This is a genomic window from Mesorhizobium sp. B3-1-9, from assembly GCF_006439595.1.
GTDB lineage: Bacteria > Pseudomonadota > Alphaproteobacteria > Rhizobiales > Rhizobiaceae > Mesorhizobium.
In genome coordinates, this window is the sequence record NZ_VFTJ01000005.1 from 393,761 (window position 1) to 434,276 (window position 40,516).

The window sequence follows — 40,516 nt, forward strand, 5'->3', positions numbered from 1 at the left end:
GACCAGGCGGTTCGCCAGTTCGAACACGATCGGGTGGCCCATCTGGAAGGCTGGCGCATAGTCGAGTTCGGCGGCCTGGCTCTGGATCGCCTCGGTGATCTTCGGCCGGCAGTGGCCGGCGTTGACGCACCACAGGCCCGCGGTGCCATCCAGCACCTTGCGGCCGTCGCTGGTCGTGTAGTGCATGTCCTTGGCGGACACGAACATGCGCGGCGCCTGCTTAAACTGCCGGTTTGCCGTGAACGGCATCCAGAATGCGCTGAGATCGTTCGGCGTGACTTTCAGCCGGTTGGACATGACCAGGACTTCCCCTTGTAAGCGTGTTTCGGTGCGGCCAACGCTTGGTCTTTGCTGCGTTTTCGTGCTACGCAAAATTTTGACCGGTTGGACAAACGTTAGTGCCGCCTGTCGGCGGTCAAGGGATTACTAGCGGAAATGCGGCATCGAAATCGCGCTCCACAGCCCAAGGAAAAACTGGTCCAGACAATTGGTCCAGAGAGCCCACGCGAAGACGGCCTGCAAGGATGACGGACACGATGGAAAGCTCCGCTCCCCGCCGCACCCGCATCCAGCAGGAAAAGCGCGAGCTCATCCTGGAAGCCGCGCTCGAAGTCTTCTCCGCCAACGGTTTTCGCGGCTCGACCATCGACCAGATCGCCGAAGCCGCCGGCATGTCGAAGCCGAACCTTCTCTATTACTTCCGCCGCAAGGAAGACATTCACGAGACGTTGATGCAGCGCCTGCTCGACACCTGGCTGGCGCCGCTGCGCGAGCTCGACGACATCGGCGATCCGCTGACGGAGCTCAGAAGCTACATCCGCAGAAAGCTCGAAATGGCGCGCGACTTCCCGCGCGAAAGCCGGCTGTTCGCCAACGAGATCCTGCAGGGTGCGCCGCGCATCAAGCCGATGCTGGAGGGTGAACTGAAGACCCTGGTCGACGAGAAGGCCACCGTCATCAAGGGCTGGATGCGCGCCGGCAAGATCGCCCGCACCGATCCCTGGCACCTGATCTTCTCGATCTGGGCGACGACGCAGCACTATGCCGATTTCGACGTCCAGGTTCGCGCCGTGCTCGGCGCCGATCGCGGCGGCGACGGGCGCTTCGAGGACGCCGCACGCTTCCTGGAGCAGCTGTTCCTAGATGGGCTGAAGCCGAAGGGCTGACGTCGACAAGCGGCTTAGCAGGTGGGCCCCGTGTGTGTGTGTGTGTGGCTAACCGTCGTCTGGTTGTTGCTGACCTTGGAGATTGGCCGAGGCGCTCATCACTTCGTCATCCACGGGCGGAGCAAGGAGCGAAGCGACGCGGCGCAGACCCGAGGATCCATTCCGTGACCTCGGAGCGCCGCCACCGTCCAGAATTCTGCTCCGCTGCACCCTTCGATCAAGGTAACGGAATAGATCCTCGGGTCTCCGCGTCCGCTTCGCTCCCGCTCCGCCCGTGGATGACGAAGCTGGGGGGCTGCCGCCAGCCAGCCTCACGCGCTGCGTTTCTGAACCGATTGTGCATCCAACAATTTCCGCAGCTTCGCGACCGAGTTCTGTTCCGCAAGCGGCGTGTAGACGATCAATCGCATGTCCGAGCCGTCGTCGATCGACAGGCTCATATGCTCGAACGTCATGGCGCCGGCGATCGGATGCCGCAGGTGTTTGAGGCCGGAGAGCCGGTGCACGACATCGCGCTGCGGCCACCATTCGCGGAACTCGGGACTTGAACGCATCATCAGCGCAATCAGCCGCTCGAAGTCCGGATCGCCGGTGTATTTCGCGCTCTCGGCGCGGAACGCGGCAAGGGTCGCGCGCGCCAGCTGTTCCCAGTCCACCAGCAGGTGCCGCCGGTGCGGATCGGTGAACACGCCGTGGATGATGTTGCGGGCATCGCCCTCCAGCAGGCCGTAGTCGCCGAAGATGGCGACGGCCGCGTCATTCCATGCCAGCACGTCCCAGCGCGGGCCGACGACATAGGCGGGCTGCAGGACCAGGCTCTGCAGCATGTGCAGCAACGGTCCCTCGACCTTTACCTGCACGATGCGCCGCCGCTCCGGCTGCTGGCGGCCGGCGAGCGTGAACAAATGCCGCTGCTCGGCGCCGTCGAGCCGCAATGCCTGGCAGAGCGCGGTGAGCACCTCGACCGAGGGCCGCACGTCCCTGCCCTGCTCAAGCCACGTGTACCAGGTCGTGCCGACACCGGCGATCATCGCCACTTCCTCGCGCCTCAGCCCGGGCGTGCGCCGCCGCTGACCGGCGGCGATGCCGGTCTCCGAGGGCGAAAGCCGCTCGCGGCGGGAACGCAGGAAGGCGCCGAGTTCGCGCCGGCGGTGATCTTCGGGGGAATGGGCGATGGCATCCATGCATCTATTATAGCAGTACCGATACCAGGATAAAGTTTGAACTGTTTAGGCCTCGCACTATGCCCCATCTTTCCGTTCAGAGCAGCGCAAGGAGGCTCTGGACATGGAACTCAAGGACAAAACCATCCTCGTCACCGGCTCGACTGACGGCGTCGGCCGCGTGGTCGCCGAGCGGCTCGGCGCGGCAGGCGCGCGCGTGCTGTTGCATGGCCGCGACGAAGGACGCGGCAAGGCGACCGCGGCCGCCATAGAAGCAAAAGGCGGCAAAGCCGAATTTCTCGCAGCCGACCTCGCTTCGCTTGCCGAGGTGCGCCGTCTCGCCGAAGCGGTGCGAACAAAGACCGACCGGCTCGACGTCCTGATCAACAATGCCGGCGTCGGCACCGGCGGCCAGGGCGCGAAGCGGCAGGTCAGCGTTGACGGTTACGAACTGCGCTTCGCCGTCAACTATCTCGCCGGTTTCCTGCTGACCTCGGAACTCTTGCCGCTCATCAAGGCAAGCGCGCCGGCGCGCATCGTCAATGTCGCCTCGGCCGGCCAGCAGGCGATCGACTTCGACGACGTGATGCTGACGCATGGCTACAGCGGCGTGCGCGCCTACTGCCAGAGCAAGCTGGCGCAGATCCTGTTCACCGTCGACCTGGCTCAGCAGCTCGATGGCACGGGCGTCAGCATCAACGCCTTGCACCCGGCAAGCTACATGGACACCACTATGGTCCGGCAGGCCGGCGTCACGCCGTGGAGCTCTGTCGAGACCGGCGCCGACGCCATCCTCAACCTCGCGACGTCGCCCGCGCTCGAAGGGCGCAGCGGCCGCTATTTCGATGGCCAGCGGGAATCGCGCGCCGACGCGCAGGCCTATGACGAAAAAGCCCGCCGCCGATTGCGGACCTTGAGCCTCGAACTGATCGAGCGTCCATCCTCCAAATCCAAGGAACAACATTCATGAGCGAGACCATCGAACATTGCGTCATCATCGGCGGCTCATCCGGCATCGGCCTTGCCACGGCCAAACGGCTGGTCGGCCCCACCATGAAAGTGACCATCACCGGCCGCAACGAGGAGAAGCTGAAGAGCGCGTGGAAGACCCTTGATGGCACCGTCGGCAAGGCCGCCTTCGACGCCACCAAGCCGGACGAGGTCCGGCATTTCTTCGACGGTCTCGGGCCGTTCGATCACCTGGTCCTCGCCGCGAGCGGCGGCAAGGGATTGGGGCCGTTCGCGACGCTCGACCTCGCCGATATCGGCAGTGGCGTCGAGGAAAAGATCCGGCCGCAATTGTCCTGTCTGCAGGCGGCCCTGCCGACCATGAACAAGGCCGGATCGGTCACCTTCATCTCGGCCGTCTCGGCGCAGATTGCAGCGCCCGGCGTCGCCGGCATCGGCGCCATCAACGGCATGCTCTTGACCGTTGCACCGATCCTGGCTGTCGAGCTGAAACCGTTGCGCGTCAACGTCGTGGCGCCCGGCGTCATCGACACGCCCTGGTGGGACTTTTTGCCGGACGACCAGCGGCAGGCGGTGTTTGCCGAATATGCCGGCAAGACACCGGTCGGCCGCATCGGCCGCGCCGAGGACGTCGCCGAGGCGATCGCCTTCCTGGTCTCCAACGGCTTCATGACCGGCCAGGTGCTGACTTGCGACGGCGGTTTGCGCTTTGCGGCGTGAGTGGTGACCAATGCATGTCGCTCAGAAGTGTGCAGCGGTTCTGGGACAACGACATGCATCAAAACAAAGACCTAGAGCGCGTCGCCTGAATCCGTTCCAGCGCGACGCGCTTTAGGCGAAAATCCGACGTCAACGCCGCCCCTCATTGCCCTGCCGGGCATCTCCCCGTAGACGGCAGGGCAATGAGGGCAGCGCCGACATCAGCAAATAGCTCGCCGACAACTGAACCGCCCCGCGCGCCGCCCCCTTCGCTCAGGCGGCCTTGGCCCTCTCGACCGGGTGGATGGCATGGAAGGAGACGCTGAGCCGGTTCCAGGTGTTGATCATGCCGACAGCCACCGTCAGCTTGACCAGTTCCTCCTCGGAGAAATGTTCGAGCGTGCTGGCATAGAGGTCGTCCGGAACGCCGTTCTCCGAAATCTTCGTTACCTTCTCGGTCCAGGCAAGGGCGGCGCGCTCGCGCTCTGAAAACAGCGGCGATTCCTTCCAGGCGGCGACCAGATAGAGCCGCTGCTCGGTCTCGCCGTCGCGCCTCGCCTCGCGGCTGTGCATGTCGACGCAGTAGGAACAGCCATTGATCTGCGAGGCCCTGAGCTTGACCAGATGCATCAGGCTTTCTTCCAGCCCGCACTCGTCGACCGCCTTGTTGAGCGCCGTGACCGCCTTCAGAAGCTCCGGAGCCTTGGCGTAGAATTGCAATCTCTGTTTCATCGTCTTTCCTTCCAGGTTTTCGGGTGGGCCTATATCTGCTTGGATGAAGCGGATTTCTGCGGCCGCTGGTGCCGCTCGACGAAGGCGCAACTCGCGGCATAGGATCGCGGATCGCCTTCGGCCGCATACTCCGCTACGATGTCGGAAATCTTCACTTCGGCGAGCGCTGCCCGATAGGCGCGTTCGGCCTTGAGCATCGCGGCATTGATGCCGCAGGGTTTGACATAGGCCGAGGCATCGATCTTGACCGGGCCACGCTGGCGGATTTCGCCGCAGCGGAACGCCGGCTCCCGTCCCTCGACGGCCAGCACGACGTCGAGCAGCGTGATCTGTTCCGCCGCCCGCGCCAGCCGATAGCCGCCCGCCGGCCCCGGCACCGATTCCAGGATGCGCGCCGCTGTGAGCTGGTTGAGATGTTTCAGGAGATAGCTCGGCGACAGCCCGAAGCACTCGGCGAGCGCGGCGCCAGGCATGGTGCTGTTGCCATCGACGCTGGCCAGCGTCGCCGCGCAATGGATGGCAGCCTCAACGCCCTCGCCCAGCTTCATCGTGCCGATCTCCAGTTCGTGGATAGAGAATATCGTGGATAATTTTTATCCGCAATAGGTAAAACGAGAATTGCTCGCCAATTAACAACAACGGCAATGTGAGCGACAACGTCTGGTGATTTCCGACACACGCCGCTTCGACGAACTAGGGTTTCTCGCACCCGCAAAGCGCTACGCTATGCACACATCTTCTGTGACTGGCGCGACTGATCGGGCCGAGGCTTGATTGCCACGTGGTTCCCCCAATCCGTCGCTGCTTCGCAGCGCCACCTTTCCCCCCCTCCGGAGGGAAAGGAAGGGAGCTTTGCTGGACGAGCGTTAACGGCAAAAAGCTTGGCGCCTTCCTCTACCCCGTCGATCGGGGGAGAGGTGGCTCGGCGAAGCCGAGACGGAGTGGGGGTCGACCAGCGCTACATAAGACAATGCATGCGCCAAGCTGCCATGCACGCTATCGCCAAAGGCCAGCCGCTTGGAAATTTGGCACGCCGTAGCCGCAAACGAGGCGCAAGGAAAGGCAACAGGCAATTTTGGGCCTCGGCGGTGTCCAGCCGTCCCGAAGGCCCCTCTCCGTCCCGGCTTCGCCGGGCCACCACTGCGTGGGGCGAGGAACCCAAGCTTATTCCGCCGCCACCTTGGCCATCGGATTGTTGGGGTGCGTCGTCCAGTTGGCGTAGATCGGCGACACCGGCTTGCCGGTGCGCTGGTCCATCGCGCCGGCCGCCAAGGGCTCCATGGTGATGCAGCCCTCGACCGGGCAGACATTGACGCAGAGGTTGCAGCCGACGCATTCGGCCTCGATCACTTCGAAATGCCTGACGCCGTCGACCATGCTGGTGATCGCCTGGTGCGAGGTGTCCTCGCAGGCGATATGGCAGCGGCCGCATTTGATGCAGGCGTCCTGGTCGATATGCGCCTTGGCGACATAGTTGAGGTTGAGATACTGCCAGTCGGTGACGTTGGGCGTTGCGCGGCCGATGATGTCGGAGAGCGAGGCATGGCCCTTCTCGTCCATCCAGTTCTCCAGCCCGGCGATCATCTCCTGCACGATCTTGAAGCCGTAGGTCATGGCCGCGGTGCAGACCTGCACATTGCCGGCGCCGAGCGCCATGAATTCAGCGGCATCACGCCAGGTGGTGATGCCGCCGATGCCCGAGATCGGCAGGCCATGCGTTTCGGGATCGCGAGCGATCTCGGCCACCATGTTCATGGCGATCGGCTTCACCGCCGGACCGCAATAGCCGCCATGCGAGCCCTTGCCGTCGATGGTCGGCTGCGGGGCGAAACTGTCGAGGTCGACGCCGGTGATCGAGTTGATGGTGTTGATCAGCGACACCGCGTCCGTGCCGCCGGCAAGCGCCGCTCGCGCGGGCTTGCGCACATCGGTGATATTGGGCGTCAGCTTGGTGATGACCGGCATACGGGTATTCTGCTTGCACCAGCGCACCACCATCTCGATGTATTCGGGCACCTGGCCGACGGCCGCGCCCATGCCACGTTCCGACATGCCATGCGGGCAGCCGAAATTGAGCTCGATGCCGTCGGCTTCCGTGTCCTCGACCACCGGCAGGATTGCCTTCCAGGCGTCCTCGACGCAGGGAACCATCAGCGAGACGACGATGGCGCGGTCGGGCCAGTCCTTCTTGACCTGCTTGATCTCGCGCAAATTGACCTGCAGGTCGCGGTCGGTGATCAGCTCGATATTGTTCAGGCCGAGCAGGCGGCGGTCGGCGCCCCAGATCGCGCCGTAGCGCGGGCCGTTGACGTTGACGACCGGCGGGCCCTCCTCGCCGAGCGTCTTCCACACCACGCCGCCCCAACCGGCCTTGAAGGCGCGGATGACATTGTAGGCCTTGTCCGTCGGCGGCGCCGAGGCCAGCCAGAACGGATTGGGCGACTTGATCCCGACGAAATTGTTGCGGATGTCTGCCATGCTCATGCCCTCCCGTTAGAGGTCAGTGCCCGGTGGATGCTCTCGGCGGCGTCGCGCCCTTGAGCCACCGCCGAGACCGTTAGGTCGTCGCCGCCGAAGATGCAGTCGCCGCCGGCCCAGACTTTTGCCAGCGAAGTGCGGCCTTCCGCATCGACCCTAATGCGTCCGCCTTCGAGGTCGATCTGCTCGCCGCTGCCGTTGAGATGCGCCGGCACGAAGCTCTGGCCGATCGCCTTGAACACCTGGTCGGCGACAAGCGTGAGCCGTTCGCCGGTGCCCGTGAGCTTGTCGCCGCTGATCGCGGTGTATTCGAGCTCGATCGCGGAAACCTTGCCGTTCTCCGCAAGGACGCGCTTCGGCTGCAGCCAGTGGCGGATGGTGACGCCGTTGGCGGCGGCCAGGTCCTGTTCGAAGCCGGAAGCGTTCATGTGCTCCTGGCCGCGCCGGTAGCAGACCGTCACCTCTTCCGCGCCGAGCAGCTTCGACTGCACCGCGGCATCGATCGCCGTCATGCCGCCGCCGATGACGACGACGCGTCGGCCGACCGGCAGGCTGGAAAGGTCGCTCGCCTGGCGCAGTTCCGAGATGAATTCCACCGCATTGGTGACGCCATCGGCATCCTCGCCATCGGCGCGCAGCGCATTGACCCCGCCGAGCCCGAGCCCAAGGAACACCGCGTCGTAGTTACGCATCAGGTCGGCAAGCTGGAAGTCGCGGCCGAGCGCCTTGCCGTTCTGGATATCGATGCCGCCGATCGCCGTGACATAGTCGACCTCGGCCTGGGCGAAATCGTCGACGCTCTTATAGGCGGCGATGCCATATTCGTTGAGGCCGCCGGCCTTCGGCCGCGCCTCCAGGATCGTCACCTCATGGCCATGACGGGCGAGGCGATGCGCTGCCGCCAGCCCGGCCGGCCCGGCACCGACCACGGCGATGCTCTTCCCGGTCGGCTCGGCGCGCTTGTAGAACTGCTTGTCCTCGCTCATGGCGACGTCGGTGGCGTAGCGCTGCAGCCGGCCGATCTGCACAGGCTTGCCCTCCGCCACCTCGCGCACGCAGACCTCTTCGCACAGCGTCTCGGTCGGGCAGACGCGGGCGCACATGCCGCCAAGGATGTTCTGGTCGAAGATCGTCTTGGCCGAGCCCAGCGGATTGCCGGTCGCGATCTGGCGGATGAACAGGGGGATGTCGATCGAAGTCGGACACGCGTTCATGCACGGCGCGTCGTAGCAGAAATAGCAGCGATCGGATTCGACCAGCGCCTCATGATGATCGAGCGGCGGATGCAGGTCGGAAAAATTGTCGGCATATTGCTCGGAAGACAGCCGGCCGCCGGCAATGCCTTCGATGAAATGACCAGTCGCCATTCCAGCTCCCCTTGTTGTCGTTTTGAGAAGGCTAGCACGTTTTATTTTTTTATCAATTGGTCAATTTTCTGCCAAGCCACTGTAATGGCCGAGTAAAACATGACAAATGAAATCATGTTATAGCCAGCTCGGTAACCTCTGCTATGGCATGGCTTGTGACCTTGTGGCCATGGATCGACCGGATCTCGTCCGCCACCAGTTCCTGCAGCCGCCACAGATTGCGGTCATGGATGCCGAATGTCTCGAGGTGGCTGACGGTGTTGTAGAGATATTCGGCGCCGGAACCGACATGGCCGCACGCGCGAGCCAATATCTTTGCTACGCTCTCCAGCGGCTGCCCGAGAGACGTCCCCCTGCCGGTGACGCCGACCCAGAAACCGAGCGCCTTGAGCGATCCTTGCACGGTGCGCACTGGGACCCATCGCACCGAGCTGACGGCTTCGTGATCGTCGATCTCGCGTCGCAACAGCCTTTCGATCTGGGCTGCCTTGTCACCGTCCGGCAGGCGGTAGATCACGCCATCGCAGCGCCCGCCGCGTTCGAGCGCCATCATCAGTCCGGGCTGCTCGGCGCTGCCTCTCCAGCGCACGAGATCCAGGCAGAAGGAGCGATGCCAGCCATGCGCCGAGGCGCGCAACTGCTCGACGGACTCGAAGGCCGGTTTCCAGATCAGCGAGCCATAGGCGAACACCCAAAGCGGACCTTCATCGGCCTCGCCGGCAAGACGCGTGGCAAGCGTCCGGAAATCATCGTCGCTTAGCTGTGTCCAATCCCCGCTGGGGCCAGGGTCGACCTCCTCCCGATGGCACAGAGCGACAAGCTCCGGCGTCAGTGACATGTGGCGCATGGATTGAAACCCCTCATCGGCAACAAGCAAAGTCGAAAACCCCATGGCGCGCAAGATTGCGAATCCTAAAGCATCACGCAGGAACGGATCGGAGCGAGGCGCGCTTTGATGCATGTCGTCGTCGCAAAACCGCTGCGCGCCCTAGGCGACATGCGCCAGTGCCTTGCCATCCTCGAATTCCGGCCCAGATGTCGGATTTCTGTCGCCAGGATCGTCCTAGGATGGATCGAACCGCGATCGCTGCCTGAACCGGTGAGGAGACCGACCATGCCGAAATCCCCGCAACCTTTCTTCTGGTACGAACTGATGACCACCGACCTCGACGCCGCCGAGGCTTTTTATACGGCCGTTGTCGGCTGGCGGGCCGAGCCCTTCGACAAGGCGCCTGGCATGCCGCGCTACATCGTGATGAATTCCAGCGTGCGCGGCGTCGGCGGGCTGATGACGATGCCGGAAGAACCCGCCAAGATGGGTATGCCGCCGGCCTGGGTGGGCTACATCCACACCAAGGACGTCGACGCCTCGACGCAAGCGCTCAAGGACGCCGGCGGTGCGGTGCACCGCGCGCCGGACGACATTCCGGGCGTCGGCCGCTTCGCCGTCGTTGCCGACCCGCAAGGCGCGGCCTTCATGTTCCTTCAGCCCAACCAGCCTGAACAGCCGTCGGTGCCGGCGACCACACCCGGCCATATCGGCTGGCACGAGCTCTACACCTCGGATTGGAAAGCCGCTTTCGACTTCTATTCCAGCCAGTTCGGCTGGGAGAGCGCCGGCCAGTTCGATATGGGCGAGATGGGCATCTACCAGACTTTTGGCGCCGGCCCCGAATCCGGCGGCGGCATCATGAACAAGCCGCCGCAGATCCCGGTTCCCGTCTGGCAGTTCTATTTCAACGTCGACGCCATCGACGCCGCCGCCAAGCGCGTCACCGACAATGGCGGCAAGGTCATCATGGGACCGATGGACGTGCCGAGCGGCCAGTGGATCATCCAGTGCCAGGACCCGCAAGGCGCGCATTTCGCGCTGCTGGCGTCGACGCGTTAGCAGCGCTTGCTTGGATGGGCTGGCGCCGGATCACTCCGGCGTCAGCACAGCCACCTTCAGATCGGCCTTTTTTGCGCCGCTGATCTGGATGATCGCCGCGCCGCCGGCGAGCTTGAAGCGGACGCTCTTGCGGATGCCCGGGCAGGTCTTGACGCCGCTGAAAGCCACCGATTTTACGGTCTTGCCGTCCTGCACGACATCGATCCAGGCCTCGTCGGACAGGCTGAGCTGCAACTCGCCATCAGGCGGCACGGCCACGCTGGCCGTCGCGCCGAACGTGCCGGCTGCCGGTGCGCGTTCCGGCGGCACTTCAAAGCTGACCGTATCGACGGCCTCGAGCGAGAAATCCACCGCTTGCCCGACTGTCAGGGAGGTGCCGGACTGGGCGGCCGGCGCCGCCGGGAACAGGGCCTGCTCGCGCGCAACCGGCCATTTGAAGGCATCGCAGCCCCCGTCAGCGGCCGCGGCGAAGCTGGTGCCTGCAAGGATTGCGAATAGGCTGATGAGGATTTTTTTCATGGCAAAGCGGACCCGTATGGTTTGATGTCTCGGCATATCAATACAACCATAGGGATAAATATGCAACCATTGCGAGAACATTTGTTGAGAGGTGAAACCATTTTCACTCACCGATTGTTGATGGTGGGGCCGTGGGAAGTGAGTGGTCCATTGCCGGGTGATAATTTATGGCCGGGCGGGGTAAAATGGAGTTTTAGATGAAGCTTTTTGAAAGCCTTGCTCGGTACCGGCCGCAGGCGCTGGGCGTGCTGCGCATCATGACCGCGTTGCAGTTCATCGAACATGGCTCGCAGAAGCTGTTCAACTTCCCGGTCAGCGCTCAGCCGCACGCCCTCACCGGGCTGACGACGGCGGCCGGCATTCTCGAATTCGCTGGCGGCATCCTGCTGGCGCTCGGGCTCTTCACCCGCCCGGTCGCCTTCCTCCTGGCTGGCGAAATGGCCATCGCCTATTTCATGGCGCACTTCCCGCGCGACTTCTTCCCCGTAAACAACGGCGGCGACTTGGCGATCTCCTTCTGCTTCATCTTCCTCTATCTTATATTCGCCGGCCCAGGCGCCTTCGCGCTGGACAACCGTCGCGGCTGACAAAGCATGCACCGCCAGTGCATGTCGCCCAAAAGTGCTCAGCCGTTTTGGGATGACGGCATGCACAAAGCCAAGAATCTGAAGCGCATCGGCGAAGCCGTAGCGCTTCAGGCGCGCATCCGTTCGAAATTGGCGTCGAACAGCGCCGCCGCCTGGATGCGCGCCGCATGACGCTTGCCGAGGATCTCGATCTCGAACCCGTCCGGTCTGTCGGCGATCTCCTTGGGCACATAGCCCAAGGCGACCGACTTCCCCGAATTATGCGCATAGCCGCCGGACGTGACCCAGCCGAGCACGACACCGTCATGCCAGATCGCCTCGTCGCCGATGACGTCGGCATCGGTGGCGTCGACAATGAAGCTGCGCAGCCGAAGCTTGCCGCCCCCTTTGCGCTCGGCGAGCGCCGCTGCCTTGCCGATGAAATCGGCATCCTTGCCATAGGCGACGAAACGGTCGAGCCCGGCCTCGAGCGGCCCGTAGATCGGCCGGTACTCGCGCGCCCATGAGCCGTAGTTCTTCTCGAGCCTCAGCGCATTGAGCGCCCTCGAGCCGAACAGGCCGATCGAAAATTCCTCGCCCGCCGCCAGCAGCGCCTGGAAGGCGGCGCGCTGATATTCGGGCGCCACCCAGATCTCGTAGCCGAGATCGCCGGTATAGCTGACGCGCCCGACCAGGCACGGCGCCATGCCGATATCCATCAGCGCCACCGCCATGAACGGGAATGCGGCATTGGAGACGTCGGCGCGGCTGGCTTTCGCCAGCACCTCCCGCGCTTTCGGTCCGGCGATGGCGAGGCCGGTGAGTTTCTGCCCCAGCGCCTCGATGTGTACCGAGCCGTCCTTGGGCAGATGCGCCTCGAACCAGCGCATGTGGTATTGCTCGGCGACGCCGGAGCCGGCGATGAACCATTCGCCGTCGCCAACGTTGGCGAGCGTGAAGTCGCCGATCAGCTTGCCGTCTTGCTTCAGCATCGGCGCCAGCGTCATGCGGCCGGGCTTCGGCAATTTGCAGGCAAGCACACGGTCGAGCCAGGCTGAGGCGCCCTCGCCCGTCACCTTGTATTTGGCGAAGTTCGAGATCTCCGACAGGCCGACGCCGCCGCGCACCGCCGCCACTTCATTGGCGATATGGGCGAAATCGTTGGAGCGCCGCCATGAGAACTCATCCTTGACGCCCGCGGGCGCATACCACAGCGGCACCTCAAGCCCGAAAGAAACGCCCCATTGCGCGCCCTTGGCCGACAGCAGGTCGTAGACCGGCGTCGTCTTGAGCTGGCGCCCGGCCGGCAATTCCTCGTTGGGGAAACGGATCGAGAAGCGGCGCGAGTAATTCTCGCGCACTTTGGCGTTGGTGTAGGCCATCGTCGCCCAGTCGCCGTAGCGGGCGACATCCATCGCCCAGATGTCGGCGCCGGGATCGCCCTCGATCATCCAGTTGGAGAGCGCGAGACCGACGCCGCCGCCTTGGCTGAAGCCGGCCATGACGCCGCAGGCGACCCAGAAGCCCGGCAGGCCGCGCACCGGGCCGACCAGCGGATTGCCGTCGGGCGCGAAGGTGAATGGGCCGTTGATGATCTGCTTGATCCCGGTCTTCTGGAAGGCCGGGAAGTGGCGAAAGCCGACTTCCAGCGACGGCGCGATGCGGTCGATGTCCGGTTCCAGCAGCTCATGGCCGAAATTCCAAGGCGTGGTGAACTCCGACCACACCTTGTTGGCCTTCTCATAGGTGCCCATCAGCATGCCGCCGCGCTCCTGGCGCAGATAGAGCTCACCGTCGAAATCGACCGCGTGGATGATCTCGGTGCCGGTCTTCTTGTTCCAATCCGCGACCTCCGGCATGTCCTCGGTGATCAGGTACATGTGCTCCATCGCGAGCACCGGCAGCTCGAGCCCAACCATGCGGCCGACCTCGCGCGCCCACAGCCCTCCGGCATTGACGACATGCTCGGTCACCACCTCGCCTTTGTTGGTGATGACGCGCCACAACCCGTCGGGCCGGCGCACGATGTCCTCGACCTTGGTGAAGCGCTCGACCTCGGCGCCCAGTTTCCGCGCGGCCTTGGCATAGGCGTGGGTCACGCCGGACGGATCGAGGTGGCCGTCCTCCTTGTTGCGCACGGCGCCGACGAACTGGCTGGGATCGATCAGCGGCATCAATTCCGCGGCTTCCTTCGCGGAAATGACTTCGAGATCGATGCCGAGATAGCGGCCCTTCGACACGACGCCGCGCAACCAGTCGAGCCGCGCCTCGGTTGCCGCCAGAAGCACGCCGCCCGTCAGGTGCACGCCCGTCGCCTGTCCCGAAAGCTCCTCGATCTCCTTATAGAGCGAGATCGTGTATTTCTGCAGCTTGGCGACGTTGGGGTCGCCGTTGATGGTGTGCATGCCGCCCGCCGCATGCCAGGTCGAGCCCGAGGTCAGCTCATCGCGTTCGAGAAGCACGACATCGGTCCAGCCATGGCGGGCAAGATGGAACAGCACCGAGCATCCGACGACACCACCGCCGATGACCACGACCTTTGCATGCGACTTCATGGGGTTTTTCTCGTTGGTTCAGTGAGTTGAGAGATTGAAATGAATCAGGATGGGAAGCTGTTCCATCACGGTTCGCCCTGCCCGATCGCTTCCTTGCGGCGCGCCATATAGGCTTCGAGCGCTTCGCGCACGGCGGGGTCCATGGCCGGCTGGACATATTCCTCCAGCGCTTTCTTCCACAGCCGCGTCGCGCGCGCCGTCGTGTCGAGCCCGCCAGCCTCCTGCCAGGCCTCGTAATTCTGCCAGTTGGAAAGCATCGGCTGGTAGAAGGCGGTGGCGTAGCGCTCCAGCGTGTGCGGCTCGCCGAAGAAATGGCCGCCGGTCGGCACCGCGCCCAGCGCGTCCACGGCCAGTTCGCCTTCGTCGACCACGATCGGGCGCAAAAACTCCATCATGTGCTGCATCATCTCAACATCGATGATGAGCTTTTCGAACGAGGCCGTCAGGCCGCCCTCCTGCCAGCCGGCGGCATGGTAGACGAGATTGCCGTGGCCGAGCACCGCGCCCCACAAAGCCATCAGCGTTTCATAAGCGCCCTGCGCGTCCGCCGCGTTCGAGGCCGAGCCCGGCGTCGTGCGATAGGGCAATCTATAGCGCCGCGCCAATTGCCCTGATGCGATATTGGCCTTGGTGTTTTCCGGCGTGCCGAAGGCGGGCGCGCCAGACTTCATGTCGACATTGGAGGTGAAGGCGCCATACATCACCGGCGCGCCCGGACGCACCAGCTGCGTCAGCACCACGCCGAACAGCGCCTCGGCATTCTGCTGCGCCAACGCGCCGGCCAGCGTCACCGGGCTCATCGCGCCCATCAGCGTGAACGGCGTCACCGCCACCGACTGGCCGTATTCGGCCATGGTCATCAGCCCTTCCGCCATCATCTCGTCGAAGCGGCGCGGCGAGTTGACCGAAATGATGGTGTTGACGCCGGGATCGTCGCGCATCTCGTCAAGCGTCAGCCCGCGCGCGATCGCCATCATCTCGATGCCGTCGAGCGCCCTGCCCCGGCCGATCGCCGAGACGTGGAAAGATTTGTCGGTCAGCGTCAGGTTGGCGAAATAGGTGTCCATATGCCTTGTGTTCGCCGGCAGCTCGATCGGCGCGCAGACCTGATTGCCCAGCATGTGGATGCAGTTGAAATGCTGCGCCAGCCGCACGAGGTCCGAATAGTCGGCAAGGTTGCCGGCGCGGCGGCCGCGCTCCATGTCATGCACATTGGGCGGCCCCGCCACCAGCGTGAAGTTGATCGTGCTGCCGCCGAGATGGATGGTGTGGGCCGGATTGCGCGGTGTCAGCGTGTAGGCCGGGCGCGTCGACTTCAGCGCCGCCTCGACCATGCCACGATCGATGCGCACATTCATCGAGCCGTGATCGACCTTGGCGCCGGCGCGCTCGAACAGCGACAGCGCCCGCGCGCTCATCACCTCGATGCCGAAATTCTCCAATATATGCATCGACGCCTGGTGGATGGCCTCGATCTGGTCGGCCGACAGCAGCGCCATGGGCGGATAGGGATTCTCCACTCGCCGCCGCGGCAGCTGTGGAATGGCCGCGGGGCCACGGTTGCTGGTGCGCTCGGCGCCGCGCTTGCGTCTTGGTTCGCTCATGCGCGCATCAGAGCGCCGGCATCACATGCAAGCTGTCAGGAATTCGCCATTTGCCGGCGTGATTTTAGCCAAGGCGGCATTTTTCAAAGCCAATGAAGAGAATAGCGACGCCGATGGTCGTAATATCGACACTCGGCTTTTTCATGCCTCCGCATCCGCGTTAAGGAACCGCGCAAGACTCCTTTTATGATTTCGGCCTATTCGTCTTCCAATGCGTAGGTCGAGTTTTAGTAAAATTGTCGCTGTCTCCGTGCTGCTGGCGCTTTCGGCCTGCGCGACAGCGCCCAGTCACATCAACAATGTCTGCGCCGTCTTCGACCAGAATGACGGCTGGTTCGACAACTGGCAGTCCGCCGCCGAACGGACCGAGCAGAAATACGGCATCCCCGTCCCCGTGCTGATGGCGACGGTGCGCAAGGAATCCGGCTTCAAGAGCAATGCGCGCCCGCCGCGCACCAAGCTGCTCGGCTTCATCCCGTGGACCCATGTCTCGAGCGCCACCGGCTACTCGCAGGCGCTCGACGGCACCTGGTCGCAATATCAAAGCGAGACCGGCAACTGGGCGGCGCGCCGCACGCGCTTTGCCGACGCCATCGACTTCGTCGGCTGGTACCACTCCAAGACCGCCGGCACCTTCGGCGTCGCCCGCAACGACACCTACAATCTCTATCTGGCCTACTATCTCGGCTGGACCGCCTATGGCCGCGGCAATCGCGGCGACGCCGGCGTTCAAGGCTACGCGCGCGCCACCGACCAGATGGCCCGCGATTACGCCGCGCAGATGCGGCAGTGCGGCAGTTAACGCTTCGTCTGGGCCTAAAGCGCGTCGCGCTGAAGCGGATTCAGGCGACGCGCTTTAGGCCTTTGTTTTCATGCATGTCGCTGTCGCAAAACCGCTGCACACTTTTGCGCGACATGCATTAGAGCAAAGTGGGAGCGGTTGGGCTGGGCGACTTCGCCGCAGCCTGCCGTCCGGAATTGCGTCAAAACAAAGAGATAGGGCGTTTCGCCATTTCCATGAAACGGTGAAACGCACTAGTGACGCCTTGTCGTGTCCTTCGGCTTTGAAACACCGGTTTCCGATGTCTCGTCGCGGACTTCGTGACGACGGGCTCGCAAGACGGCGTCATTCTCCTCGATGGCCTCTCCGGTCGCATCGGCTTCGGCACTGGCCTTCTTGCCCCGTGGACGCTTCGGCGGCGAAGCCGCAAATCCCGGGCCTTCGCCGTGCGGCGCATCTTCGGGCACGCCCTCATGCGCGGCATGCTCCTTGTCGAACTTGATGACCGGCTCCATCTTCGCCAGCACGTCGTCGGCAAGCCAGCACAGGCTCATATGGCCGTCGCCGAGATTCTTCACCGGCGGCACCTTGGTCTCGCACAGATTGTCCGGCACCAGTTTCTTGTAGCCGCAACGCGTCTGGAACGGGCAGCCGGTCGGCGGGTTCATCGCCGACGGGATGTCGCCTTCGAGCACGATGTGCTTCTTGACCACGCTCGTGTCGGCGATCGGGATCGCCGAGAGCAGCGCCTCGGTATAGGGGTGGTAAGGCGGCGAGAAGATCTGGTCGGTCGTCCCTTGCTCGACGATATAGCCGAGATACATGACGACGACGCGGTCGGCGATGTAGCGCACCACCGACAGATCGTGGCTGATGAACAGCATCGTCGTCTTGTTCTTGCGCTGGATATCCATCAGCAGTTCGGTCACCGCCGCCTGCACCGAGACATCGAGCGCCGAGACCGGCTCGTCGGCCACCACAACCTTGGCGTCGCCGGCAAAGGCGCGCGCCACGCCGATGCGCTGCTTCTGGCCGCCCGACAGCTGGCGTGGCTTACGGGTCTCGAAGGCGCGCGGCAGCTTCACCAGGTCGAGCAGTTCCAGCATGCGCTGGCGCCGCTCGGCGACATTCTTGCCGACCTTGAACTTCTCCAGCGTGCGGATGATCTGCGAGCCGACGCTGTGGCTGGGGTTCAGCGTGTCAAACGGGTTCTGGAACACCATCTGGATCGAAGAGACGGTCTCGACATTGCGGCTCTCGATGCCGGTCGACTGGATCTCCTTGTTGCCCAGCGTCACCGTGCCGGAACTGGCGGTCTCCAGTCCCAGAAGCACCTTGGCGAGTGTCGACTTGCCGCAGCCGGATTCGCCGACGATCGCAACCGTCTCGGATTCGCGCGCGGTGAACGAGATCGTCTCGTTGGCCTTGACGACGCGGCCTTCGCTGGAACCAAACACCTCGCTGCCGCCAACCCTGTAGTATTTCTTGAGATCGTCGATCTTGAGCACCGGCGCGCCGGGCTCGACCTTTTCGTTGACCTTCTTGGCGCCGGGCGGCAGCGCCTCCCAGTCGATCTCGTTGAACCGCACGCAGCGCGAGAAATGCCCCTCATGGCCGTCGACCGGGATCATCGGGATTTCCGCGGCGTTGCAGACGCCCTCGACGAAATGGTGGCAGCGTGGCCCGAAATTGCAACCCTTCGGCCGCTCGTGCGGCAGCGGCAACTGGCCGGGAATGGAGATCAGCGGCCGTGAGTTCTTGTCGGCGCCGGGCAGCGGGATCGAGCGGAACAACCCTTGCGTATAGGGATGGCGCATCCGGTCGAACACATCCTCGATCTTGCCGGTCTCGACCGCTTCGCCGGAATACATCACCGTGATCTTGTCGCAGGTCTCGAGGATGAGACCGAGATTGTGCGACACGAAGATCATCGAGGTGCCGAACTTCTCGCCCAGCCCCTTGACCAGTTCGACGATGCCGGCCTCGACGGTGACGTCGAGCGCCGTCGTCGGCTCGTCGAGCAGCAAGAGCGCCGGCTTGGACAGCAGCGCCATGGCAATGACGATGCGCTGCTGCTGGCCGCCCGACAGCTGGTGCGGATAGGAGCGCATCATGCGCTCGGGATCGGGCAGCCTCACCGCCCGCACCATCTCCAGCGCGCGATTATGCGCCTCTTCCTTCGACACCTTGTCGTGGATCAGCGGCACTTCCATCAGCTGCTGGCCGATTTTCATCGCCGGATTGAGGCTCGCCATCGGCTCCTGGTAGATCATGGCGATCTTGTTGCCGCGGATGGAGCGTAGCTCCTCCTCGGAGAGCTCGCCCATGTCCTTGCCCTGGAACTTGATCTTGCCGCCGACGATCTTTCCGATGTTGGAAAGGTCGCGCATGATGCCGAGCGACACGGTCGACTTGCCGCAGCCGGATTCGCCGACGATGCCCATCGCCTCGCCGGGCATCACCGTGCAGGAAAAATCCATCACGGCCGGGATCTCGCCCTTGCGGGTGAAGAAGGAGATCGAGAGGTTCTCGATCTCGATGATCGGCCCATTGGTCGGCTTGCCTGGATCTCGAACTGCCTCGTTCATGGGTCGCTCCAATCCTTGGTTCTTGGAAGATGGGGCCGAAAGCCCCGCCATCAATCCTTCATCGACTGTTCACGCAGCGAATCCGCCAACAGGTTCAGCCCCAGCACGAACGACATCAATGCGATCGTCGGCGGCAGCGCCGGGTGGATGAAGGAACGCAAGAGGCGGCTGGCGTCCTTGATCGCGGTGCCCCAGTCGGGGCTCTCCGGCGCCAGGCCCAGGCCGAAATAGCCGAGCGTTCCGAGCAGGATCGTCGTGTAGCCGATACGCAGGCAGGCATCGACGATCAGCGGACCGCGCGCATTGGGCAGGATCTCCCACAGCATGATGTACCAGGGCGATTCACCGCGCGTCTGCGCCGCCGCAACATAGTCGCGCGTCTTGATGTCCATGGTCAGACCGCGCACGATGCGGAACACGCCGGGGCTGGAAGCGAACACCACCGCCACGAAGATGTTGAGCTGGTTCGGATCGATGTGGACGATATGGAACGGATCCTTGTCGAAGACGAGGCCCGCATAGATCCAGCCGCCGACCACCAGCGTGATGCCAAGCAGGATATAGAGCCGATCCGGCCGGTTTTTGAACCGCGTCCAAAACAGGACGCTGAAGAAGATGATCGGGAACAGGAAGAACAATCCCGCCATCGCGTAGGGGATCGGCGTGTCCATGATGCCCGGCGTCACCAGCAGGTAGAACAGAAGGATGACCGGGAAGGCCAGCACCAGATTGGCAAGGAACGACAGCAGCGTGTCGATCTTGCCGCCATAGTAGCCGGCCGGCAGGCCGAGCGTGATGCCGACCATCAGCGCGAAGCCGGTGGCGGCCGGCGCAATGATCAGCACGATCTGGCTGCCATAGACCATGCGCGAGAACACGTCGCGGGCAAGCTTGTCGCCACCGAAATAATAGACGAGCTTCGATGCCGGCTCGATCGCGCCGGGCAGCGTGTCCTTCATCACCGAGATCTGCGCCAACGGGTCGAAGGGCGAGATGGTCGAGGCGAAGATCGCCGTAAACAGCCAGAACAGGCAGATGAAGACGCCGGCGATGCCGACGCCGCTGTCGAAGAGCTGGCCGTAGAGGCCGAGTCGCTTCTTGTAGGTAAAGCTGGCGCCCATCACCAGGATGAGCCCGACCCACACCGGCCAGAACCGCCAGAGCACGCCGATAACCACGTCGAAGGCGCTGATATATTCGGTTTGCATCGGCCCTGCCCCTATTGAACCCTGATACGCGGATTGAGAAACGCGTAGCCGACATCGGAAATGAGCTGCGTGATCAGCACGATGAACACCGAGACCAGCGAGCAGCCGAGCAGCAGATCGATGTCGTTGTTGCCGGCGGCTTCGACCAGCGTGTAGCCAAAGCCCTGGTAGCGGAACATCACCTCGACGATGACGACGCCGGTCAGCAGCCACGGGAACTGCAGCATGATGACGGTGAAGGGTGCGATCAGCGCGTTGCGCAACGCATGCTTGATGACCACGCTGCTGAAGGACAGGCCCTTCAGCCGGGCGGTGCGGATATATTGCTGCGTCATCACCTCGACCATCGAGGCGCGTGTCATGCGCGCGATATAGCCGATGCCGTAGATCGCCAGCGTGATCACCGGCAGCGTGAAATTGTAGAAGGTGATGCCTTGGCTGGCGGACGCGGCCGAACCGTTCAGCCAGCCGAGCCAGGAGGCGAAGATGACGGTGAAGATGACGCCCGACACATATTCGGGCGTCGCCGTCGAGGCGATCGAGGCCACGGACAGCACACGGTCGGTGCGCGAGCCTTCGCGCATGCCGGCGAGAATGCCGATCAGCAGCGAGATCGGCACCATCACCGCCAGCACCCAGAACATCAGCAATCCGGTGGCGCCGAGGGCCGGGAAAAGCTTGGCCCCGACCGTCGTCTTGAACTTGGTCGAGCAACCGAAATCGCCCTGCAGAACGCCGGAGAATGTCGGTTCGATCGGGTCGTTGCAGAAGGAGAAGCGTTGGGTCGTCTTGCCGGTCGCCGGATCGGTGATCGGATGCTTCGGCAGGACGCCCAGCCACTGGCCGTAGCGCACGAAGAAATTCTGCCGGTAGCCATGGTTGACCAGCCAGCTTTCAAGCTGGTCGGCGGGCGTGTGCATCTCGGTCTGGCTGATCGCCAGTTTCTTGAGATTGGGCTCGAGATTGACGAGAAAGAACACGACCAGCGTCAGGCACAGCATCGTGAGCAGTATGGTGCCGATGCGTCTGGCGATGAATGAGAACATGCGCGCCCCCTGCCGGCCGGGTTGGGGTCAGATAGGCTCAACCCTGTTTCGAAAAGCGGATGAGGCCCCGCCACCGCCGCAGGATATGCAGCGGCGACGAAGCTTGAGATACGAGGGGCCGCGGCCCCTCGTATTCATCACGCCATGGATCACGCCTGGTCGAGCCAGACCTTGCCGAAGTCGTGCTCGTAGGTGGGGTGCATCGAGTGGTTCTTCACCTCGGGCTTGATGTTGATGTAGAGCTTGCGCCAGTAAGGTTGGATGATGATGCCGGAATCCTGCAGCGTCTGCTCGATGTCCTTCATCACAACCTTGCGCTTCTCCGCATCGGCGATGCCGAGCGCCTCGTTCACCTTCTTGTCGAAGTCCGGGTTGGCGTAAGCGGTCTCGTTCCAGGCTTCGCCGGAGCGGTAGGCGATGGCGATGACCTGGATGCCCAATGGACGCATGTTCCAGTTGGTTTCCGAGAACGGATACTTCGTCCAGTCGTTCCAGAAGGTCGAGCTCGGCAGCACGGTGCGCTTCACCTTGATGCCGGCCTCGCGCAGCTGGGCCGCGATCGCGTCCGTGGTGTTCTTGTGGTAGTCCTCGTCGTTGCTGATCAGCTCGTGCTCGAAATCGATCGCGCCGGCTTCCGTCAGCATCTGCTTGGCCTTGGCGATGTCGCGCTTGACCTCCGGCAGCTTGACATACTCCGGATGGATCGGCGCGACATGGTGGTTTTCGGCCGGCGTGCCGGCATTGCCATAGCCGAGCTGCAGCACGGTGGCGTTGTCGACGGCAAGCAACATCGCCTGACGAACCTTCTGGTCGTCATAGGGCTTCTTGGTGACGTTGAAGCGAGACACAACCGTGGCTGCCGTCACGACTTCCGAAACCGGCGCGCCGACATCCGCGATGATCTTGATGTAGTCGGCGGTGGTTTCGTGGTTGGTCTGGACTTCGCCCGACTCGAAAGCCGAGACGGTCGCCGCCGGATCGGTGCCGTAATCGATGAACTCGACGCCGTCGAGGAAGGCCTCGCCCTGCCACCACTTGCCGGTCTCGCGGCGCTTGTAGACCACCTTCTGGCCGACGTCGTAGGAGACCAGCTCGAACGGACCGGTGCCGATCGGGCAGTTCTTGAAGTTGGCGCCCTTCTCGTCGAAGGTCTTGTGCACGACCAGCGCCGGGTAGTCGCACAGGTTCGGGATGATGGCGATGTCGGGCTTGGACAGCTTTAGCTTGACCGTCATGTCGTCGACCTTGACGACGGAGCCGTCGCGCAGCTTCTTGGTCGTGTCGTCGACGAGGCTGCCGAGGCGGCCAGGCATCGAATTGCCTTCCGCGCCCTTATCGGCCCAGCGGGTGAAATTGTAGATCACGTCGTCGGCGGTGAACTTGTCGCCATTGTTCCACTCGACGCCCGGCCGCACATGCAGCGTATATTCTGTGGCGTCGTCATTGATGTCCCAGCTCGCCAGCAGGTACGGCGCGAAGGTGTATTCCTTGGTGTATTTCACCAGCGGCTCGAGCGCCTGGCGCTCGGCATTGGAGATTTCGGACCAGTCGGCCGTGCGCGGATCCTTCGGATCCTTGATCGACATCGCGACCTTGATCACGCCGCCCTTCTTGCCCTGCACGTCCTCGGCCCGGGCCGGGGTAGGCGCGGCGAGGCCGAGCATGCCATAGGCCATTGCCGTCGATGCGCCGAAGACGCTTGCCAAAGCCAGAAACTCGCGGCGGTCCACGCCGCCCGATTTGGCGTCTTCGGCCATTTTCAGGATGTGATCCGGAACACGGTCACCATTGCTCTTGTAGATTGCCATGACTTACTCCCATTGTTGGCTTTCCGCCTTGTAACATTCCGCATCCAAGCCGTGATGTCAAAACACGGTGTGAAGTGGGAACATGTTAGGGAATGTGCATCTTTGGTTGCAATACGGTTCGCGCGATAGCGACAGTCTTGACGCAAATTTGTTAGCGTGAGGCGGATTTTCCCAAAATTCGTCGCGGGCGATTAAATCAATACATTTTATGAGGATTAGGGGCTCTGTGGCCGTGGCGAGCGGCCGCTTCGACTGGCCTTGGAAGGGCCGCGCAGCCTCAATATTCGCGTTCGTAGAAGACGCCGCCCTTTGCTTCGCCGGCGTCATTGGCCTCGCCGCGCAGCTTCACGCCGCGGCCGACATTGAGGTCGATCGTGGCCTTGCCGGAGCCAGGTTTGTCGCCCTTCTGTATGGTCACATAGGTGCGGTCGTTGAGGTACTTGCCGGCCGAAACCGCGGTGCCGCCCTTCTCGTCCGTCGTCACGTCGAGATCGTCGACACCGATGGCGCTCTGCAGGTTCTCGAGCAGCGACGTCGATCCGCCGACGCCAGCCAGCTGCGCGGCGGCGCTCGCAAGCTGCGCGATCTGCAGCGGCGACAGTTTGGACATGGATTGGCCAAAGATGAGCTGCGCCATCACCTCGTCCTGGGGCAGCGCCGGCACGGAGGAGAAGGTGAACTTCGGATTGGTCGCCTCGCCCGACACGAGGATCGTGACCGTGGCGCTGCTCGTCGTCGTGGTCGCCGTCATGTTGAGATAGGGCACCAGCGACCCCTGGAACCCGATCGTGCCCTCGGTGAAGGTCAGCCGCTTGGAGAGGATAATCAGCCGTCCGCGCTGCAGGGTGAAAGTGCCTACCGCCTGCGGCGCCGAGGCAGGGCCCGTCAACTTCAGCGAGCCGCCGAGTTCGGCATCGACGCCCCTGCCCTGAATGAAGATCTGGTTCGGCGCGTTGACCGTCACGTCGAGCGTCAGGCCGCTGCCGCCGTTGCTGCTGCCGCTGGACGTCGCCGGACGCAGCGCCTTGTCCTGCGCCCGCACCGAAGCCGGCGCGTTCTTGTGCTTGACATCCAGCGCCGAAAGCGAGCCCGGCAGCTTTTCCGGGACGGTGATGACCGTCCTCGCCAGGTTGATCGTGCCGGCGATCACCGGCGCCGAGACGAGCGGGCCCTTGACGGTCAGGTCGCCGCCGAGATTGGCGGTCACCACCCGGCCGTCGGTGTAGCGGCCATCGGTAAGCTTGACCGACAGATCGGCCGGAAAACCTTGCGCCGGCGTGATGCCCACCGTGCCGCTCGCCGACAGGTTGCCGCGCGTCGACAGCTTTCCAGTCAAGCGGTTGATCCTGGCGACGCCGCCGCCAATCGCGACGTCGGCGGCGATATCGTTGACCGCCAGGCCGGAGCGGGCATCGATAAGGCGCGAGCCGGATGTCGTGACTTTGCCGCTGATCACCGGCGCGGATGCAGGGCCACGCACCTGCACATCGACATTGGCGGTGCCGTTGAGCGCCAGACCTTGAGCGGCGAGCTTGGCGGCAAGGAAGGAAAAAGGCACCTTGCCGTTGAAGTCGAGCGCCAAGGTGGGCGTGCCTGCCGTCGCAACCGTGCCGCCACCCTTAAGGCCGAGGCCGGCGCCGTCGCTGATGTTGGCGTCGAAGGCGAGCTTGTTGCCGGCGAAGGTTCCCGACGACGACACATTCATGCCGCCGAGGCCGGCGCTGCGTGTCTGCGAGGTCTGCACGCCGGAAGCATCGATGTTGAAGGCGACCGAGGGGGTCGAAGGCTGGCCGGTGACCTTGACCGTGCCCGAGATCGAGCCGGCCGCGTCGAGACCCGGCGAAAAACTGTTGGCGAGCGAGATCGGCACCCTCGCCAGGTTGGCGTTGATGTCGAGTGCCTGCGCGACCTTGCCCGTCACCGTCGCCGTGCCGCCGCCGAGATTGAGCACCAGCCGGTCGAGCGTCGTCACGCCGTTGGCGACAGTGATCGTCGAGGCCTGCGCGATCGCGGCCTTGATGCCCTGCACGGTCGCCTGGCCAGAGGCGAGCTCGACGGTCGTCGTGCCGTTGGCGACCTTCACGCGGCCGGCGGCTTTGGCCGGGATGTTCTTGACGGTGGCGCCACCCGAGAAGCCGGTCCAGTCGCCGTCGCGCTTGAGATCGACATCGATGCCGGTGATGGCGGTGCCGCCGGACGTCACGCTTTCGGCGCGCACCGTGCCGGCAATGACGGGTGCTGCCATATAGTTCGCGATCTGCGCGTCGATGGCGACATTCCTGGCCGAGAGATCGCCGCGCTTGATCTCCGAGGTGTTCGCCTTGACCGCGACGTTGGGTCCGTTAGCCGCCTTGGTGAAAGCGATCGTGCCACGCACATTGCCCTCGGCCTTTTCCAGGGCCAGCGCGGCGAGCGGCCCGATATCGGGCAGGTCGAGCGAAACGGTTCCGGCCGGCACGAAGGCATCGTCGAGGATGAGGTCGCCGGAGATCTTGTTCGGACCGAGCGACAGCAGAAGCCCGTTGATCGCGCGGCTGCCATTGGTCGTGGCGAGCACCGCGCTGCCTTGCAGATTCTGCCCGGCGACATTGCCGGTGAGCTGTACATTGGCCGCCGGATTGGCGGCATCGGCCTTGCCGCTGGCCGTAAGCTTCAGTCCCGTGATCTCGCGCGCCGCCACCGAAAGCCGGTCGCTGCTCACCGTCATCGACAGGTCGGGCGCGGTAACCAGGCCTTGCGCGTTCAAGACAAAGGCGATGGCGCCCTTGGCGTCTTTCGACAGCCCCGAAACATCGCTCAATGCGCCTCTGATCCCGGCGGCCAACCTGCCGTCGGCAAGGCTCGCCTGGCCGTCGGCGCTGAGCGCGCCGGAATTCAGCTTCAGCCCGTCGACATTGACATTGCCATTGGCATCGCGCTTCAGCGAGGCGCTCAACGCAGCGCTCTCGCCAAGCATGCCGCGCACCACCGCCGGCAAGGCTGAAGAGGCGACATTGGCGTTCATATTGAGGTAGACCGAACCGTCGCCCAGCGATATCCGGCCGGCGACCTGGCTGTTGAGCGCATCGCTTCTCAAGGAGCCGCTGTCGACGGCAACGGCATCGGTCGTCAGGCGGCCATTGACCTTGGCCGTGACCTTGCCGGCGATCAGCGGCGCGATCGTCGGATTGTCGAGGCCAATCCTGTCCACCGACACCGTGCCGGAAACCTGACCTGCCCGCCCCTTGAGGTCGAAGGCATCCGAATGCAGCGCCAGGATGAGGCCGTCAACCGTCGCCTGGCTGGCGGCAATGGAAGGCAGGATCGCGGACACATCGAGCCGCGCTTGCGTGCTCTCGCCCGCCATCCTCGCCGACAAGGACTGGACCGCGATCTTGATCGGGCTTTGGGCGCTGCCGACCGTCAACGGCAAGCTGGGTCCGGATGAGGTAAGGTCGAGGGAGAAATCGCTGGCGCCGTTGGGGTTGAGGGTGCCGGCGGCCTTGCCCGAAATCCCTTGGCCCGAAAGCGTGGCGTGGTCCAAGGCCACGCCGCCCGCCAGCGTATAGCTGCCGGCAGCATCCAGATCCAACGGCCCGAGCCCCGCCTGTCGGGTCTGGCTGGTTTCGGCGCCCGCCACCTTCGCGTTGAACTGAACGTCGGGGCTGGACGACGGACCCGTGACGTGCGCCGTGCCCTCCACCGTTCCCGCCCCGTCGAGGCCGGGCACGAAATCATTGGCGAGCGCCACCGGGAGGTTGGCGAGGTTGGCCGTCAGGTCGAGGGTCTGACCGGCGCTGCCGGAAACGGTCGCCGAACCGCCGCCGAGATTGAGCGCGAGCTTCTCAATAGAGGTCACCCCGTTGGCTATGGAAAGGCTGGAAGGTTCGGCGATGGCCGCCTTGATGCCGCGCACCGTCGCCTCGCCGGAGGCGATTTCCACGCTTGTGGTGCCGTTGGCGATCTTCACGCGCCCGGTGGCGGTGGCCGGAATGCCGGACGCCGTCGCGCCTCCGGTAAAGTTCGTCCAGTCGCCGTCGCGCTTCAAATCGATGCCGATGCCGCTGATGACCGTGCTGCCGGAACTGACGCTGTCGGCCTTGATGGTGCCCGAGATCGCCGGCCCCTTGAGGTAGTTGGCGATCAGCGCGTTGACGGTGATCGTCTTTGCCGCCAGCTCGCCGCGCGCGATCGACGTGCTGGCCGCATTGATGGTGACGGTCGGGGCCTCGCCCTCCTTGGCAAAGGCGATCGTGCCGTTGATGTCGCCGGTCGCGGTCTGATTTGCCAGGGCGGCAAGCGGCCCGATGTCGGGCACGGCAAGCGTCAATGTGCCGAGCGGCAGGAACTTGTCGTCGAGCGCGAGATCGCCCGAAACCTTGTTGTCGCCGAGCGCCAGGCTGAGACCCCTGATCGAGCGCTTGCCGTCGGCCGTCACCAGCGAGGCTGCGATGTCCAGCGCCTGCCCCTCGGCGCTGCCGGTCAGTAAGATTTCGGCGGACGGGTTGGCGATGTCGGCCTTGCCCTTGGCCGAGAGCTTGATGTCCTTCACCGTGCGGCCGGCGGCCGTCAGGCTGGCGCTGTCTGCTGAAACGGAGAAATCCGGCGCCCAGCGCGGACCGCTCGTGGTCACCGCGAAATTGACCCCGCCTGCGAGCGGCGTGCCAGCGAGCGACGACAGCGGCGAGACGTCGCCCAATGTGCCATTGACGCTGGCCTGGATGTCCGAGCCCTGCATGCTGCCGGTGCCGCTGGCCCTGAGCGAGCCAGAGCTGATCTCCAGCGAGTTGGCGGCGAACGCGCCCTGCGGGTCGCGGGTCGCGGTAGCGGAAAACTTCACCCGCTCGCCGAGCAGTGAGCTGATCTGCGGCGGCAATGCCTTCGAGACGGCGTCGGCATTCATCTTCAGCGTCATCGACAGATCGGCGAGCGACACGCCCGCCGTCAGCGCCGCATTGAGCGCATCGCTACGCAAGGTGCCTTTCTCGATGGTCACGGTCTCGCGGCTGATCGTGCCGGAAAGATCCGCGGCGAGCTTGCCGGTCACCAGCGGCGCCAGCGTCGCCACATCCGTCTTCAGGCCGGCGGCCGCGAGCTTGATGCTGACCGGACCGCTACGGTTCCCGATATCGAAGCCGTCGGAATGGATCTCGCCCGTAATATTGTTGAGCTGGGTCCCGCCGACGGCCACCGAGGTAAGCGACGTGCCGATATCGACCATCGGCGCCTTGCCGTCGCCAAAGGCGCGCACCGTTGCCTTTTCGACGGCGACCAGGATCGGTGCAGCGCTGTTGCCGACATCGACAGTGACCGGCTTGTCCTTGGCGGAGAGCTCGACGGCGAGGTCGCTGGCGCCCTTCGGATCGACATTGCCGGTCGCGGCGCCGTGCACAGCATCGCTCTCTATGGTCGCGCGCTCGATATCGACCCCGCCCGACGTGGTCGCTGTTCCGGCGAGGTCGAAGCTCGTCTTGCCGGCAAAAAGCGCCTTTATCTTCTCCGGCAGGAAGCCTTCGAACTGGCCGTCGCCCTTGGCCTCGATGCGGTGGCCCTTGTCGGTGAGTTGGTGCCGGCCGGTCAACTGGCTGACGATCCGTCCGTCGACCATGAAGGTGCCGACGCCGCTCCAGTTGGCTAAAGGTCCGCTGCCGGAAACCACGATGTTGATGGGCGGCGCATCCGGCAGCTTGAGCAAATTGGCGATGATGCCGCCCGCCGGCTCCGAAGCCTTGAGATCGAGGTCGAGCTTGTTGTCGGCCGGCGCAAAATGGATCTTGGCGTCGACATTGCCCTCTCTGCCGTCGTGACGGCTCACGTTCAGCACGCTCTCGATCGCCAGTGGCGATGGATCCGCCTTGAGCGAGCCCTTGGCGGCCAGCTCGGCGATGCCGCTGCCGGCTAGCTCCTGGCCAAGCGCGATCTCCGGCAGGTCGATCTGCTTCACATCGATCGACACCGGCAGGCTGGACGAGCCGCCTTGCGACGGCTGCTGGCTCGGCTGCGGCAGCCGCGCCAGCTCGATGCGCTCGGCGGCAAAGCGGTTGGCATTGAAATTCCAGGAGAGAAGCGCCGTCGGCGACCAGTCGAGCGCCACCTTGCGCGCCACCATCCAGGGCCCGGCGCGGTCTTCCAACACGACGTGGTCCACCCTGAGCGCGCCCGACCAGATGCCTTCGATGCCGCTGACCGTCACCTTGCGGTCCTCATTCGAAGCCATCTTCGATATCAAGCCGGCAAGATTCTGCCGGCCGCCTTCGGTGCCGGTCAGAACGACAAGCGCGCCGCTCGCCACCACGAGCAGCACAAGCAGCGCGTAGAGGCAGATGCGGAGGATGCGCCAGACCATCTTCATCGTCAGAACGCCTGGCCGATGCCGGCATAGATGCCGAAATGCGGATCGCCCGGATCGCGGTTGAGCGGCACGGCGGCGTCGATGCGCAACGGCCCGAAGGGAGTAATATAGCGCAGGCCGACGCCGGCGCCGACCTTCACATTCGAGAAATCGGGGAAGGATTTGGTCGAGACCGTGCCGGCATCGACGAACGGGACAATGCCGATCGTGTCGGTGACGCCGATGCGCATCTCGACCGAGGTTTCGAAGAAGGAGAGACCGCCGATCGGCTGGCCGTCGATATCCTTTGGGCCGATGCCCTGGTAGGAATAGCCGCGCACCGAGCCGCCGCCGCCGGAATAGAACCGCCGGTCGGCGGGCACGTTCTGCAGCCCGGTGCCGACGATCGAGCCGAGCGTCGCGCGTTCGGCGAGCACGAAGCGGCTTGCCGTGTCGAGCGACTGGTAGGTGTAGCCCTCGCCCTTCAGCTTGAGGAAGGTCGCGCCGTTCAATATGTCGTAGCTCGGCTCGGCATAGGCGAGGAAGCGGAACCCCCTGGTCGGGTTGAGCTTGTTGTCGCGGCTGTCATAGACATATTGCAGCGGCACGCTGGCGATCAGATAGGTATGCTTGCCGAAGGCGTCGGTGATCTTCGAATAATCGAGGTCGAATTCGGCCGAGACCCGCTGCTTCTTGTCGAGGTCGTAGGAAACGCCGACGTCGCCCTTGACCGAGAAATGATCATAGGCATCGGGGTGCTCGAACACCGTCTTGATGCCGGTGAAGAATTTCGACGTCGGCCCGAGCACGCCGGGCTTCTCGAACATGACGCCGGCATTGTAGTTGAGCGCGGAAATGCTGTTGCTGCCGATGCCGCTGATCGAGCCGTCGATACGCAGCTTCTCCGCCTGTCCGAACAGGTTGCGGTGTCCCCAATAGCCTTCGAGCCCGAGGCCTTCCGTATTCGAGAACGTGCCGCCGAGGCCGAAATAGCGTGGCTTGCGCTCGCTCACCTGGACATCGATCGGGATGTTGCCGTTGGCGTCGAGGCTGTCGCCTTCCTTGATGGTCACGCTGTTGAAGACTTCGAGCCCGAGCAGCCGGTCGCGGGCATCGTCGATCTCCTGCGGCGAATATTGCTGGCCTCGCTTCAACCCGGTCATGTATTCGGTGAAGTCGCGATCGACCTTTTCCGTGCCCTCGACCGTCGTGTCGCCATAGCCGGCGACCGGACCGGCCGCCACCGTCAGCGTCACGTCCAGCGTCGAGGTGGCGTGCTCGGCGACGATCTCGCGGTCCGTCACCTTGGCAAGCGGCCTGCCCTCTTCCTTCAGCGCCCGCACGATCAGCGCTTCGGCCTTGAGCACCGCGCCGGAGCCGGCATCGCCGCCGGCAATCAGGCCGAAATCGGCTGCCGCCAATCCCGCCGCATCACCCTTCAGCCGGATGTTGCCCAACGTGAATTTCGCTCCAGGGGAAACCGTGACGACCACCGGAATGGGCTGCGGCCCCTTGAACTCCGCATCCGGCGGCAACTCGTCGATCGACTTGCCGTCGATCGTGATGGTGACCACGCCCTCGTAGCGGGCATCGGCGTAGAGGGCGGCGACCAGTTGTTCGCGGTCCCCGCGCGCCTTGGCCATCAGGCCGAGCGATCCCGACACCGGATGGTCCTCGTCGTTTTTCAGCGCCGAGGCATTTTCGAGCTTCTTGACCAGATCCTTGTCGGCGTCAGTAGCATTGATCGTCACCGAGTAGCGCAGCGGATCGACGACATCGGCATCCTCGTCCTTGGACGAACCCCAAAGCTTGATGCCGAAAATCTCGAAAGCCGCCGCCTGCCGTACTTCCGCGGCCAGCATGGTCGAGCAGATGAGCGCGAAAAGCAGGGCGCGCGGAAGCCCGCGCCCTGGCGCGTACCCTCCTGACATCTGCGTTTCATGCGCCGGCATTAAGACAACCTAGTCGACAAAACTAAAATTGGAATGAAGTTCCGAAACGTTCGTAAAGGGGCCACAATCCAATTGTCTGAAATAGACCGGGCTTGGAATTCACACCTTTTGCGATTCCGCAAGAAAGTGTGATCCGTCTCACAGAGGTTCTGTCGAAATACCGGCCTTTGGCCGGCATGGAAACCGTTCGCGGGTGATAAACCTGCGGCGCTCCGGCGTTGACAAGCCTGCACTAAGCTTGATCATGCCCGGACGCTGGCGATGTCTGGAGGGTGGTATGGCAATGCGCGCGGCTCGTGGTCTCTCTTTCCTTCTTCTCATCTTTTTCGCCCTGGGCGGGGCGGCCCTTGCGGCCGAAGCCCGGCGAATCGTGACGACCGACAATTCCGACTATTTTGGCTTCGACCTGAGGTCGGAGCAGAATGTCAGCCTCGACCAGTGCAAGACCACGTGCCTCGGCGACCCGGCCTGCCGTGCCTTCACCTACAACACCAAGGCCAAATGGTGTTTTCTCAAATCCGACTATAACCAGTTGAAATCCTTCACCGGCGCCGTCGCCGGCAAGGTCGCGAATGTCGATGGCGACCCGGATATCGGCGCCCCGCCGGCCTTGGCCTTCTTCCCGAACTGGATGGCCGACCAGGCCCAGCAGTTCCGCAACCACCTGACCGATCCGGCCTATGACAAGCCGACCGAAGGGCTTGCTGCCCTGCAGGCGGCCGCCGAGCAGGCAGCACTTACCGGCGACCATCGCCTTGCCATGCAGAAATACCAGGCGGCGGTCTCCGTCCTGCCCGATGACGGCGCGCTGTGGCTGGCGCTGGCGCGCGAGATACTCGCCGTGGAGCCGGCCTCGAACACCACCGAACCCTCGACGTTCCCGATGAACGCCACCTCGGCGGCCTTCAACGCCTACAAGCTGGTGCGCACCGCAAAGACCCGCGCCGAGGCGCTGGCCCTGCTCGGCGCCGGCCTCGACAAGCGCGATCTGTACCGGCCGTCGCTGCAGGCCTATGAGGCGAGCCTTGCGCTGGTGAGTTCGCCCGCCGTCCAGGCCGACTATGCCGACCTCAAGGCACGCAAGGGTTTCCGCGTCATCGAGCACACCGTCGATGCCGATTCCTCCTCGCCGCGCATCTGCGCCCAGTTCTCCGAGGAACTGGTCAAGACCGGCATCGACTATGCGCAGTTCGTGACCGTCGACAACGCCGCACCCAAAGCCGTCGAGGCCAAAGACAAGCAGATCTGCGTCGAAGGCCTGGAGCACGGCCAGCATTATGACGTAACCTTCCGCGCCGGCCTGCCGGCCGCGATCGGCGAGACGATCGCCGCGCCTGTCGTGCTGTCGATCTACGTCCAGGACCGCGCTCCCTCCGCCCGCTTCACCGGCGACAGCTTCGTGCTGCCGGCCGGCGCGCGCCGCGGCATTCCGGTCGTCACCGTCAACATGAACGCTGCCAAGATAACGCTCTACCGCATCGGCGATCGTTCGCTGGCGCAGCTTCTGTCCGGCTACCAGTTCCTGCATCAGCTCGACGGCTATGATATCTCCACCATTTCCGACCAGATGGGCGCGCCCGTCTGGTCGGGCACGCTCGATATCGCCAATGATCTCAACAAGGAGGTTACCACTTCGTTTCCGGTGGATGAGGCGATCCCGCAGCGCAAGCCCGGCGTCTATGTGCTGACCGCGCAGCCGGTCGACGACAAGAGCGACGATTACGGTTCACGCGCCACGCAGTGGTTCGTGGTCTCCGACATCGGCCTTTCCACCTATACCGGCCAGGACGGTCTCAACGTCTTTGCCCGTTCGCTGGGCTCGGCCAAGCCGATTTCCGGCGCCGAATTGACGTTGCTTGCCAAGAACAACGAAATACTCGGCACGGCGACCACCGACGCCGAGGGCCACGCCGTCTTCAATCCTGGCCTCACCCGCGGCGAAAACGGCATGGTGCCGGCCGTGCTGATGGCCAAGCAGGGCGACAACGACTTCGTCTTCCTCGACATGGGCAAGGCCGGCTTCGATCTTTCGGATCGCGGCGTCGAGGGGCGTGCCTCTCCAGGCGCGCTCGACGTCTATGCCTGGACGGAGCGCGGCATCTACCGCGCCGGCGAGGACGTTCACGTCGCCGCCCTTGCCCGCGACGGCGCCGCCAAGGCGGTCGAGAACCTGCCGCTGACCTTCATCTTCACGCGTCCCGACGGCGTCGAGAGCCGCCGTGTCATCAGCAATGGCGAGTCCGCCGGCGGCCACGCCGTCGACCTGCCGCTCGAGGCCAACGCCATGCGCGGCACCTGGACGGTGTCGATCTACACCGATCCCAAGCAGGCGCCGGTCGCCAGCCAGATGTTCCTGGTCGAGGACTTCGTGCCGGATCGCATCGAATTCGACCTGACCGCCGACAAGAAGGAGATCGCCCAGGGCGAGACCGCCAACGCCACCGTCGATGGCCGCTTCCTTTACGGCGCGCCGGCCGCGGGCCTGGCGCTCGAAGGCGAGATGACTTTGTCGACCACGAGCAGTTGGGACAGCTTCAAGGACTTCACCTTCGGCCTGGCCGACGAGCAGTCGAGCGAGCCGACCGTGACGCCTCTCGCCAATCTTCCCGTGGTCGGCGACGACGGCAAGGCGACCTTCCCGGTCACCATCGACCAGTTGCCGTCGACCACCAAGCTGGTCAACGCCAAGGTCACCGTGCGCATGCGCGAGGCCGGCGGTCGCGCCGTCGAGCGCTCGCTCGACATCGGCGTTCGCCCACAGCGCGACGTCATCGGCATTCGCCCGGATTTCGCGGATGATGAAGTGCCGCAAGGCGGCACGGCGAAGTTCAGCATCATCGCCGTCGACCCGAACGGCAAGCGCGAGGACCTGAAAGGCGCGCAGTGGTCGCTGGTCAAGGTCGAGCGGAACTATCAATGGTACCGTTCCAACAATTCCTGGAACTACGAGGCGGTGAACCTCACCAAGGCCGTAGCCAACGGCGCGGTCGACCTGAAGGCCGATGGCGAGGCGACGGTATCGCTGCCCGTCGACTGGGGCCGTTACCGGCTCGAGGTCGAGACGGCCGATCCTGATGGTCCGGCGACCAGCTATGAGTTCGACGCCGGCTGGTACGTCGCCTCGACCACCACCGAGACGCCCGACGGCCTGGAGATCGCCCTCGACAAGGATACTTACGCCGCCGGCGAAGTAGCCAAGCTGAAGGTCTCGCCGCATTTTGCCGGCGAACTTCTGATCACCATCGGCGCCGAGAAGCTTTTGAAGACGGTCACGGCTTCGGTGCCGGCCGGCGGCAGCACCGTCGACATCCCGGTCGGCGACGACTGGGGCGCCGGCGCCTATGTCACGGCGACCTTGTTCCGGCCCGGCGACGCGCAGGAGTCGCGCATGCCGGCCCGAGCCATCGGCATCCAATGGCTGTCGGTCGATCCGGGCTCGAAGAAGCTGGCGGTCAGCTTGACGCCGCCGGAAAAGACCTTGCCGCGCCAGCAGCTGTCGATCCCGGTCGCCGTCAACGGCGCCCAGGCCGGCACAAACGCCTATGTGATGGTGGCGGCCGTCGATGTCGGCATCCTCAACCTCACCAATTACAAGGCGCCCGACCCTGAGGACTGGTTCTTCGGCCAGCGCATGCTGGGGCTGGAGATCCGCGACCTCTACGGACGCCTGATCGATGGCTCGCTCGGCACCATGGGCAAGATACGCACCGGCGGCGACGGAGCGAACATGCAGGCGCAAGGCAGCCCGCCGACCGAAAAGCTGGTCGCCTTCTTCTCCGGCCCCGTCGAGCTCGATGCCAACGGCAAGGCGCGCATCGACTTCGACATCCCGCAGTTCAACGGCACCGTGCGCGTCATGGCCGTCGCCTGGACGAAGGATGCGGTCGGCCATGCCCAGGCCGACGTCATCGTGCGCGATCCGGTGGTGATCACCGCCGGCCTGCCGCGCTTCTTGGCGCCGGGCGATGCGGCGACCATGCGCCTCGACATTGCCGACACCGATGGTCCGGCCGGCGACTATGCGCTGTCGGTCACCACGACCGGCGACCTTTCGACCGGCGACAAGCCGCTGCCCGAGAAGCTGACGCTCGCCCAGGGCAAGCGTCAGTCGCTCACCTTCCCGCTGGTCGCCAAGACCGCGGGCGACGCTTCCGTCACCGTCAAGCTCGCGCATGCCGGCGGCACTCAGGTCGAGCAGACGCTCTATCTGCCGGTGCGGCCGGCGCAGCTTCCGGTCACCAACCGCATGGTTGTCGACCTGAAGCCGCATGGCGGCTCGCTGCGGGTCGACAAGGAACTGCTTGCCGCAAGCGTGCTCGACGGCGCTTCGGTCAGCGTCGGCGTTTCGCAGTCGTCCGCGCTCGACGTGCCGTCGCTTCTGATGAGCCTCGACCGCTACCCCTATGGCTGCGCCGAGCAGACCACCAGCCGCGCGATGCCGCTGCTCTATGTCAACGACATGGCCAAGAGCATCGGCATGGAGAGCGATCCGGACCTGCACGGCCGCATCCAGGACGCGATCTACAAGGTCCTGTCCTATCAGGCGGCAAGCGGCAGCTTCGGCCTCTGGGGGCCGGGCTCCGGCGACCTGTGGCTCGACGCCTATGTCAGCGAGTTCCTGACCCGGGCGCGCGAGGAGAAATACGATGTGCCCGCGCTGGCGATGAACCAGGCGCTGAACAACCTGCAGAACTCGCTGGGCTACGACCAGGACGTCCAGGACAAGGGCAGCGAGATCGCCTATGCGCTCTACGTGCTCGCCCGCAACAAGAAGGCCTCGATCGGCGATCTGCGCTATTACGCCGACACGCAGATCGAAGCCTTCTCCAGCCCGATGGCGGTCGCTCAGTTGGCGGCGAGCCTCGCGCTCTACGGCGACACGCAGCGTTCGGAAGCCACCTTCCAGACGGCGCTGCGGCTGGCGCAATCGGAAACCGACTACGACTACTATCGCTCGGACTACGGCTCGCGGTTGCGCGACAGCGCGGCGATGCTGGCGCTGGCGGCGGAATCGAAGCCGGTGCCGAGCATCATGCCGCAGCTGATCAAGCTGGTGGGCGTGGCGCGCGCCGATGCCCGCTGGACGAGCACGCAGGACGAATCCTGGATGCTGCTCGCCGCGCGGGCGCTGAAGGAAGGCAATGATTCCATCATGCTTTCCGTCAACGGCGCGCCGCATTCGGGCGGTTATTCAGACCAGGTCGCTGGCAGCGACCTCGTCGACAGCCCCCTCACCATCGCCAACACCGGCGCGACGCCGCTGCAGGCGGTGGTCACCGCGGTCGCCGCGCCGGTCGAGCCGCTGCCGGCCGGCGGCGACGGCTTCACCATCGATCGCACCTACTACAGGCTCGACGGCACCGAGGCCAATGTCACCGAGGCCAGGCAGAACGAGCGCTATGTGGTCGTGCTCAAGGTCTACGAGCAGAACAAGTGGCCGTCGCGGCTCTTGATCACAGACCTGTTGCCGGCCGGCTTCGAGATCGACAATCCGAGCCTGGTTTCCAGCGCGCAATTGTCGAACTTCTCCTGGCTGGCGCAGACCGACGCCGCGCATCTGGAGTTCCGCGACGACCGTTTCATCGCCGCCTTCAACCCGAACGAAAGCGACGGCGACCGCAACATCACGCTGGCCTATGTCGTGCGCGCCGTGACGCCAGGCACCTACGCCCATCCGGCGGCGACGGTGGAGGACATGTACCGGCCCCAATACTCGGCCCGCACCGCCACCGGCGTCATGGAGGTCAAGGCCGAGTAGCGATGAAAAGGTCACCGATATCTCCCTTCACCCCGTCTCTGGACGGGGTGAAGGTGCCGGTTCACCCTCCGAAGCTGCAGCGTCGCTGCCGCGAAGGACGGGCGGGCGGATGAGGGGCAGCGCCGTGCTCTCCAGAAAAATCCTCAAACGAACCGCAATCGCAGGCCTTTGCCTCGCCGGATTCGCGGCGCTTTCGATCGCCGCGTTCTGGGAACTCGACCGCGCCTTTCCGCCGCCACTGCCGGCGAAGCTGACGGTCTCGACGGAGGTCCAGGATCGCGACGGCCAGTTGTTGCGCGCCTTCGCCACGCCGGACGGCTACTGGCGGCTCGAAACCCGCCTCGACCAGGTCGACCGGCAGTTCGTCGACATGCTGGTTACCTACGAAGACAAGCGCTTCTGGGATCATCGCGGCGTCGATCTGCTGGCGCTCTGCCGCGCAGCCGGCCAGCTCGTCACCAGCGGCCACATCGTCTCCGGCGGCTCGACCTTGTCGATGCAGCTTGCCCGGCTGATCGAGCCCCGCGACAGCCGCAGCCTCGGTTCGAAGCTCAAGCAGATGCTGCGCGCCATCCAGATCGAGCGGCGGCTGTCCAAGCGGGAGATCCTCGAACGCTACCTGACGCTGGCGCCCTATGGCGGCAACCTCGAGGGCGTGCGCGCCGCTTCGCTTGCCTATTTCGGCAAGGAGCCGAAGCGGCTCACCGTGTCGGAGGCTGCCCTTCTCGTGGCGCTGCCGCAATTGCCGGAAAGGCGCCGGCCCGACCGCAATCTCGACATTGCCCACGCCGCGCGCGACCGCGTGCTCACCCGCATGGTCTCGGCCGGCGCGCTCGGCGAACGCGAAGCCGCGCGCGCCGCGCTGGACGATGTTTCCGGCCTGCGCCGTAAGCTGCCGGCGCTGGCCGCGCATGCCTCCTATGCCATGCTGCCCAAGGCCGTGCCCGGCAAGCCGCTGCAGCTCACAATCCGCAAAAACGTGCAGCAAGGGCTGGAACAGGTGGCAAGAGACGCCGCCAGGAAGCTCGGCCCGAAACTGTCCGTCGCCATGGTCATGGCCGATGCGCGCACTGGCGACATTCTCGGCGAGGTCGGCTCCGCGAATTTCTTCGATGCCAGCCGTTCCGGCTGGATCGACATGACCAAGGTGGTGCGCTCCCCTGGTTCGACGCTGAAGCCCTTCATATACGGCCTGGCCTTCGAGCAGGGGCTGGTTGCGCAGGAAACCATCATCGAGGACAGCCCGGCCGATTTCGGTGGATACCGTCCGAAGAATTTCGACATGGGCTACCAGGGCGATGTCTCGATCCGCCAGGCGCTGCAATTGTCGCTCAACGTGCCGGCGATCCGCGTGCTCGACGCCGTCGGTCCGGCACGGCTCACGGCGCGCTTCCGCCAGGCCGGCGTCAACCCGATCCTGCCGGTCGACGAGGCGCCGGGCCTGGCGATCGGGCTTGGCGGCGTCGGCGTGACCTTGCGCGACCTGGTGCAGCTCTATACCGGCCTCGCCAATGGCGGCAAGATGCATACGCTGCATGACGGCACCGAGCCGGCCGGTGCCGAGCGCACCACCGCAACGATCCTCGACGACCAGGCCGCCTGGCAGATCAACGACATCCTGTCCGGCGTGAAGCCGCCGGAAGGCGCCATGCAGCGCGGCATCGCCTACAAGACCGGCACCTCCTACGGCTATCGCGATGCCTGGTCCGTTGGCTTCGACGGCCGCTACGTGCTGGGTGTGTGGGTTGGTCGCGCCGATGCCAGCCCCATCCCCGGCCTGTCGGGCTATGTCTCGGCAGCTCCGATCCTGTTCGAAGGCTTCGTCCGTTCCGGCCTTGCCAGCGCGCCGCTGCCGAGCCGGCCGCCGGGCGTCTTCAACCCCAAGCGCGAGGAACTGCCGGTGACGCTCGCCCGTTTCGGCGCCGGATCGGACGGGCTGGTGCAGGCCACCGCCACGGAACCGGCACCGACCATCATCTTCCCGCCCAATGGTGCGCGCGTCGACCTCGGCACGAATTCCGCCGATGCCACGCCGCTGGTGCTGAAACTGCAAGGCGGCCGCGCGCCGTTCCGCTGGCTCGCCAACGGCAAGCCGCTCGCCGGCATCGACCGCCGCCGCACCGCGACCTGGCTACCGGACGGCACCGGCTATTCGACGCTGACCGTGATCGACGCGGCCGGACGCGCGGCGAGCGTGAAGGTGTTCGTCGAATAAGATGCGGCAAGCGATTCAGGAGATTGAGTTTCTCCGCCTGATATTCGGCGCGAGGCACCCCCCTCTGGCCTGCCGGCCATCTTCCCCGCAAGGGGGGAGATTATTCGCTTCGCGGCCTTCGCTAATCTTCAACGTTGGAAAGGCGGGGGCAGCGCCGAAACTGCCAATCTCCCCCCTCGCGGGGGAGATGCCCGGCAGGGCAGAGAGGGGGGCCTCGCGCCGACCTTTGTCGGGAGCATTCTTCGCAGCGCTTGCGCTAGCAATCGTGAGCCCTCCCTCGGCTTACGCCGACCCCCTGCCCGCCGGCTTCGTCAGGCTCGCCGATATCGACCCGACCATCCGCCAGGATGTCCGCTACGCCGGCCTTGAAAACTTCCTGCACCGCAAGGCCGACGGCTATGACGCGCCGGTCTGCGTCCTGACCGCACAAGCGGCCAAGGCGTTGTCGACCGTCCAGAAAGCAATAGCCGCCAAAGGCCTGACACTGGTCGTCTTCGACTGCTACCGCCCCGCGCGCGCCGTCGCCGACATGGGCAGATGGACAAGAGAGGGTGGCCAGCCCGATCCGCAATGGTATCCGACAGTCGAGCGCGGCGATCTCATCGCCAAAGGCTATATCGGCGAATTCTCCAGCCATTCTCGAGGCTCGACGGTGGACCTTGCTATCGCCGAGGCCGTCAATAAAAGCCAAGTTCATCCGGCCTGCGGTGCGCCGGACGGCGGCACGCTCGATTTCGGCACCGGTTTCGATTGCTTTGACCCAAAGAGCGAGACCGCCAGCGCCTTGATCGGCGCCGAAGCCACCGCGAACCGCAAAACGCTGCTGACCGCCATGCGCGCCGCCGGCTTTCGCAACTATGCGCGCGAATGGTGGCACTTCACGCTGGCCAAAGAGCCGTTCCCAAAACAGCGTTTCGATTTTCCGGTGACCGCGAACTAAGGTTTGTTGATATTCAGGATTCCCATCATGGCTTGGTCGTGATTCAAGCTTTTGATGGAACGATTCGTGCTGACGGACGCCCAGTGGGCGAGGATGGAACCGCATTGTCTGGGTAAGGCGATAGACCCTGGACGAAGCGGAGGTGACAATCGCCTGTTTGTTGAAGCGGTTCTCTGGATCGTGCGCACTGGAAGCCCATGG

The 40,516-nt window shown here is 64.4% G+C and carries 26 protein-coding genes (1 of these 26 only partly in view); 10 read left to right on the plus strand and 16 right to left on the minus strand.

The window, feature by feature from the left end:
- On the minus strand, window positions 1-297 hold the 5' end (the start) of the coding sequence (locus FJW07_RS12390; protein ID WP_140647603.1) for an aspartate aminotransferase family protein. It extends 1,032 nt beyond the left edge of the window; the window shows 297 of its 1,329 coding nt (coding positions 1-297); it begins with the start codon at window positions 295-297; its stop codon lies off the left edge, out of view.
- Window positions 298-536: 239 nt separating this feature from the next.
- Here FJW07_RS12390 and FJW07_RS12395 point away from each other — a divergent pair, with 239 nt between their 5' ends.
- Window positions 537-1,166 (plus strand): TetR family transcriptional regulator C-terminal domain-containing protein, encoded by a 630-nt coding sequence (locus FJW07_RS12395; protein ID WP_140657531.1) that lies wholly within the window; start codon window positions 537-539, stop codon window positions 1,164-1,166.
- A 311-nt stretch (window positions 1,167-1,477) separates the two neighbouring features.
- On the opposite strand, the gene FJW07_RS12400 is transcribed toward FJW07_RS12395, so the two are convergent.
- Complete coding sequence (locus tag FJW07_RS12400; protein ID WP_140856679.1) at window positions 1,478-2,350, minus strand: helix-turn-helix transcriptional regulator; 873 nt, start codon at window positions 2,348-2,350, stop codon at window positions 1,478-1,480.
- Window positions 2,351-2,453: 103 nt separating this feature from the next.
- On the opposite strand from FJW07_RS12400, the gene FJW07_RS12405 reads away from it, so the two are divergent.
- Both FJW07_RS12405 and FJW07_RS12410 read left to right on the plus strand, forming a co-directional pair.
- Complete coding sequence (locus tag FJW07_RS12405) at window positions 2,454-3,299, plus strand: SDR family oxidoreductase (RefSeq protein ID WP_140856681.1); 846 nt, start codon at window positions 2,454-2,456, stop codon at window positions 3,297-3,299.
- Window positions 3,296-4,018 carry an SDR family oxidoreductase gene (locus FJW07_RS12410; protein WP_140784133.1) on the plus strand — a complete coding sequence of 241 codons (723 nt, stop codon included), beginning with the start codon at window positions 3,296-3,298 and terminating at the stop codon, window positions 4,016-4,018. Before FJW07_RS12405 ends, FJW07_RS12410 begins: the two co-directional genes overlap by 4 nt.
- 252 nt (window positions 4,019-4,270) lie before the next feature.
- Here FJW07_RS12410 and FJW07_RS12415 read toward each other — a convergent pair whose 3' ends face one another.
- The 5 genes from FJW07_RS12415 to FJW07_RS12435 form a co-directional block, all read right to left on the minus strand.
- Window positions 4,271-4,729 (minus strand): carboxymuconolactone decarboxylase family protein, encoded by a 459-nt coding sequence (locus tag FJW07_RS12415; RefSeq protein ID WP_140657539.1) that lies wholly within the window; start codon window positions 4,727-4,729, stop codon window positions 4,271-4,273.
- Between the two features lie 29 nt (window positions 4,730-4,758).
- The gene (locus FJW07_RS12420; protein ID WP_140657541.1) at window positions 4,759-5,277 is read right to left on the minus strand and encodes an Rrf2 family transcriptional regulator; all 519 of its coding nucleotides are present in this window, start codon (window positions 5,275-5,277) and stop codon (window positions 4,759-4,761) included.
- Window positions 5,278-5,893: 616 nt separating this feature from the next.
- Window positions 5,894-7,207, minus strand: a complete 1,314-nt coding sequence (preA, locus tag FJW07_RS12425) for an NAD-dependent dihydropyrimidine dehydrogenase subunit PreA (protein ID WP_140706449.1) — start codon at window positions 7,205-7,207, stop codon at window positions 5,894-5,896.
- Between the two features lie 2 nt (window positions 7,208-7,209).
- A complete protein-coding gene (locus tag FJW07_RS12430; RefSeq protein WP_140856683.1) occupies window positions 7,210-8,574 on the minus strand; it encodes an NAD(P)-dependent oxidoreductase in 1,365 nt (454 codons plus the stop codon).
- A 112-nt stretch (window positions 8,575-8,686) separates the two neighbouring features.
- Window positions 8,687-9,421, minus strand: a complete 735-nt coding sequence (locus tag FJW07_RS12435; RefSeq protein WP_140856685.1) for a gamma-glutamylcyclotransferase — start codon at window positions 9,419-9,421, stop codon at window positions 8,687-8,689.
- A gap of 267 nt (window positions 9,422-9,688) precedes the next feature.
- Here FJW07_RS12435 and FJW07_RS12440 point away from each other — a divergent pair, with 267 nt between their 5' ends.
- The gene (locus FJW07_RS12440; RefSeq protein ID WP_140856687.1) at window positions 9,689-10,465 is read left to right on the plus strand and encodes a VOC family protein; all 777 of its coding nucleotides are present in this window, start codon (window positions 9,689-9,691) and stop codon (window positions 10,463-10,465) included.
- A gap of 30 nt (window positions 10,466-10,495) precedes the next feature.
- On the opposite strand, the gene FJW07_RS12445 is transcribed toward FJW07_RS12440, so the two are convergent.
- On the minus strand, window positions 10,496-10,984 hold the full coding sequence (locus FJW07_RS12445) for a hypothetical protein (protein WP_140856721.1): 489 nt from the start codon (window positions 10,982-10,984) through the stop codon (window positions 10,496-10,498).
- Between the two features lie 197 nt (window positions 10,985-11,181).
- Between FJW07_RS12445 and FJW07_RS12450 the strand changes: the two genes are divergently transcribed.
- Complete coding sequence (locus tag FJW07_RS12450) at window positions 11,182-11,571, plus strand: DoxX family protein (RefSeq protein WP_140784137.1); 390 nt, start codon at window positions 11,182-11,184, stop codon at window positions 11,569-11,571.
- 107 nt (window positions 11,572-11,678) lie between these two features.
- Here the strand turns inward: FJW07_RS12450 and FJW07_RS12455 are convergent, their stop codons facing one another.
- Both FJW07_RS12455 and FJW07_RS12460 read right to left on the minus strand, forming a co-directional pair.
- Window positions 11,679-14,105 (minus strand): FAD-dependent oxidoreductase, encoded by a 2,427-nt coding sequence (locus FJW07_RS12455; protein WP_140784138.1) that lies wholly within the window; start codon window positions 14,103-14,105, stop codon window positions 11,679-11,681.
- A gap of 65 nt (window positions 14,106-14,170) precedes the next feature.
- On the minus strand, window positions 14,171-15,709 hold the full coding sequence (locus FJW07_RS12460; protein WP_140856689.1) for a trimethylamine methyltransferase family protein: 1,539 nt from the start codon (window positions 15,707-15,709) through the stop codon (window positions 14,171-14,173).
- A gap of 211 nt (window positions 15,710-15,920) precedes the next feature.
- Here FJW07_RS12460 and FJW07_RS12465 point away from each other — a divergent pair, with 211 nt between their 5' ends.
- Window positions 15,921-16,511: a hypothetical protein gene (locus FJW07_RS12465; protein WP_140647617.1), complete on the plus strand. Its 591-nt coding sequence runs from the start codon at window positions 15,921-15,923 to the stop codon at window positions 16,509-16,511.
- A gap of 233 nt (window positions 16,512-16,744) precedes the next feature.
- Here the strand turns inward: FJW07_RS12465 and FJW07_RS12470 are convergent, their stop codons facing one another.
- From FJW07_RS12470 to FJW07_RS12495, 6 genes are all read right to left on the minus strand, one after another.
- A complete protein-coding gene (locus FJW07_RS12470) occupies window positions 16,745-19,078 on the minus strand; it encodes an ABC transporter ATP-binding protein (protein ID WP_140706465.1) in 2,334 nt (777 codons plus the stop codon).
- Between the two features lie 50 nt (window positions 19,079-19,128).
- The gene (locus tag FJW07_RS12475; RefSeq protein WP_140646108.1) at window positions 19,129-20,286 is read right to left on the minus strand and encodes an ABC transporter permease; all 1,158 of its coding nucleotides are present in this window, start codon (window positions 20,284-20,286) and stop codon (window positions 19,129-19,131) included.
- Between the two features lie 11 nt (window positions 20,287-20,297).
- On the minus strand, window positions 20,298-21,332 hold the full coding sequence (locus FJW07_RS12480; protein WP_140646109.1) for an ABC transporter permease: 1,035 nt from the start codon (window positions 21,330-21,332) through the stop codon (window positions 20,298-20,300).
- A 149-nt stretch (window positions 21,333-21,481) separates the two neighbouring features.
- Window positions 21,482-23,140, minus strand: coding sequence for an ABC transporter substrate-binding protein (locus tag FJW07_RS12485; protein WP_140659815.1), 1,659 nt, complete (start codon window positions 23,138-23,140; stop codon window positions 21,482-21,484).
- Window positions 23,141-23,417: 277 nt separating this feature from the next.
- A complete protein-coding gene (locus tag FJW07_RS12490) occupies window positions 23,418-29,471 on the minus strand; it encodes a translocation/assembly module TamB domain-containing protein (protein WP_140856691.1) in 6,054 nt (2,017 codons plus the stop codon).
- Between the two features lie 2 nt (window positions 29,472-29,473).
- Window positions 29,474-31,402, minus strand: coding sequence for an autotransporter assembly complex family protein (locus FJW07_RS12495; protein ID WP_140856693.1), 1,929 nt, complete (start codon window positions 31,400-31,402; stop codon window positions 29,474-29,476).
- A 277-nt stretch (window positions 31,403-31,679) separates the two neighbouring features.
- On the opposite strand from FJW07_RS12495, the gene FJW07_RS12500 reads away from it, so the two are divergent.
- The 4 genes from FJW07_RS12500 to FJW07_RS12515 form a co-directional block, all read left to right on the plus strand.
- Window positions 31,680-37,160, plus strand: coding sequence for an alpha-2-macroglobulin family protein (locus tag FJW07_RS12500; protein WP_140856694.1), 5,481 nt, complete (start codon window positions 31,680-31,682; stop codon window positions 37,158-37,160).
- A gap of 109 nt (window positions 37,161-37,269) precedes the next feature.
- Window positions 37,270-39,375, plus strand: coding sequence for a penicillin-binding protein 1C (gene pbpC, locus FJW07_RS12505; protein ID WP_140856696.1), 2,106 nt, complete (start codon window positions 37,270-37,272; stop codon window positions 39,373-39,375).
- Window positions 39,376-39,640: 265 nt separating this feature from the next.
- Window positions 39,641-40,315, plus strand: coding sequence for a M15 family metallopeptidase (locus FJW07_RS12510; protein ID WP_246680740.1), 675 nt, complete (start codon window positions 39,641-39,643; stop codon window positions 40,313-40,315).
- Between the two features lie 54 nt (window positions 40,316-40,369).
- Window positions 40,370-40,516, plus strand: a 147-nt coding sequence (locus FJW07_RS12515) for a transposase (protein ID WP_140856700.1), incomplete at its 3' end; no start/stop codon positions are given.

Coding starts and splice junctions, on each gene's coding strand:
- pbpC (WP_140856696.1), top strand. CDS start 37,270: ATGAGGGGCAGCGCCGTGCTCTCCAGAAAAATCCTCAAACGAACCGCA.
- FJW07_RS12400 (WP_140856679.1), bottom strand. CDS start 2,350: ATGGATGCCATCGCCCATTCCCCCGAAGATCACCGCCGGCGCGAACTC.
- FJW07_RS12430 (WP_140856683.1), bottom strand. CDS start 8,574: ATGGCGACTGGTCATTTCATCGAAGGCATTGCCGGCGGCCGGCTGTCT.
- FJW07_RS12420 (WP_140657541.1), bottom strand. CDS start 5,277: ATGAAGCTGGGCGAGGGCGTTGAGGCTGCCATCCATTGCGCGGCGACG.
- FJW07_RS12410 (WP_140784133.1), top strand. CDS start 3,296: ATGAGCGAGACCATCGAACATTGCGTCATCATCGGCGGCTCATCCGGC.
- FJW07_RS12475 (WP_140646108.1), bottom strand. CDS start 20,286: ATGCAAACCGAATATATCAGCGCCTTCGACGTGGTTATCGGCGTGCTC.
- FJW07_RS12455 (WP_140784138.1), bottom strand. CDS start 14,105: ATGAAGTCGCATGCAAAGGTCGTGGTCATCGGCGGTGGTGTCGTCGGA.
- FJW07_RS12435 (WP_140856685.1), bottom strand. CDS start 9,421: ATGCGCCACATGTCACTGACGCCGGAGCTTGTCGCTCTGTGCCATCGG.
- FJW07_RS12460 (WP_140856689.1), bottom strand. CDS start 15,709: ATGAGCGAACCAAGACGCAAGCGCGGCGCCGAGCGCACCAGCAACCGT.
- FJW07_RS12405 (WP_140856681.1), top strand. CDS start 2,454: ATGGAACTCAAGGACAAAACCATCCTCGTCACCGGCTCGACTGACGGC.
- FJW07_RS12395 (WP_140657531.1), top strand. CDS start 537: ATGGAAAGCTCCGCTCCCCGCCGCACCCGCATCCAGCAGGAAAAGCGC.
- FJW07_RS12450 (WP_140784137.1), top strand. CDS start 11,182: ATGAAGCTTTTTGAAAGCCTTGCTCGGTACCGGCCGCAGGCGCTGGGC.
- FJW07_RS12495 (WP_140856693.1), bottom strand. CDS start 31,402: ATGCCGGCGCATGAAACGCAGATGTCAGGAGGGTACGCGCCAGGGCGC.
- FJW07_RS12465 (WP_140647617.1), top strand. CDS start 15,921: ATGCGTAGGTCGAGTTTTAGTAAAATTGTCGCTGTCTCCGTGCTGCTG.
- FJW07_RS12445 (WP_140856721.1), bottom strand. CDS start 10,984: ATGAAAAAAATCCTCATCAGCCTATTCGCAATCCTTGCAGGCACCAGC.
- FJW07_RS12480 (WP_140646109.1), bottom strand. CDS start 21,332: ATGTTCTCATTCATCGCCAGACGCATCGGCACCATACTGCTCACGATG.
- FJW07_RS12470 (WP_140706465.1), bottom strand. CDS start 19,078: ATGAACGAGGCAGTTCGAGATCCAGGCAAGCCGACCAATGGGCCGATC.
- preA (WP_140706449.1), bottom strand. CDS start 7,207: ATGGCAGACATCCGCAACAATTTCGTCGGGATCAAGTCGCCCAATCCG.
- FJW07_RS12440 (WP_140856687.1), top strand. CDS start 9,689: ATGCCGAAATCCCCGCAACCTTTCTTCTGGTACGAACTGATGACCACC.
- FJW07_RS12415 (WP_140657539.1), bottom strand. CDS start 4,729: ATGAAACAGAGATTGCAATTCTACGCCAAGGCTCCGGAGCTTCTGAAG.
- FJW07_RS12490 (WP_140856691.1), bottom strand. CDS start 29,471: ATGAAGATGGTCTGGCGCATCCTCCGCATCTGCCTCTACGCGCTGCTT.
- FJW07_RS12500 (WP_140856694.1), top strand. CDS start 31,680: ATGGCAATGCGCGCGGCTCGTGGTCTCTCTTTCCTTCTTCTCATCTTT.
- FJW07_RS12485 (WP_140659815.1), bottom strand. CDS start 23,140: ATGGCAATCTACAAGAGCAATGGTGACCGTGTTCCGGATCACATCCTG.